This is a genomic window from Pantoea sp. ICBG 828, from assembly GCF_002928355.1.
In the GTDB taxonomy this organism is placed as follows: domain Bacteria; phylum Pseudomonadota; class Gammaproteobacteria; order Enterobacterales; family Enterobacteriaceae; genus Pantoea; species Pantoea dispersa.
The window spans coordinates 56,665-110,767 of the sequence record NZ_POWN01000006.1; the positions used below are offsets into that span (position 1 = coordinate 56,665).

A 54,103-nucleotide genomic window follows, 5' to 3' on the forward strand; every position below is an offset into this window, starting at 1 on the left:
CCGGCAAACCGGCCGGCTGGGTAATCAGCCGGATATCACTGTTGAACTGATGCAGGGCGGGATCGCTGTAGTGATTGGCTTTATAGGTGCGCACCGCTTCTTTATTCCACTCGCTGGTGAATACGCACTGGCCACCAATCTGCTCAAAGCCGCGGCGAATACCCCCGATGCCGGCAAACAGATCGATAAACTGAAAGCGGGGATTGTCATAATGCGCCGGTCGCGACGGCAGCAGCGCCTGCAGACGGGCGACCTCCGCCGCTGACAGCGCGGGCGCGGCACTTTTTCCCGCGCGAATACGGTTAAGCTGCGTAATGCTCCAGTCGCGGCCGCCGGCCTCGCTCAGGATGACCACCAGATCGCGGGCCGCGTAGATATCCAGTACCTGCAGCAGTAACGCGGTGGCGTCATCATCAGCGGAGTGCGGGGAGGGCGAAGCCGTCGCGGCGGGATCGAGTGCAAGCATGCGTTTTTCCTTAACAGTGAAGCGGCTATGCTACCACTCCTGGCGCGGCGTGGAAATTAACGATGGCTGCGCGGCGTCTCGCAATCTGCTCCGCACAAACTTTCGCTTTTGCCTCAACGCGCTAAAGTTGAAGAAGCCCGCAAAAAAGGAGACGCCATGGCAGACGTCCACTCGCATGATATTCGCAGCAAAAATATGCGCGCCATTCGCAATCAGGATACGGCGATTGAGCAGCGTATTGCGCTGCTGCTGAAAGATCGCGGCTTTAGCTTTCGCGTACAGGATAAAGCGCTGCCGGGCCGGCCGGATTTTGTGCTGCCGCAGCACAAAGCCATTATCTTTGTGCACGGCTGTTTCTGGCATCGTCACCACTGTTATTTGTTCAAAATGCCCGCCACGCGTACCGAATTCTGGAGCGGCAAAATCAACAGTAACGTGGAGCGTGACCGGCGCTATGTGCAGCAGCTGCAGGAAAGCGGCTGGAAGGTGCTGATCGTCTGGGAATGCGCGCTGCGCGGCAAACTGCGGCTGGAAGATGAAGCGCTGGTGGAGCGGCTGGAAGAGTGGCTGCTGGCCGCCACGCACAGCAGCGAGATCGATCATCAGGGATTGCATCACTATCGGGCGGATTAAGGCAGGGTGATTGCTTTTACCTGCCATAACAGTTTAGATCAGCGTTTTCTCTGGGACGCGGAACACCAGCATGAGCAGCATCAAACTGACGGTCAGACGCCTGTATCAACTGCGCGACGAGCGCATGGTCAATGCCCATGCCACGGCGCGCATTTACCTGGACGATACGCTGGTGGCCACCGAGGAGATAAGCGGCATGACAGAAAGTCCGGTGAGCAAGTATCTGCACGCCGACGATCTGCACGGGAAAACGTTACGCGTCGAATGGGACTGTGCGGGCATCGCCGATATGACGGTGACGGCGATTGAGCGGTGCCCCTGTTGTCAGGATCACGAACCGGAATAAGGAATGACATTTTGGCAGGAACCAGCTTACTGACTCTTCTGGATGATATTGCCACGCTGCTCGACGACATTTCCGTCATGGGCAAAGTGGCGGCAAAAAAGACCGCCGGCGTGCTGGGCGATGACCTGTCGCTCAATGCACAGCAGGTGACGGGCGTGAAGGCCAATCGTGAGCTTCCGGTGGTGTGGGGCGTGGCGAAAGGCTCGTTTATCAACAAACTGATCCTGGTGCCGCTGGCGCTGCTGATCTCCGCGTTTGCGCCCTGGCTGATTACGCCGCTGCTGATGATTGGCGGCGCCTATCTGTGCTTTGAAGGAGTGGAAAAAGTGCTGCACAGCCTGCACCACGACAAAGCGGAGAAGAGCCCGGAAGCGCGGCAAAAGCGCCTGGATAATCTGGCGCAGCAGGACCCGCGCCAGTTCGAAAAAGATAAGGTGAAAGGCGCAGTGCGCACCGACTTCATTCTGTCGGCTGAAATTGTGGCGATTACCCTGGGCATTGTGTCGGATGCGCCGCTGCTCAATCAGGTGTTAATCCTCGCCGGTATTGCCATTCTGGTGACCATCGGCGTGTACGGTATTGTGGCGATGATCGTTAAGATTGACGATCTCGGCTACTGGCTGCGTGAGAAGTCTTCCACGCTGGCGCAGGCCACCGGCGGCGCGCTGCTGGCGCTGGCACCGTGGCTGATGAAAATCCTGTCGGTGGTTGGCACCGTCGCGATGTTCCTGGTGGGCGGCGGCATTATCGTGCACGGTATCGCGCCGCTGCATCATGCTATTGAAGAGTACAGCAGCGGCTTCCCGGGTGTGGTTTCCATGCTGCTGAGCAACGGCGCGAATCTGGTGCTGGGCTTTATTGTTGGGTCGATTGTGCTGTTAGTGGTAAATCTGGTTGCGAAGCTGCGCGGTAAATCGGTATAAAGCGCAGGAAATTTCTAATCACGGGTCAGGAGAACGATGATGAACGACGATATGTTTGAATTTGATATCGATGCACAGCTGGAGCAGGCGGAAGCCAAAGCGGCAGAAAAAGCCAGTGAAGTGCCGGCAGATATCAGCGACGAAGCCGACTGCGAAGGCTGCAAAATCTGATTTTCCACCCGGGAAAATCGTTCAAAGCCGATAATAACTTTTATCGGCTTTGTTTATTTACGGCATTTTTCACTGCTTATTCCGAATTTGTCACAGTAATAGCAATATCCTATAGGCAAAAAACGCGCACAGCTGCTATACCTTAATCCGTTCAATCAACGGTGAGAAGGGAGGGCGCGGTATGACCTTTGCAATCAGTGACGAAGTTCAGCACAAACAGGGCGGACCCACCATGGTGGTGACCGGCTATGCCAGCGGAATGGTAGAGTGTCGTTGGTATGATGGCTACAGTGTACGCCGCGAAGCGTTCCGCAGTGATGAGCTGACGCATCTGTCGGCCGCGCGCCAGCTGGCCAGCTGAGCCCCTCGGGACGGTCAGCGCGCCGTCCCGATGTCATTGTCACTTTTCACGTTTTTCCTGATCTCTGCCTGTACGCCGTTTTCCCGCCTGACTACACTTCTTCAATTCGTTGTTATCCGGAGCCTGGCTACTGATGCCAATCTCGCCACTGTCATCACGCCGCATGACGCCTGCGCTGCGCGTGCATCTCTGTTTTCTGGCGGTCTTTCTCTTTTCACTTTTTCTCACCGTCCATGAAGCGCTGGAATTAAAAAATAACTATCAGCAGCGGCAGCGCGCCCAGCTGTCCGAGATCCAGCGCAGCCTCGATAGCCGCTTTCAGGAGAGTCTGGACGAGCTTAATTACTATCAGCGGATGCTCAGCTACGCGCTGACGCACCCGCTGAATGCCGATTATGGTCAGCACGCCCTGCAGCGTTTTCAGCAGTTGCGCCATCAGCCGGTGTGGCAGTTGCAGATCGCTAACCTGCGCAGTATGCCGATTAACGGCGTCAGCGACGAATGGCTGCAGCGTGATGCGCTGCTGCAGCGCGATGATACTTATCTGCTGCCCGAGCTGCGCGCTGCGCTGGAGTTCAGCTTTATCATGCAGTTCAGCGATGAGGCGCAGGACTTTCATTCACGCTTCTGGTACACCTCGCGCGCGGGCTATTACATCAGCTCACGTCCGCCGCGCGACGCGCAGGAGCTGGCACAAAGTTACGCCACCATGACGCAGCGACCCTATTTTCGCGACCAGCAGCCGGGCCGGGCGCCGCAGACGCGATGGCACTGGACCGAAGCCTATCAGGGGGAGTTCAACGAAGGGTTGATGCTGACGGTGAGCGCACCGGTGATCGCCCATCAGCACTGGTACGGCGTGTTGTCGATGGACTTCACCCAGCAGCGAATAAATGCATTGCTGCACCAGTCGCGTCACAGCGTGCTGCAGGGCAAGCTGGTGCTCGAAGATCGCGCACTCAACGAGATCACCCGGCTGCCGGCACCGCACGATGTGGCATTGACCCCCGCGCAGCGCGGCCAGCTGATGCAGGCGATTCACCTGCAGCCGGCCGGAACACTGTGGCTGGGCAGTCAGCTGGCCAGCTGGGTTAAGTTAAAAAATGTCGATGCCTGGCTAATCAACGTGCAGAGCTTGCGCCAGGGGCTGGCGCAGGAGCTGGGGCGGGTAGCGCTGTTTCTGTTGGGCATGTGGCTGCTGTTCGTGCTGTTACTGGCGCTGGCGCATCAGGTGATTTTCCGCCTGGTGCGGCGACTGGAAGATCTCTCGGCGCGACTGGCCTGGCGCGCTAATTATGACGGCCTGACGCGCCTGCTTAATCGCAGCGCCTTTTTCGACCAGTTTATCGCGCTGGCGCGGCGCTGCGAACAGCAGCAACAGCCGCTGGCGGTGATCCAGCTCGATATTGATCATTTCAAAAAGGTCAATGATAGCTGGGGCCATCACGCGGGTGATCAGGCGCTGATGCGCGTGGCCGGCGTCATCAAACATACGCTGCGCCCTTACGACGTGGCCGGACGCATCGGCGGCGAGGAGTTTTGTATCGTGCTGCCGCACACCACGCTGGCTGAGGCGCAGGGCGTGGCAGAGCGTATCCGCAGCCGGCTGGCGGCCAAAACCATTCTGGTCAACGCCAGCACCACCTTTAGCGTTACGTTGTCGGCAGGTGTCAGCTGCAGTACTGAGCAGGGCAGTTACCATGCAGAAAGTCTGCAGGCGGTAGCGGACCACCGCCTGTATCTGGCGAAAAGCGGCGGTCGCAATCGGGTGTGCGCGGCTGGTTAGACTTTGCCCTCGTTATCCTCTTCTACCGCCTGGTAGATGCGCTGCAGGATATCGGGGAACGCCGACTGCACGCGGCTCCAGCTGGGGATAAACGGTTTCTCGTTTGGCCGCTCGATGAAAGACTGGCCGGCGTCGAGAATCGCCTGAGTGAACATCTCGACCGCCGCTTCTTCAATGTGCTGATCAAACTTCAGTCCGTTCATGGTGGCTTCGTGGTTGTAGATCTCCATCATGTCCAGCGCGTTGCGATAATAGGTGGCCTTAAGCACGCGGAACGAGTCGCTGGTGAGCGGCACGCCCATTGTCGCCAGCTTACGCAGTAGCGACTGCACGATATCGTTACTCATGCGTTTCAGGCCACCGGTGCCATCCTCTTCCGCCAGCGGCTGATGCTTATGGTCATAGTTGTCCGCGATTTCAACCTGGCAGGTCTGCCGCGTGGTGTAATTGCGATAAATCTCTGACAGCACGCCAATCTCCAGCCCCCAGTCGCCAGGGATTTTGATGCCGTTCAGCACGTGGGTGCGCATGGCAAACTCGCCGGACAGCGGATAGCGGAAACTGGTGAGATAGTCGAGATACTCCGAATGGCCGTAGACTTTCTGCAGCGAGCGCAGCAGCGGGCCCACCAGCAGACGCCCGACGCGGCCATTAAGCTTACCGTCCGCAACGCGCGCATAGAAACCTTTGCAGAATTCATACTGAAACGCCGGGTTGGCCAGCGGGTAGAGCAGACGTGCCAGCATGCCGCGCTCATAGGTCACGATGTCGCAGTCATGCAGCGCCACGCACTGCGAGCGGTCGGAGGCCAGTGTGTAGCCGGTGCAGAACCACACGTTGCGCCCCTTGCCGGGCTGGCTGGGCGACAGGCCCTCTTTATCCAGCTCGGCGTCCAGCGCTTTCAGCCGCGGGCCATCGTTCCACAAAATGCGGTGGCGCTGCGGCAGGCGAGAAAAAAACTCGCGCGCGAAAAGAAACTGATCGCGATCGGCACGATCGAGGCCAATCACAATCTCCTCCAGATAGGGCACTTTCGCCAGTTCGTTGACGATATTATCCAGCGCCGGGCCTTCCAGCTCGGAAAACAGCGAGGGCAGAATCAGCCCCATTTTGCGCTTGCGCGCAAAGCGCACCATCTCTTTTTCCAGCGACTCCACGTTGCGGTGGGTGAGATTATGAAAGTTGGTAATTACGCCGTTCTGGTAAAAATCACTCATCGTCTCATCCTTCTGGTCAGCTGCCGTTATTCAGGTTGGGCAAGAAAGTAATCCAGACCTTCGCGCCAGCCCTCAGGGCCAACGTGAGCGGTGTGGTAAACGTTGTGATGATCGCTGCGTTGCAGCACCACCGGGGTTTTACTGAAACCTTTAATCACCACGGCATAATCGACGCGCTCCAGCATCGGCGCATCGTTAGGGCCATCGCCCAGACCAATCGTGGTGCGCTTCGTGCCTTCCTGCTGCTGCAACTGCTGCAATAACTGTTCCAGCGCCACGCCTTTACCGCTGCCCGCCGGCATCACGTGCCAGAAACGTCCGCCCTGCGTCAGGGCCAGCTGATGCCCGGCCAGCGCCGCGCGGAAGGCGTCGAGCCGCGTTTCATCATCGCGCCATACGATGACTTCAGACGCATCGCGCAGTCGGCTCTGGCTGGCTTCCGTCAGTGTCAGGCCGGTGAAACGGGCCACTTCTGCGTCGCTGAAGTCATGAAAGCCGGTGAAGCGAAAATCCGCCTGCAGGTTGCTGAGCGTGGCACAGAGCGCAAGATAATCGGCGCCGGGCTCTTCGGCAATCTGCGCTTCCCCGCTAAAGGCAACGCGGGCGCCGTTTTCCGCGATAAAGGGCGCACCGGCAATGCCCAGCCGCTTCTGCAGCGGAATAATTTCGGCCGCGGTTTTACTCGAACAAATCACCAGCGGAATCTGTTGCTGCTTAAGACGCGCCAGCCACTCGCTAGCGGCCTGCCAGTTGTAATCATGATGATCGAGCAGCGAACCATCGAGATCGGTCACGATCAGCAGGGAGGAATCTAACGGGATCATCAATACACTCCTTACGCCCAAAGGCATCCGTAAAGCGACGTGTAATCAGTATAATAGCGTAATCACGATCACACTTTTCCTTGCCGCCGGCGCGGCCACTATCCAGGATAATTCTTAAAACATAAGCCAGATACCGAAGCGGCTGCACGTTTTGTGCATGCAGAATGTCAGCCGTAGCGCGATGTTTTCGGTAACAGCAGTGCATGATTATGCAGATTTGTTCGAATTGCGTGCAGAATTGAGACTTGTCTTACTTCAGCTAAGGCGTACTCTGAAGCGGTGTTAAGATTTTCCTGGTGTAACGAATTTATTCTTTTTTCAACCCGGCCAGCGTGCCGGGTCTTTTTTTGAAATCGATTTCAGCGGTTCACCTCAGTGATGGTGAAATCACGAATATCAAGTTCAAACGCCTCGGCCAGTTCGGTGTAGGAGTCAAACGCTTCGCCATTCACCTTCACGCGGTGCGCATCTTCAGCCTGCATAAACTCCTGCACTTCGCCTGACGTTTTTTTCTGAATCGCTTCCAGCAGCGCGTCCACGTCGATGTTCACTTCGCGCTGCACGTTATCGCTGTACTCTTTTGCTGTAGCCATGACAGCCTCCCGGAGGCAAACGGATTCCTGACAAGTATAGACGGTGACAGCGGGCGAGGGACGTGGACGGGAAACGGGCAAAAAAAAGCCCGCGCTGCGCGGGCAAAAATCCTTGTTACTTTTAGGTTGACTGCCCCTTTGGGGTTGGTGCAGTGCTGACAAGTGTACGAGGGTGCCGCGTCAAAAGTCTTTCCGGGAAACGTTAAGAAAGTGAAAAGCCCGGCTTTGACACTTCTTTACCCGCTCTATTCCCCATTCTGGCGTAAAACAGCTATGCTTACAGCTGGTTGATTATTATGGTTATCAGGGAGTTAGTATGGATTTAATTCGGATCATTATTGCCATTCTGTTGCCACCGCTGGGCGTGTTTTTACAGGTCGGCTTTGGCGGCGCCTTCTGGCTCAACATTCTGCTGACGCTGTGTGGTTACATCCCCGGCATCGTGCATGCGGTGTGGGTAATCGCCCGACGCTGATCGCGATCAGGCAGCGCTGACTATCTTCCGTTACACTATGCGCAGGACTGTTTCTGGAGAGAAATCAATGAAGGTCAATGACCGGGTAACGGTAAAAACCGACGGCGGCCCACGTCGCGTCGGTACTGTGCTGGCTGTGGAAGGCTTTAATGAGGGCACCATGTATCTGGTGGCGCTGGAGGATTACCCGCTGGGGATCTGGTTCTTTAATGAGAGCGATCACGCCGAAGGCGTGTTTGTCGAGCCTTATGCGGGGGAAGGGTAGTGTGGTTTTGCGATTAGATTACCCTCACCCTAACCCTCTCCCGCACGCGGGAGAGGGAACCGTTCAGTGCTCCTGCTCGCGGGAGAGGGAACCGTTCAGCGCCGATGCTTAGTAATAAGTTGTTCCTGAAGCGTTGTGTGAAAACCTACTCAACAGCCGCGCGGACAGCCCCCTCTCCCGCAAGCGGGAGAGGGCTGGGGTGAGGGAAAAATACCGCACCCCACCTCACTCCTCTTAAAACGTCTCCCAGTTATCATTGCCCGCTGCAGCCAGCGTCGGACGTGGAGCGAGCGCTGGCGCTTTCAGCGCTGGCTGCGGCGCAGCAGCCACCAGCGAAGCCGGCGTATCATTCAGGCGGAACACCGCCACCGCCTGCGTCAGTTTACCGGCCTGATCTTCCAGCGAAGCCGCAGCTGAAGAGGCTTCCTCCACCAGCGAGGCATTCTGCTGCGTCACGTTATCCATCTCGGTCACCGCCAGGCTGACCTGCTGAATGCCACGGCTCTGCTCATCAGACGCTGCCGCAATCTCGGCCATAATGTCGGTAACGCGGCGCACCGCTTCAACAATCTCGCCCATGGTGCTGCCGGCTTCGCCGACCTGATGCGAGCCGTTACTGATTAAATCCACCGACTCGGCAATCAGCGACTCAATCTCTTTCGCTGCCTGCGCACTGCGCTGCGCCAGATTGCGCACTTCACTGGCGACCACGGCGAAGCCACGGCCCTGTTCCCCGGCGCGCGCGGCTTCTACCGCGGCGTTGAGCGCCAGGATATTGGTCTGGAAGGCGATACTGTTAATGACATTGGTAATCTCGGCGATTTTCTTCGAGCTGCCGGAGATGTTATTCATGGTTTTCACCACACCGCTCACCAGTTCACCACCGCTGCGCGCTTTGCCAGAAGCATCGGCGGCCAGCTGGCTGGCGTGATGGGCGTTTTCGGCGTTCTGCTTCACCGTGGCGGTGAGCTGCTCCATGCTGGCGGCAGTCTGCTCCAGCGCAGAAGCCTGCTGCTCGGTGCGTGATGACAGATCGGTGTTACCTGCGGAGATCTCGCTGGAGCCCTGATAAATCGCCACCGCGCCTTCACGGACGGTGCCGACGGTGCGTACCAGCGACGCCTGCATCAGCTGCAGGTTGTGCAGCAGGCTGCCAATTTCGTTGCGACCATAGGCCTGCTCGGGGGCGGTGAGATCGCCCTGCGCGATGCGCTCAATGCGACCCACCGACAGGCGCAGCGGATTGATCACCACGCGGCGCAGGAATACGAAGGTGAGCAGCACCAGCAGCAGCGCGGCGGCAAAAGCCGCAGCCATCGCGATAAAACCGACGCGCGACTGATGCGCCGCTTCGGCGTTAATCGCTTCGGCGCGCTCGGTGCGGATCTTAATCGCCTTCAGCAGCACGGCATTATAGGCATCATCCAGCTTACGCGTGACATCGGTCTCCTGCGCGACAATCCCCTCAAAGCTGCCCTGTTTCGCCGATTCGATCATCGGCTTCAGGCCTTTATCAATATAGGCGTTGAAGCTGGTGGTGAGCGGACCGTCGAGCGCCAGGTCAGCCGGCGTCTTCATTTTGCGATCCATATAAATTTTGAAGCCCTCGCGCGCCTGCTTAATGCGCGTTTCGGTGCGCGCCAGATCGGCACGATAGCCATCCATTTCACCGATGCGCGCCGCCGCGCCCGACTGCAGTACATTAAGGCGTGCGGTTCGCAGATGGTTTGAGCTGTTAGAAATGCCCATGCGCACCTGAATCTCATCGGTGGCGTCATTGAGGGAATTATTGCTCTGAATCAGAAAGTAGCTGGCGAGTCCAATGCACAGGGCAAAAAGCAGCAGAATGCCACCAAAGATCATGCTGAACAGAGGCATCAGGCGTAGGTTTTGCCAGATGCTGAGCTTATGTTGCTCATCTATCGATGCTGTTTTCATTTCCTTGCTCTCATAGTGGTAAGGGGTTCTGAAAACAAGCATCGGCAGCAGGGGATAAAGGCTTAGCGGGGAAGTGGGATCGCGCTCGCAAAACGCTCAAAAATAATCAAGGCCAGTCGCGGGGACTGGCCTTGACCACAAAGCGTATTATCGTTGGGTGAAATTATCGCACGTTGACATAAATGCCCGAGGTAACATTATCTGTCAGGCGCACCACATGATAAATAACCTGTTTATTATGCGTTTTAATTTTGCGTTTAATATTGCCTTTATGTGACGAAACAGTTTTCGCTTTGATTTGCATCTTATCCGAAATCTGAATAGTGTCATGACCTGACATCCACATCTTCAGCATATTCGATTCAGTCTGGCTCAATGTCAGTGGATGAATATCCAGCCCGGCAGAAATGCGCGGTGACGCATTGAGTTTCTTTTGCAGGTAGGTGCCCAGCAGGGAGTCCAGCGTCGATGTTTTTATCGATTTTGACGTAATAATCAGGTTCTTACGAACGTAGAGGTATTCCTCAAAATGGATATTCGAGATCGCCATAAAAATAAAGAATAGCGTATCCGGATGCTGCATGATAATAGAACGAATGCGATCGCTGGAATCGGATTCATGAATAAAGCATTCTTCGTTAATAAATACTACGCCCGGTTTTAATTGCTCACACCGTTGTTGCAATTGTTCGATGTCAGACACGGAAGTAATATTTTTCTTTTTGACTCCTTTTGCCGACATATAGTCTGACAAACCCAGGCGTGTGTAGTTACATGAATCCATAATAATCGTTGGCATTATAGCGACCCTCACCAATTTGTTATCCGTTTAAATCAACGATGAATACGCGTTTGCGGTACGAGAGAGATTTCCAAAGACACTTTTTTTATTCTGCTCGGCAGACTGGCGTAATGCATTCCTGCGCCATCTTGACTCGTCCCTGACCCGTTCTGCGAAGTTTATTGTGTTACTTCCACGTCACTCTTGTCCCCGCGATAGTGGGAATCGCCGGGAATTTGATTTATGTGTTTCTTTCGCTCTGTTTTGAGAGCCCTGTCACTATCGCGCAAGTCACAGACAAATCTGATAGGACAATTCTTAAAAACATTTGAATCGCGAAAGTGTGACGTTTCAGCGAGTGTTGACAATGCCGGAAAAAAGGGATTTAGACAAGAAAAATCGCTGTAATATTTTTTTTGTTTAAAAACAGCCCTTTGAGCATTTTATCAACCGATTCACAAGCTTAACCGGCTTAGGAATCGTCTGACTAAAATACGCGAAGCGCCGTTTAATAAGAATAATTTTCACCATAAATGCGCATTTATCAGAATATCCTCAGTTGATTTCTGAAAAATATGGTTCGAAAAATGCACAGAATGTTTTTGATTACTTAACTATCGTATAAGAAGGTTAACAGTATCGTTAATCAACGGGCAGGGGAAAGTTCTGATACAAACTGCGCGAGTAAATCAAAGACTTCACCGAAGAGATGTTCACAGAAAGGTGCAAGCAACGGCATCATCATACCCAGACTCAGGATCCCTACCGTTAAGGTGATTGGGAAGCCGATGGCGAAAACCGACAGCTGAGGTGAAACGCGGTTTAACAAACCTAGTGCCAGGTTTAGCGTGAGGAGCAGAATTATTAAGGGTAGCGCTAACATCATGCCATTAAGGAAAATTAAGCTGGCGGCTTTGGTCAGCGCCATGAAGGCGTTGGCGTTGAGTGGCTGATCGTTAATCGGCAATGTGTGAAAACTGTCCACCAGTAACGAGATCAACCACAGGTGACCGTTGAAGGTCAGGAACAGCAGCATCGCCAGCATGTCGAGAAAACGGGCCAGCAGCGGCATGTTGATCCGGCTGTTCGGGTCGAGCAGGGTGGCAAAAGAGAGACCCATCTGCAGACCAATCATCTCACCGGCCAGCCGCACGGCAGAAAAAGCCAGCTGCATGGTCAGACCAATCCCCACGCCAATCAGCAGCTGCTGCACCAGCATCCAGAAACCGGCCGGGGTAAATAGCGTCACTTCGACCGGCGGCAGCAGAGGCATCAGAATCCAGGTGGTGACTACCGCCAGTCCAATTTTGACCCGTTTTGGAATCGAACGTTCATTCAGCAGCGGCGCGCTGGCAAACAGCGCCAGCAAACGCACCATCGGCCAGAAGAATTGCGCCACCCAGTGCACCAGCTGGCTGCTGTCGAGGGTGACCATTAGCCGATGATATAAGGCAGGTTGCTGAACAGGGTACGGATGTAGTCCAGCATCAGGTTGAGCATCCACGGTCCGGCCACCACGGCGGTGGCCGCAACGGCAAGAATTTTCGGGATAAACGACAGTGTCTGTTCGTTAATCTGCGTTGCTGCCTGCAGAATACTGATCAGCAAACCGCTCACCATCGCCACCAGCAGCAGCGGAGCGGCCATCATCAGGGCGATACGCATCGCTTCCTGGCCCATTACCATTACCGATTCCGGTGTCATGTTGCGCTCCTGTCGAGAGAAAGGTGAGGGCGGAAAGCCACTCAGGAGTAAAAACTTTGCGCCAGCGATCCCACCAGCAGCTGCCAGCCATCCACCAGCACGAACAGCATCAGCTTAAACGGCAGCGAAATCGTGGCCGGCGGCACCATCATCATTCCCAGCGCCATCAGTACGCTGGCGACCACCAGGTCGATGATCAGAAACGGGATAAAGACGGTGAAACCAATCTGGAAAGCGGTTTTCAGCTCGCTGGTGACATAGGCGGGCAGCAGAATACGCATCGGCACCGCTTCCGGCCCCTGAATCGGCGCGCTGTTGGCGAGACGGGCGAACAGGGCCAGGTCGGCTTCGCGCGTCTGGCGCAGCATGAACTCACGCAGCGGCTGGGCACCTTTGTCGATCGCCACGTCCATGCTGATTTTGTCCTGGCTGAACGGCAGATAGGCATCGGTGTAAATCTTGTCGAAGGTCGGCGCCATGATAAAGAAGGTCAGGAACAGCGCGAGACCCAGCATCACCTGATTCGGCGGCGCAGACGGCGTGCCCAGTGCGTTACGCAGCAGACCAAACACAATAATGATGCGGGTGAAGCTGGTCATCATCAGCAACACCGCCGGAATAAAGGTCAGCGAGGTAATGAAGACCAGCGTTTGCACCGGCAGCGACCAGCTCTGACCGCCATTGGCCAGCGGCTGGCTGATCAAACCCGGCAGCTGCGCATGGGCAGCCGGTGCCAGCAGCATCAGCAGCGGCAGAAGAGGGAGCAATCGACGCATCATTGGGGTTTTCCGGGACGTTTAACCAGGTTCTGAAACAGCTGACGAAAATCCTGCGGCGCCGCGCTGACGGGCAGGGACGCTTCCGGTGGCAGCGGCGGCAGCGAGTGCAGATGGGTGATCTGCTGAGCGGTGACGCCCAGCACTAAACGCGCATCGGCGGTATCAACAATCACCACCCGCTCCTGACGGCCAACCTGCACGCTAGCGCTGACTTTCAGCGCCTGGCCGCTCACCGCTTTCGGCGCAAAGCCGAGGCGTTTCGCCAGCCAGCCGCAGGCCAGAATCAGCAGCACGATCACCGCCAGCACGCTGCTGACTTGCCCAACGACTGAACTGGTGGACACCACCGGCTGGGCGTGAGCGGGCTGAACGGTTTGCGCGTTTTTTAACATGATTAGCGGCTCAGACGACGCATACGTTCGGACGGAGTAATAATGTCGGTGATGCGCACGCCATATTTGTCGTTCACCACCACCACTTCACCCTGGGCGATCAGATAGCCGTTAATCAGGATGTCCAGCGGCTCGCCGGCCAGGCCATCAAGCGCCACCACCGAACCCTGCGTCAGGCGCAGCAGCTCTTTGATGGTCATCTTGGTACGGCCCAGTTCCACGGTCAGTTTGACCGGAATATCCATGATCAGATCGATGTCCTGCAGCGAGCCGCTGGCGGCGCTGGCCTCAAGCGACTTAAATACGTTATCGCCTGGCTCCGCCGCACTGCTGGTCGCCGCCTGCTCGTTCATCGCTTCAGCCCACAGATCGTCCGCAGAGATATCATCGGACGGTTTTTTGCTGTCACTCATTGGGCTGTTCCTCATTCAGCGAATTCAAAATCGGGTTAATCAGATGTTCTACACGCAGCGCATACTGGCCGTTGAGCGTGCCATACTGGCTCGTCAGTACCGGTACGCCGTCGACGTGGGCAATGATGCGGTCCGGCTTCTCAATGGGCAGGACGTCACCAGGTTTCAGTTGCAAAATACGTGACAGACGCAGCGACGTTTCAGCGAAGTGGGCAATCAGCTCCAGCTCCGAGTGCTGCACCTGTTTCACCAGATTGTCGCGCCAGTGGTTATCTTCCTGACGCGAGTTCTCCAGCGGTGGATTGACCAGCAGCTCGCGCAGCGGCTCAATCATCGAAAACGGAATACAGATATTGAACTCACCCACCAGGTTGCCAATCTCCACCTGGAACGGCGTGTTGACCACGATATCGTTCGGTGAGGTGGTGATGTTGGTGAACTTCACCTGCATTTCAGAACGCACGTATTCCACTTCCAGCGGATAAATGGCTTTCCATGCGTCGCTGTAGCCTTCCAGCGCCAGCTTGAGCATGCGGCGAATCACGCGCTGCTCGGTGTGGGTGAACTCACGGCCTTCCACTTTGGTCGGAAAACGACCGTCGCCGCCAAACAGGTTATCCACGGCGATAAACACCAGGCTCGGCGAGAACACCACCAGCGCAGTCCCCCGCAGCGGCTGCAGGTGAATCAGGTTCAGGTTGGTTGGCACCGGCAGGTTGCGGGCAAACTCATGGTACGGCTGAATCTTGATTGCCCCAACGCTGATATCCGGGCTGCGGCGCAGCAGGTTGAACAGCGCCATACGGAAATGACGGGCAAAACGCTCATTGATGATCTCCAGCGCCTGCAGACGCTCGCGCACCACGCGACGCTGGGTATTGGGATCATAGGGGCGGATATCGCCATCGGCCCCTTTGGAACTGTTCTCTACTTCCGCACTGTCACTGTCGCCATTGAGCAGCGCGTCAATCTCAGCCTGGGAGAGAATGCTATCGCCCATTAAGTCACCTCAAAATGAAGGCGGTAAACAGCACGTCACTGACTACCTGCGCAGGTTGACCTTTTACCAGCGGTGGCGCCAGCACCTGTTTGATCTGTTCAACCAGGGCCTGTTTGCCTTGCTCGGTTGCCAGCGCGCTGGCGCTCTGACGTGAAAGCAGCAGCAGCAAACGGCTGCGCACCTCAGGCAGGTAGTCATTCAGCCGACGACGGGTATCCTCATCCGGCAGACGCAGGGTAAAGCCTACGTACAGCACGCGATCGGGATCGTTGTCGGGATTGACCAGGTTAACCGTAAACGTATCCATTGCAAAAAATACCGGGGCGGGCGGCGGCTCCACTTTGGCAGCCTCCGGCTTGTCACCCTCGTGTTTATTCATCATTCGCCAGACTGCATAGCCTGCCACGCTGCAAGCGGCCAGCGTTACAATCAGTAACACCGGAATTAGTAATGAACGTTTGCGGCCTTTAGCTTTCGCGTTATCAGACATGTTTGCAGTTACTTCCTGTGAATTATGGGCAAGCCTCTCGGCTTACCTGGACAGATTATCCCGCGTCTTAAGTCAAACAATGGGAAGAAAAGACGCGGGTTTTACGCTTACCTTCAGCGTTTAGTCGCTGTCAGGCAAAGATATCGACAGCGCCGTTGCCGGTCGCGCGCGCCTGGAGGGCTGCCGGGACGGCAATAGGCGTTATCTCGTTGTCACTGTCCTGGGAGAGGGTAAAGCTGCCGTACTGGCCGTCGCGACGTCCTTCCTGCTGGCCCTGATAACTCTGGCCCTGTGCGAAGGCGTCGCTGTTGACGTTACTCTGTCCCAGGTTAATGCCGCTCTCCGCCAGCGCCGTACGCAGCTGTGGGAGCGCCGCTTCCAGCGCGGCCCTCACATGGCTGTGGCTGGAAACCATTGTTAACTGTGCCTGATCTTTATCCAGCGTCAGGCTGATCTGTATCGCGCCGAGGTCTTCCGGATGCAGACGTAATTCGGCGTTCTGCTGGCCGTTACGGCTGAACATCACAATCTGCTGGCTCAGCGCCTGCTGCCACTCGTTGCTGCCCAGCTGCGCATTCAGCATCGGCGTGGAGGGCGCGCTGCTGGTGCTGGCCGTGGTGCTGACCAGCGGACTGGTACTGCTCAGCGGGCTGCTGATGGCCGGCGCGCTGCTGTCATGGCTGCTGAGCATCTCGCGCCGCTCTTCCGGTTTGCTCAGCGTGCTCAGCACCTGCTGAAAACTCTCATCCAGCGTCATACCGCTGTTGCTGGCCGGCGTGCCGCTGGCGGCCGCGCTCTGCACCGGGCTATGGCTGACGCCGGTCAGGCTGGTCAGCGCATCGCTGCCTTTCGATGGCTGGCCATCCGGCTTCGCCTGTTCCTCTTTCAGCGCACTTTGCAGCGAACTGTTAAGTAACGCAGCGTTTAAGCTGGTGCGCGCCTCACCCCGGGTTTCCAGCGCGGTGCTGTTATCCGCTGGCGGGCTGCTGCGGTTTTCGACCACCGCTGGCAACATAGCAAACAGCGCCTGCACATTCTGTAAGTCGCTGGCAGTTAACGAACTTGCTGCGCGCTTGTCATTATCATCGGCTGATTTCAGTCCGGCTTTAGTGTTTTCCGGCTGTAAAAGTGCGTTTAACGCCTCTGGTTTGTCCAGTGCCTGCAGCAGGGCGCTTAATGACGCTTTTGTGACGTTTTTCGCGTCAATTTCTGCCGCCAGATCAGCGGATTGCGCGCCATTTCCCTGCTGCTTAACCAGCGTCAGCAGGCGGTTGCCCAGCTCAGTAATAAATCCCTGCGGCAGGGTGTCAGCAGCGGACAGATTGTCCACTGCCGATGAAGGTTGTGCTTTGCCGGTTTTAGCAAGCTGTGTCAGCAGTGTTGGCAGCGTGTTCATTCGCCTTTCCTCAATGCGGCCCGTTGGGCAAATTCATCCATCCGTTTCTGATCGAGACGGCTTTCCTGTCGTAATGCGTTCTCTTCCGCGCGGGTAATCAGCGTCTGATAGGCATTCAGCTTCTTATGCTTTTCACGCCAGTTGCTCAGCGCCTGTTCCAGCCGCTGGTTCCACTGATTAAGCTGCTGGCGATGCTGTTCGATGGCTTTTTCCAGCGTCTGAATAAACTGGTGATAATTGCTCCAGCGCGTGCTGGCGATGCCGCCGGACATATCCTGATTGAGCTTGTTACGGTACTCATCCTGGTAATCGAGCAGCATGCTGAGCTGCTGATCGGCCTGCTGCTGACCGCGACGCATGTCGCCGAGGTGGATCACCGCCTGTTCCAGATCCTGCTCCGCCAGGTCGCGCAGCGTATCAATCGCATTGGCTGTCTTCATCGCGTTACCTCAAGTCGGGCGGCGTTAGCCGAACATCGCCTGCAGGTGCAGACAGGCATCGTCATAATCGCTGCGTTCAAAAATGCCCTGCTGCAGGAAAGCTTCCATCTGCGGATAGAGCTTAATGGCCCGGTCCAGCATCGGATCGCTGCCTGCGGCATAAGCGCCGACGCTCACCAGATCGCGGTTACGCTGAAAGCTGGAGAGCAACTGCTTGAACTGGCGCACACGCGCATAGTGGGTTTCATCAATCAGCGAGGTCATGGCACGGCTGATCGACGCTTCAATATCAATGGCCGGATAGTGACCGGCCTCCGCCAGGCGACGCGACAGCACGATGTGGCCGTCGAGAATGGCGCGCGCCGAGTCGGCAATCGGGTCCTGCTGGTCGTCGCCTTCGGTCAGTACGGTATAGAACGCGGTGATTGAACCGCCGCCGTGAATGCCGTTGCCGGCGCGTTCTACCAGCGCCGGCAGCTTCGCGAACACCGAGGGCGGATAGCCTTTGGTGGCCGGCGGCTCGCCGATCGCCAGCGCGATCTCACGCTGCGCCATGGCGTAGCGGGTGAGGGAGTCCATAATCAGCAGCACGTGCTGACCGCGATCGCGGAAATCTTCGGCGATGCGCGTGGCATAAGCGGCTCCCTGCATACGCAATAGCGGCGAAACGTCGGCCGGCGCGGCGATCACCACCGAGCGCGCGCGCCCTTCGGCGCCAAGAATGTTTTCGATAAACTCTTTAACTTCGCGGCCACGTTCACCAATCAGGCCCACCACGATGACGTCGGCTTTGGTGTAACGCGCCATCATGCCGAGCAGCACCGATTTCCCCACCCCGGAGCCGGCAAACAGCCCCATACGCTGGCCGCGGCCCACGGTGAGCAGGGCGTTGATCGCCCGCACGCCGGTATCCAGCACATCGTGGATCGGCGTACGCTGCAGCGGGTTGAACGGCGCGGTGATCAGCGGCGCGCGGTAGCCGGTTTCCGGCGCGGGCAGGCCATCCAGCGGCTTGCCGCTGCCGTCCAGCACGCGGCCGAGTAGCTCCGGCCCCAGCAGCAGCTGTTTACCGCTGTGATCGCCGTGCACGCGGGCATACACGCGCGCGCCGGGCAGAATGCCATCGACCTCTTCCAGCGGCATCAGAAACAGTTTCTGGCCGTTGAAGCCGACCACTTCGCTTTCCACTTCGGTAATCGTGCCGTTGTCGTGGCGCTCAATAATGCAGGTGGCGCCCAGCGGCAGCTGCAGGCCGGTGGCTTCCAGCACCAGACCGGTGGCGCGCGTCAGGCGGCCGTAGCGGCGCACCGTCTGCACCTGACTGATGCGGTCTTCAAAACTGTCGAGCGCGCCCAGCCAGCGCGAAAGGCGTGACGTCATCAGAATGCTCCCGGTGCCGCCAGACGGCACAGCTCCTGCCAGCGCGTGGCGACGCTGGCATCCAGATCGCCGTCTTCGGCGCTGAGTTTACAGCCGCCGGGATGCAGCGAACTGTCGGCCAGCAACCGCCAGCCGTGTAAATCGAGCGTTGGGCCCAGCGTCTGCTCAACGCGCTGCAGATCGTCCGGGTGCACGCGCAGCTGCGGTTTGCCGCTGAACATTGGCTCCTGCTGAATCAGCTGCTGGATCTGGCGCAGCAGGGCGCTGCCATCCACCTGCGTCGCCTGGCCAATCACCGTGCGCGCCGCTTCCAGCGCCAGCTGCATCAGGCGCGACGCAATCACGCTATCCAGCGCTTCCAGCGTGTGATGGAACTCGGTGACCAGCTGCTGCATACGCGCCTGCAGCGGAGCCTGCTGCTGCTGGGCATCGGCCAGTCCCTGCTGGAACCCGGCGTCATAGCCGTTTTGCTGCGCTTCGGCGAAGCCTTTCTGATAACCTTCGCTGTAGCCCTGCGTCTGCGCATCTTTACGCATCTGCTGCTGCAGACGTTCCAGCTGCTGCTGCTGTTCATCTTCCTCGCTCAGCACGAGGTCGCTGTCCGGCTCCTCTGCCAGCAGCAGTTCAGGTTCGGGCGGCTGCGGTGCGCCTAAATCATCAGGCTGCCAGCGCTGCCATGCACGGGCGGAAAAGGCATCAGACATAGGTTTCCTCGCCACCACCAATTACCATCTCGCCTGCTTCCGCCAGACGGCGCACGATAAGCAGGATCGCTTTCTGTTCGTTCTCCACCGCGGACATACGGACCGGGCCACGGTTGGCGAGGTCGTCGCGCAGGATATCGGCGGCACGCGCCGACATGTTTTTGAGGAATTTCTCGCGCAGCGGCTGCTCGGCGCCTTTCAGGGCAATCAGCAGCTGCTCGGACTCCACTTCCTGCAACAGACGCTGGATGCTGCGGTCGTCCACTTCCACCAGGTTTTCGAACAGGAACATCTCGTCGATGATCTTCTGCGCCAGCTCGCCATCGAAGTCGCGTACTGCTTCGATAACCGCTTCTTCCTGCTGGGTTTTCATCAGGTTGATGATTTCCGCTGCGGTTCTCACGCCGCCCATCTTCGCGCGCTTGAGGTTGGTGCCATCCAGCAGGCCGTTGAGCACTTCGGTCAGCTCCGCCAGCGCCGCCGGCTGTACGCCGCCGAAGGTGGCGATACGCAGCATCACATCGTGGCGCAGACGCTCGTCGAACAGCGCCAGAATATCCGCCGCCTGGCCGCGCTTCAGGTGCACCAGAATGGTGGCGATAATCTGCGGGTGCTCGTCGCGGATCAGATCCGCCGCCGCCTGCGGTTCCATAAAGTTGAGGGTTTCCATGCCGCTGGTGGTTTCGCGCGTTTCGAGGATATCTTCCAGCAGGCTCGAGGCGCGCTCTTCGCCCAGCGCCTTGATCAACACCGAACGCAGGTAGTCGTTGGAGTTGAGGCTCAGCGCAGCAAACTGTTCGGCATCGGTTTCGAACTCGCGCAGCACTTCAGTCAGCTGCTTATGCGAAATCTGTTTCATGCTGGCCATCGCGGCGCTGAGGTGCTGCACCTCACGCTGGTTGAGGTGTTTGAACACCTCCGCCGCACGCTCTTCGCCAATGGTCATCATCAGAATGGCGCTCTTTTCAGTACCGGTCAGACTCATAGTTCGTTACTCATCCATTCGCGGATAACCAGCGCCACAACGCGCGGATCGTTTTCAGACATATCGCGGATGCGCTGGCTCATCACCTCGGCGCTCATGCGGTTGTTAGATTTGCGCTCCTGGTCCAGCTCGTCTTTATTGATCTGGACGCTGTAAGCAGCTTCTTCCTCACGGGCGGCAGCACGGGCAGCGGCGGCTTCGGCGGCGGCTTTCTCGGCTTCACGTTTACGCAGCAGCTGCGGACGCACCATTTTTCGGTAGAGGATGAAGGCAACCAGTGCTACCAGCAGCCAGCGACCGGCGGTCATCAGCTGATCAAAGAACGACTGCTGCTGCCAGAAGGGCAGGTCGCCGCCGGTCGGCTCGGTGGTGTTGAACTGCGAGTTCACCACGTTGACGCTGTCGCCACGCGTTTGCGAATAGCCCATCGCTTCGCGGGTCAGATCTTCAATCTGCTTGATCTGCTGATCGTTCAGCGCCACCGCTTTGCCTTTGCCGTCATCGCGGTAGTTGACCACCACGGCGACCGACAGGCGCTGCACGTCACCGACGTTGAGTTTGGTGTGACGAATGGTGCGATCCAGCTCGTAGTTCACCGTGTCGTTGCGGCTGGAGCTGCTCGGGCCGCTGCTCTGCGCGGTGCTGGTCGAGGTGCCGGCATTCTGCGCGTTGTTGTTCTGCTGGCCGTTAGCGTTGTTATTGTTCTGCTGCTGCGGGTTGGTGACCGGCGCGGTATTGGCCGGCGCAGGCTGATTCGACAGCGCACCCGGTACGCCGCCCGGATACGGGCTGCCGTTCTGATCGTTGGTGCTGGTCTGGCGTGAGCGAATCGCCGTGTTATTCGGGTTCGCGTTTGGCTGATACTTCTCGTCCGTCTGCTCGCTGCGGTCAAAGTTAATCTGCGCGGTCACCTGCGCATGCACATTACCCTGACCGAGAATCGGATTCAGAATGGCTTCAATGCGCTGCTGATAGCGTGCTTCCACTTCGGAGGCATATTTCAGCTGGGCATCATTAAGATCGCGGCCTTCGCTGTCGGAGCGCGTCAGCAGGCGACCCGCCTGATCGACCACGGTCACATTGCCTGGTGGCAGACCGGCCACGCTGCTGGAGACCATGTGCTGAATCGCCTGAATCTGGCCCTCATCCAGCGCACGGCCCGGTTGCAGGTTCAGCGTTACTGAGGCAGACGGGGATTTTTGCTCGCGCACGAACAGCGTCGGTTTTGGCATCGCCAGATGCACGCGCGCGCTCTTCACCGGTCCGAGCGTTTCGATGGTGCGCGCCAGCTCACCTTCCAGCGCACGCTGGTAGTTAATCTGCTCACTGAACTGGCTGATACCAAACTTCTCTTTATCCATCAGCTCAAAGCCTACCGAACCCCCTTTCGGCAGTCCCTGCTGGGCAAGGCGCAGACGCAGCTCATGCACTTTATCGGCGGGCACCATCAGGGCGCCGCCGTTTTCAGCGAACTGGTAAGGGATGTTCATCTGGGTGAGCTGGGTAACAATCGCGCCGCCATCCTCATCAGAGAGGTTGTTATAGAGAACGCGATAGTCGGGCGCTTTGGCCCACAGCACCAGCGCCAGAACCACGGCGATAGCGGCCGCGGCAGCAACGATTAATGGAATACGCGGATTTGCGCGCAGGCGGGCGAGAAGGTCATTAAAGCCTTTCTTTGCTGTATCCTGTGTGGCGGCTGCACTCGCATTCATGACCAATTCCTGCCTGACATAATTGACCGGGTGTATGTAGGTGACAAAACTGACTCCCTGATACGCATCCCCGCCCGTTGATGCCGTGTAGCTGGCCGACGGGGTAGGGGAAAAAATGAAATTCCAATCTAATGCCTGGCATTATTTGATGAATCGTGTCACTTCGATGGCTGGATAAGCCGGGTTTTTTGCAGTCATTTAGCGCCTTTGTCCTATTGACAGTGTGTTAACTTTTCCTCCGTGAAAAAAAGAACCCTTCATCTATGAGGTACAGGCAATGTCAATTCAGGCAATAGATGGCGTACTGCAGCAGCTGCAGCTAACGTCACTGCAGGCCAGTGGCAAACCGACCGAGTCCGCCAGTCAGCTCGATTTTGGTGCCACCATGAAAGCCGCGCTGGATAAAATCAGCGCCACCCAGACCGCTGCGCGCAGTCAGGCGCAGGATTTTGAGTTGGGTAAACCGGGCATCCAGTTGAATGATGTGATGGTCGATCTGCAGAAATCGTCGATTTCGATGCAGATGGGGATTCAGGTGCGTAACAAGCTGGTGAATGCCTACAGCGAGATCATGAGCATGCAGGTCTAGCGGCGCGCAATAAAAAACCGCCTGAGAGAGGCGGTTTCGTCAGGGTCAGGGCAGTGACAGTTTTTCGCTAATCGCCCGGTAGCCCTGTTCAGCGAAGCGTTGCTTGCTGATGGCGTCGTTTTTGGTGGGTTCAAACCAGGCACCTTCTCCACTGGTTGAGAAAAACCAGACTTCTGGCTGTTCTGCGCCGCGCTGCACCCAATAAAATCCTTCCTGCATTATCATGTCCTCCTCACAGGAATATAGTTCAGCTACGCTGCGCTTAACAGCGTAACTGACAATATTCTCACCTGCAGACGAAAACTAAGCAGATTGCGCCTCTTCCGGTGGCGTCAGTTTGCCACTGAGAAGTTTAAAACCGGCAGATTTAAAACGAGGCAGAGAAAGCGGTATTGGCTCCATCGGGCGATAAAAACCGCGTCCAGCATCCCAGTACCATACCTCAGGCTCAGTTGTGCTGCTGCCTACCCAGTAAAAACCCGTATCCATCAGTGCTCTCCAGAAATGAATGAAGGCACGCCTTCTCTAATTTCCGCAAAATAATGTCTTAATTAAACTCAATGATCAATCTCGCTTGCCGCTTCGCTTATTAGCGCCAGAGATGAGCGGCTGCGAAAATAACATCCGGTGGGTCGGTCCAGATATCATCGAAGGCTTATTTACCGATCCTGGAAAGGATCTTTTTTATCATCCTGACTGTCATCACGCGTACGCGGAATTTCACCGTGTTCGCGCGCATCATCCTGCGCCGGATGATCGTCTTCTTCATACGCATTACCTGCGTTGGGTGCCGCTTCCGGTAAACCTTTGTGCACCTCGCCCTCGTTTTTACGCTCCTTATTCGTTTCGTGTTGCTTCATCTCTCTCTCCAGCAGGGTTTCGTTATGATGAATTTCGCGTGATCAGCGGCCGTTTCAGGCGACCGTAATCGTTTTCACACTCTACACGCAGAACGGCTAAATTGTACAGTTTTGCAAAGTTGTACAAGTTTATGGGGGCTGTATAGAAGTGCACGCGTCAGCAAGGAGTAAAAATAATTTTGTTGAGCAGAAAGAGAGGCTTAGCACAGCGTCTGATATTTTATTCAGGTTAACTGCATGATTTTTCCTGCGAAAATGGTGATTTATTGTTGAAGAGAATGGCGAAATTATTGTGCAAATCTCCTCTGACCACACGAAATGCTAACTAAATTGTTGTACAAGTTTCCCATCTTTGTATAACTTCTCGCTTGTGGCAGTCAGTCACACGTAACGAATGATGCTTTGCATCGCCTCTGAAGGTGTTGTGGATTTCCACTTTCAGAGGCTGCTTTTTTACCTGTGCTGATTCAAAAATTTAACCTGAGTAACCGATTAATCACTGCAGTTTGCACTGCAGCTTACCCGATGAGGCTTGTTATGAAAAAGAATGCATCGACGTCAGCAGAGTCTCAATTGTCAGAATATTTCCAGCACGCGGGTTCAGAATATGCCAGTGAAAAAGAGGTCATCGCGCTGATTTACAAACAGCTGGCGGCGGTGAAACTGCGCGTGAGCAATAAAGATATTATTCTGGCCCTGCTGGAGCGATTAGAGTCTGAACATGACGTGGTTCAGCTGGATATTTATCGCCAGGCACTGGAACTTATTGTTCAGCGCACGCCTGACGATATCGCTTCCTGAAACCTGTGTCTGTCGTACTCCACTCCATTGCCGAAACACGGACGTTTAGTTGCCTGTTTGTTTCGCCCCTTAGCTTAGGGGCATTTATTCTCTTTGCGTCTCGTTTCCTGCCTGAATAAGCCCAGCGTGAAATGCACAATTGCCTCTATTCTCTGCTACAGTATTTAGCTGGAGTAAGCTTTCATGCAAGCAGGGTTACTCATTACGCCAGAGGGCGTATCACTTTATCGGGCACGCATGAATGTCTGATTCGCGGCTCAGGCCGCTGGGCAAACCTATGAATGATGGTTATTACTGGATTAAAGATGGCGAGCGCTATCCGGAAGTGTGGCTGTACCAGAAGCAGTTTGGCTGGTTTCGCCCGTGCAGCGCGGTGCCAATGACGCAGCGTACCTTTGAGATGATGAAGTACGTAGTGCTGAGTGAACGGCTGGAAGAACCGGCGCGTGAGACTGAGTGTTAAGCCTGTGACCGCCGTTACGGCGGTCAGCTTTGCCGGTTACTTAATCTCCGGCCAGGCTACTGCCGGGAAACCATTAAACTGTGGGCGGGCAAACAGATAGCCCTGGAATTGACTGACACCGACCGCTTCCAGCCACATCCACTCCTCTGCTTTCTCCACGCCTTCAGCAATCACCGCGATCTCCAGCGAAGCGCAGCACTTAATAATGGCATGCACAATCGCCTGTTTTGGGCCGCTTTTGTGCACGTCACTGATGATTTCCCGATCGATTTTGATCTTATCCGGCTGGAACTTAGACAGCAGCGACAACCCCGCAAACCCGGCACCAAAGTCATCCAGCGCCAGGCTGATACCGGCCGCCTTAAGTTTTCTTACTTCTGCCGTAAATTCTTCAGCACGCGAGATGATTTCATTCTCCGTCACTTCCACCACGATCTGCTCCGGTACCAGACCGTTGGCCGCGATTTCCTGTAGCAGGAAATCCACCGCATTCGGGACGGTGACCAGCGACATCGGCAGCAGATTGATGGTCAGCGTCTGCTCGCCGAGGCCGAGATTTTTCGCCAGGTTGAAGGCCAGACTCTTGGACTGAATATCGGCGTGGTAAATCGCATCGCCGCCAAACGCAGAGAAGTACTCCTGCGGTGAACCGCCGTCCGGCGTGCGAATCAGCGCTTCATAGGCCGTAATACGCCGCGAGAAGGGATCAACAATCGGCTGAAACGCAAACCGGCAATCCTGTACATAGTGTTGCAGACTCTCCAGCTGACGCTGGCTTTCCGCATCAGTAATAAATTCCCAGGTATTCGCCGGCGGGATCTCGAAATAGTTCTCTTTTTCCCGCGCCTCAACGAAGGTGCGCAGGAACTGCAGTGCACGGTCGTCATAGGTGAGCTGGTAACGCGAAGTGCCTTTATCCAGCACCGCCTGCAGTACGCTGGATTTGTCGTGCTCGCGCAGGTCAAACAGCTCCATTCCGACGTTACCAAAGCGCCGGGCTGGCGCGAAGTCATGCATCAGCTCAACCAGATTGTGATGACGGGCGTCGCGGCAGATACGGTCGTAAATGCCCTGAACGGCCTGATCGGGTCCTTCAAGCAGCTGGAAGAAATGTCGTCCATCAAACAACAGAATGCCGGTGACATCTGAAACTTCGTTTTTCTTATTGGCTTTGCCGACCATATCCTCCAGCGTTTTGATGGGAACGTGATCATAGAGGTGGCTGCGGTAAAGGATGGTAGTCAGCATGAGATTGTCCGGCGCTATCGTTATTTTGCCTTACATTAACAGCCAGACGGCAGGATCTGTCCAGCGCTGAGACGCGTAATCGTTAACTATTTTATTAAATTCCACTTAACCGAAGCGGCTGGCGGGGCACGTCAGGTGGAATTTTAACTCAACCGCTGGCCAGCGAGGTTAACGATAAATAAATTCGATTGAAAGGATAAATGAAAAGCGTATCGTTAGCCGGGTTAACCGGAGGTGATAAAGATGTTGCGTGATTATTTGAAGATTGATGAAAGCGATCGTTTAGTTGAGCAGAGCTTGTTACGCCTGCATAACCGGGGACAGGAAGATGTCACCGAATGGCATATCGTCGGTGCCAACGGTGAGCACAAGGGCAGCGTGGCGCTGTTCGATAAACTGAGTAACCGTCGCTCTTATCGCGTCAGTTACCGTATAACGCAAACCGATCTCCAGGGGAGGGTGGTCGTTGATCATCTCACCGACACGTTGTGATTTTTGCCGTAGTCTTTTGTTGGATTTGACCCGCCGCGTGGCGGGTTTTTTGCTGCTTCAGCGGCTGCCGCGCCGCCGCATTTCCACCAGCGTGCCAATCAGTTCCAGCGTACTTTTCTGACTCTGCTGCACGGGAAAATCTTCGTTCAGCGGCCGTAACGAGAAAATTTGCTCGTCGTGCATCCGAATAATTCGCACCATCGCGACGTCGTCAACCCGCGCCAGCACCACATCGCCCGGCTGGGGCACGCGTTGCGGATCAAAAATCAACCGGTCGCCGGCGCGATACGCCGGGTTCATGGCGTCATCTTCCAGCGTTACCGCCAGCGCACCGTCGCTCAGCGCTTCGTCACTGTAAAGAAAGCGAACAGCCTGCTGCTGCCACTGCAGTCGCTGCTCATTCAGCCAGTCCGCGGCCTGCACCAGCGTGACCAGCGGCACGGCAGTGAGAGCGGGGGAAGCGTGCGTACTTGCAAACGGCTGGCCGTCGCCATCAATAATCCACGCCGCGCTACACTGCAGCAACTCCGCCAGCCGCAGCAGATGCTCACCACGCGGCACCGTCTCTTCTTTCTCCCACTGCGAAACCGCAACGTGTGACACGCCAATGCCATTGGCCAGTGCCTGCTGCGTTAATTTCAGTGCCTTACGGCGCTGGCGAATGCGCTCACCACCAGATTCTTTTTTCATCATCTTGACAACTCCTCCAGGCTTGACTTAAGTATACTTAAAATCATTATTTAAAGTAAACTTAAATATGCCGCTGGCCGTGATACTGGCGAGGGAGGTCAGCGGGGTGTCCGGCTAACCCTCGCCAGGTGAGAGAGGTAGGGCATGGAGAGTAGTTTGGTCACCAGCGTAGGCGCACTGCTGCTTGGCGGTGGCGCGGCAGCGGTGTTCTGGAAACCCCTGATGGCGGGGATCGCGTCAATCGTCACCAGCAATCGCGCGGGCGGCGAGATCATCACCAGCTACAAAGAGCAGGTGCTGCTTCTCAAGGAGAGCCATGCGCTGATGCGCCAGGAAAACGATGAACTGCGTATCCGTCACGACAAAAACCTGCGGCGTATCTCATCGCTGGAGACCGATCTGCGTTTGATCAAGAACGCACTCGGTATCCTGCTGGCGACCACCGAAGCCGAGCACAGCGATAAGTTTCGCAGCCAGATTAATCAATTGATCACCACTCTGGAGGAGAACCGCGATGGTGCAGATAAACAGTGAACTGCTGGTGCGAAGCCACCGCCGTCATCTGATGCTGGGTGGCCTGCTGATGCTGTTATCGCTGCTGTGTGTGGCGATGACCATTCTGTTTCTTTACGTCAATAACGACGCCAACCGGCGCGTGGAGGAGATTCGCCAGCAGTACCGGGCGATCTCCGATCGACGCGAAGCAAAGGTCGCCGAACTGACCAGCCAGCTGGTTGAGCTGCAGAAAAAGCTGGATGCCCAGCCGCCGCGCAGCGCCAGCCATACCACAACGCCCTCCACGCCGCCGGCCGGGCAGCAAACCGCGCCACAGCCGCGGCGCTAAGGAGGACCTGATGCGAATTACCGAGCGGATCGCAGTCCGTTTGCAGCAACTGCGGTCTTTATTTAGCAATAAGGAGAAAATTATGAGCGATCAAACTGTCATCAACCCAACCAGCGCTGCGGCGCAACAGGAATTGTCACCGCTGGAGAGTTTTGCCAACGAAACGGCCAGCGCGCCGGCTGCCGCTAACAGCGCAGCTGATAGCGTTGCCCAGCCAGCAACGCCGCCGGCAGCCGCAACGCCAGCTGCGCAACCGGCAGCGCCCGCCAGCGCTGAGCAACCGTTTCATGCGGATGCTCCGGTCGATCTCGATCAGCAGCTGGCAACGCAGGATACGCTGGCGAACGGCTCGGCCAGCGCAGGCGCCTCAGCGGCCGCCACGCCTGGTGTGCGCAACGCGCAGGCCGCCGCACCGGTTGCTGTCCCCGACGCGCCGGCTGCTGCGACCGCCGCCAGCGATGCGGTGGCGCAGGATATCAGCGCCGGGGTGAAGGACTTTGTCCAGGCCTTCAGCTTTGTTGAACAGGGCGTGCTGAAGCTGGGCAGCGCCGCGAAGGATGAACTTATTGCGCTGGCGAAGAAGTATCTGTAATTCAGGCGGGCAGGGATGCCCTCATCACCCGTTCGGTCGCGAGATCTGCTTTTCCAGTTCCAGCGGGTTTCGCTGCCGGCTATTAATCTTTTTAGCGGGCGAGCCGAAGTAGATCGACCACGCTTCGGTATCGCGCGTTATCAGTGAATTGGCGCCTACTGCGGTTCCCTCTGCCAGCGTAAGGCCCGGCATAATAATGGATTGCGAACCGACGATGACATGCCGGCCCAGCACCACTTTCCCCGAGGTGACGCCGGTCAGGTGGGCAGGCACGGTGGGATTGGTCATGAATTCCCCACTATAGTCATCACTTTTCGAGTAGATTTTTACGCCCTGTGAAAGCCCCGAGAAATCCTCCATTTCCACACCGGCACCCGCCAGTACGGCGCAGTAACCGCCAATATGAATGTATGAGCCAAGCGTCAGATACCCATCGCCGGCAGCCACGAGGGTCGAGAATCCGTCGATGCGCACGTGATCGCCAAGAGTGATATTGTGCAGGCCAATAATGGTGCAGTTTTTTGCCACCATGACCTGTCTGCCGACGTGTTTAAAGCCGAAACTGTTCAGCTCATGTTCGGTGTAATAACCAGGATTGAAAGGTTCAGTCGACACAGTGCATTCTCCGGATGATCGGGGCTGGGGTGCCATTATAGGTGCGAAGGCAACAGTCTGTAGCGGAAGAAAAGCGCTAAATCTGACGTCAATTCATCGCAATCAGCCACGAATGGAGACTAAGTTAAGATAATTCTGCAGGCGGCTTCGCTATTATCTGCTAACTTTAATTGCTCAGGCGTTATTTTAACTGGCTTTATCAGCAAAAAGGAAAATAGCATGAGTGATACAGAGGCAATCAAAACCAAAACTGACTACCTGCGTGATGTCACCTCACAGCTAAAAGAGATGCGTCACTATGCGCAAACCAACACTGAGACGCTTTCCAGCCACTGGCTGGCCTTTGATGCCGGGGAGTATAAGGACAAAGAGTACGCCACGCGTTTTGATACGCTGATCAACAAGCAGGGACAGCTGCTGGATGATATCGATCAGGCGATTCAGGATCTGGAAATCGCCATCAATCACAGCGAGCAGGAAAGCTAAGCGCGGCTGCTGGTGGCCTAATCGGCCACCAGCCACATCTCGGCTTCATCGAACATCTCTTCAACAATACGCGCAATCGTCGCCTTGTCGTTTTTACTCATATCGGTTTCGATGGCGTTACGCTCCATCGGCTTAACCCGCACCTCCAGATCCGGAAAGACGCGCTGCACGCGCTTCTCCAGCTCCTGCAAAATCATTTCGCGCGCGCCCGGTAATCCGGCTACGTTGCGCTTGTCGTAAATCAGCTCCACAAACATCAGGGCATTCCAGTAATCAAAGTGGGAGCGTCATATTACTGTAAATAAAACCAGTGACAAGCGGCAGGGCGGCAATTATTTTCATACGGGTGAAACAGCGCGGCGTAAAGATGCAACGACAGGGGAACAAAGCGGGCAAAAGCAGAGGGTGCACGCAAAAAATCGAACCTCTGGAGGTGGAAATCCAGCAACACCTCCAGAGGCGGTGCAATAGCACCTTTCGTTCAAGGACAATCGACGACAGTCGTCGTGAGTATTAAGTTATACAACTTTTCCCACCTTGTACAACTTTTTCCCCGGAAATTTCTCTCCGATCGCCTTTTTATCAGTGCATCGCTTATAACTTGTTCTTAATACAGAACTCTTCCCACGTCATACCTAACGCTTCCGCGTGAGATTTCAGATAGGTTTCAATCGCTTGCGCAGCAACCGCTTTATCCGGTTCCGCCAGCTGAATGGAGAACAGCATGCCGTCGAGCTTCTTCTGACGCAGAAACGCGGCATAGATGCGCTCGGCGTGCCACGCGCGCAGTTCACGCAGGGACATATTGGCGGCGCGCGCATCACTCTCACTCAGTTCATCCAGCGCTGACTGAAAATCAGGGTGGGCGGTGAAAAACAGGCTGCGGGCCAGGGCGTAATACTCTTCAGGGGTTTTCATTCGGGGGTTCCTGCCGGTCAAATTGCGCGTTAGTGTAACCCGCACACGGCGACTTGTCAGGAACCCCGAATGTTTACTGCTGCGCGGCTTGCAGGCGCGTCACGTCCTGCTGATTTTTTTCCAGCGTTTGGTCCACCGTCAGCTTGCCCTGCAGCAGCGCCGCCAGATTCTGCCCGACGGCGTTACCCATCTGATCAAAGCCAGCAATACTGACGTACTGCACACCGGTGTAAGGTACGGTGTTCAATGTCGGTTGATCGACGGTGGCGGATTCAATCGCGCTGCGCACCTGAGCGGCGTAAGGCGCCAGGCGCTGGTAGTTTGACTGCTGGTAGGTGGAGTTGCGGCTGCCGGGTGGCACCGCTCCCCAGCCGACGGTATCCGCAACCTGCTGAATATACTGCCGCGAGGTCGCCCAGCTAATGAAGTCGACGGCGGCGGCGCGCTGCGGAGAGTTAGCCGGTACCGCCAGCGCCCACGACCACAGCCAGTGCGAGCCGTTGCGCGTAATGCCGCCCGGTGCCGGGGCAAACGCCAGCTTGTCCGCCACCAGCGAGATCTGCGGGTTAATCAGCAGCCCGGCGGCGACGGTACTGTCGATCCACATCGCGCATTTTCCCTGTGCGGTAAGACGCAGGATCTGGCCAAAGCTATTGCTGGCCGTATCCGGAGGACCGTCCTGTTTCACCATCGCCAGATAATCGGTCAATACCTCACGCCACTCTGGCGAATTCAGCGTCGGCTGCCAGCGATCGTCAAACCACTGCGCGCCATAGGCGTTGGCCATGGTAGTCAGCAGGGCCACGTTATCGCCCCAGCCGGGCTGGCCGCGCAGGCACAGGCCATAGATACCGTGCTGAGGATCGGTGAGTTTCGCCGCAAAATTTTTGATGTCGGTCCAGTCGGGATCGTCCGGCATGGTCAGCCCTTTCGCCGCAAACAGATCTTTGCGGTAATAGGTCATGCTGCTTTCCCCGTAAAACGGTAGCGCGTACAGCGTTTGCTGCCAGGACAGTGCTTTGCGCACCGGCGTCAGCAGATCGTCGCTGTCATACTCTGGCGGCAGGTTGTTGAGCGGCGCCAGCCAGCCTTTTTTACCCCACAGCGGTGCTTCATAGGTACCCACGGTAATCACATCAAATTTTGCGTCACCGCTGTTCATGGCTGCCAGCACCGCCTGGCGCAGGGCGCCATCATCCATCACGTGCCACTGAAGTTTCACGTCAGGATGCTGCTGTTCGTAACGGCTCGACAGCTGCTGCATGATAGTCATGTCACCATTGGCAATGGTGGCGATATTGAGCGTGGTGGCGGCCTGGCTGAGCAGCGGCAGCGCGGCCAGCAGCGCGATTATGTTACGCTTCATGGCGGCTCCTTATGGCTGCTGCAGGCGGAAGAACGCCATTTTTTCCACCAGCAAACCGGCATGCTGGCTCACCGTCTGGCTGGCCGCGCTGGCCTGCTGCACCAGCGATGCATTCTGCTGGGTGGCACCGTCCATCTGGATTACTGCGGTGTTCACCTGCTCAATGCCGCTGGATTGCTGGCGGCTGGCCACAGCGATCTCGCCAACGATATCCACCATGCGCGCCACGCCGTGGTTGATGTCGTTGAGCATCTCGCCAGAGCGCTGCACCAGCGCGCTGCCGGCTTCGACTTTACCCACGCTGGCATCGATCAGCGCCTTGATCTCCTGTGCGGCACCGGCCGAACGCTGCGCCAGCTGTCGCACCTCTGACGCCACCACCGCGAAGCCGCGTCCCTGTTCCCCGGCGCGCGCCGCTTCCACCGCCGCATTCAGTGCCAGCAGGTTGGTCTGGAAGGCGATTTCATCAATTACGCGGTTGATATCCGCGATGCGCTTGCTGGAGGATTCAATCTCCTCCATCGCACTCACCGCGTCGCGCAGTACACCGCTGCCGCGCTCGGCCTGATGGCGCACATCGCTTGCCAGCTCGTTGGCCTGCGCGGCGTTGTCCGCGTTGTGTTTCACCGTGGCGGTCATCTGCTCCATACTGGCCGCAGTCTGCTCCAGCGAACTGGCCTGCGCATGGGTGCGCTCCGACAGATCGTCGTTGCCATCCGCCATCTGGCGTGCCGCATCGCTCAATGCATGGGCACTTTCGCCCACCTCGCGCACGATCTCCGCCAGCCGCACATCCATGCGCAGCAGCGCCTGCATCAGTTCACCCATCTCATCGCGCGTTACCGTACCGATACGGTGATTGAGCTCGCCGCCGGCAATGGCATCCGCCAGCTCGCGCGCCTGGGCGATGGAACGGTTAATCGAGCGGATCAGCAGCCAGCCGGAGACCAGCGCCAGACTCAGACCCAACAGCAGGATGGCGATCAGGCTATTGCGTGCCAGCAGGTAGTCGCGGTTGCCCTGTTGCCAGGCCGTCTGCGCATGCTGACGCATCAGCGCATCCAGCTGGTCAATGTCCTGCTGCAGCAACTGGCTGCCGCTGCGCAGGCGGGTTTCGATGACCACCAGTGCGGCGGACGGGTTACCGCCTTTCAGCAGCTCACCGGCTTCATGCAGCGCACCCTGCCAGCCGTCGAGATGGGTCAGGAAGCGCTGGCTCAGCGGTTTGGTCTGCGCATCAAACGCCAGTTGCTGCCAGGTATGGCGATCGGCGTTGATTTGCTGACCGTACTGCGCAATGCGCGCCAGGCGTTTTTCCACTTCACTGCTGTCGGTCCAGTAGCGCAGCGCATCGAACAGGGTAGCGGATTGCTCCTGCACCATGCGGTACAGGCGTGAAGAGTATTGCAGCGGGAGCAGCTCGTTCTGGTAGGCATTCTGCGCGCGCTGATCGGCAGCGCGCAGGCCGATAATTCCCCAGACGGCAGCAATAATCAGTAACAGGCACAGCAGGCTGACAATCGCAGCCAGACGTGCGCGAAGGGTCAATCGCATAACAGCGTTCTCCGAAACCAGGGTGAGTAAGTCGTCAATATTGTTATGGGTGCAGGTGCTTTAGACTTCACATCAGGTTATCGGCGAAGAGTTGAACAGCTTGAGGGCGCCGGAGAAAGAGAAGGGGGATTCCACCGCAGATACCTTGCGTCACGCCGGGAAAACATTATAACGTAGCCGCCATTGATGCGAGTGTAGGGACCGAAGATGAAAAAGTGGATGGTACTGGCCGCGCTGGCGCTGAGCGGCTGTGCGCAAATCAACAGTTATGACGAAGCGGTAAAAACCCCGGCACCGCTGGAGCTGCAGGGTAACTGGCAGACAATGGGACCGCAGAGCAAGCTGATCAGCAGCGAGGCCATGGCCAGCCTGATCGTCAGCGCTGATGGCGCTACCCTTGACTGCCGCCAGTGGCAGCGGGTGATTGCCAAACCAGGCAAGCTGACACGCCTGGATGATGACTGGGTTAACGTTAACCGTCAGGCGCGCGTGATGCCGCTCTCGCTGGAGAACGGTGAACTGCACTACGATGGCCTGACGCTGCGTAAAGTGGATCGCCCAACCGTCGAGTGCCAGCAGGCGCTGGACGAAGTGGCAAAGCGCCCTGGCGATGCGGTGATTCAGGATATTGAGCCGCAGATTCTCAGGCCGGTCACGGCAGAGAAATAAAGGACAGAGCTAAAATGCTTTTCTTCCTCTCCCGGCTGCGGGAGAGGACATTTCATCAGGCTGGAACGGTTATCGCTTCTGCAATAAATAGCTGTTTTCAAAGCCGGGCAAACTGCCAATCACATCGAAACCATTAAAATAGCCACCCGCGCGTAATAAATCCACAGCAGGACCGACCTGCGGTGAATACTGGTGATCGCGATAATCGTCAAAGACGATAAAGCCGCCTTGCACCAGGGTGGGCGAATATAACAGGAAATCGAGCAATACATGGCGGCCTTCGTGTCCGCCGTCAATATGCAGTAATACGGTACGCGGATTAAGGGCCTGCACTCGCTCAATACTTAATTCAGAGTAGCCACGGATGAGATTAACCTGGGGAAACAGCTTTTCGTGATAAAAGCGCAGCTCACTTTCCTGATTTGCCAGCTCCATGGGATCGATGCTGATAATGCGACGTTTATGCTGGCAAATTTCATTCATGAAAGCCGTCGATTTCCCTTTCCACACGCCGATTTCAATGATGTCACCCGCCACATTATTATGCTCGAGTAACCAGCAAAGATAACCCAGGCATTTTACATGGCTATGGAAAGAGAGTTCACGGCGCGCCATGGCCAGCTCTGCCGGTAATTCTGCCTGCGCCTGTGCCAGAGCATCACCGACCTTATCCCAGGTGTCATCGATGAGCTGCTGTATTTCAGGCTCCTGAAAAAAAACTTTTAAATCCGCGATATCGAGCATGTCGTTGCCTTATAAAGAGAGAATACAGCCGGCAAGGCTGAAAAGGTCTGCGTTAAATGTGCCACAGTTGCCATCATTCAAGGCGGTAATAAGGCTCAGTTTAAGGGGGTAATTAAACGCTTAGCATGGCGGGGGCGGTAAGAATCCAGGGAGAACAGCGTCTCCCTGACAGAGAGGATTATAAATCGCTGGGATAAAGCACCTGACTGGAAAAACGACCATACGCGTTGGTGACTTTCTGTTGCTGCGTGGTTTGCTGGACCAGCGAACGCAGTTCTTCCATGCGGGTCGCCATCAACTGCTTAATCTCAAGCTCATTGTCCATCACCTGCTTCAGCATAGGCCGTAACTGGACACGCAGCGCAGCAGGCAGGGCGGAGGTATCACGGTCGCGCGCTACGAGCGTAACGCTGCTCACGTAAACTGCCTCATTGGCCACTAAATCATCCCAGTACCCCTGGCGCGCCTGTTTCAACATCTGATTACTCAGGCTGAGCAAACGCTGATACCCCTGCAGCAGGTCGTTATCTGAAGTCATGGTTACGCTTCCTGAACGGCGTGAGGACCAATTTGTTTCCACGCGTCGGCAATGTTGCTCAGCAAGCGCTCGACTTCCGCAATCGCTGCCGGATCGTTGTGCAGGTTGGCTTCCAGCAGACGGCGGGTCATGTATTCGTAAAGATTATCCAGATTGGCAGAAATCTCTCCACCGGCTTCATGATTCAGCCCGGCGCGTAAGCCATTAGTAATGATATTAATGGCTTTCGACAGCGCCTGGCCTTTACCGGGAATGTCGCCCTGATCCATCAGAATGGTGGCTTTCTTCATGGCGCTGAGCGCGCCATCAAACAATAAAACCACCAGCTGATGTGGGCTGGCGCTTAACACGGCACTTTCCAGACCGACCTGTGCGTAGGCCTGCGTTCCCGATTTAGCGTACATATTTAACTCCTGTTAACTGCTCATGTTCGCGAACTGCTGCGTCAGATAGTTCTGGGTCTGGGTCATGGATGAGACCAGCGTATTCAGGTTCGTGAACTGGGTCTTGTAGCGCGCCATAGTGGCGGTAATCTGTGCGTTTACCCGATCGTAATCGTCAGACAGTTTTTTCAGCGTTTTATTGATGCCATCAGTGGCGTTCTGTACAGAGCCATTGCTGCCTAAAATCTGATCCAGATAGTTACTGGTTTGCGTCGCAAAGCCGGTGGTTTTGCCGTCACCGGACAGGAAACTGACCACATCCGCCGATTTTTCATCCAGCGCTTTGTTCAGTTTGGTGCTGTCGACGGTCAGCTTGCCATTCACATCCTGGGTAATGCCGATCTGTGACAGCAGAGAAATACTGCCGCCGCTCTGGGCACTGGTGGACAGCTTGGAGCGCAGGCTGGTCTGAATGTTACGCAGCGTGCCATCACCTAACAGATCGCCATTGCTGGAGTCCTGCGAGGTACTGCCCTGATCCACGGCGGTGTATTTGGTCTGGTTACTGATGGTGGTCTGCAGCGAGTTGTACGCGTCAACGTAAGCCTGCACCGCGGCGATCATCGGCGCATTATCCTTGGTGACGGATAAGGTTTCCGGGCTGCCAGTGTTGGTTTTAGTCAGGTTCAGCGTGACGCCTTCCGGCGCATCAGTAATGGTGTTGCTGCTGCGGGTGATGGCGACGCCATTGATGCTCAGTTTGGCATCGGCTGCTTCCACCTGCTCCGTCATACCATTGCTGCTGCCACCTTTGGTAAAACCAATGTACTGCGCCAGGGCGCTGTCATCGGTAGAAACCGTCATCTCGTTGGTGGTGCCGGTATCACGCGAGGTCAGGGCCAGATAATAGGTATTGTCATCGGACTTGATAATACTGGCGGTAACGCTGCCCTGCTGTTTATTAATGGCATCTTTAATGTCCGTCAGGCTGGTTTGATCTTTGCTCAGCGTGATGGTCATTGGGTCTTTCTGACCCGGTTGCGTAATGGTGATGGTGCGCGAGGCTAGGCTGGAATCGCCTAAATCGCCATCTTTACTGGTCGCGCTTTTCGACAGCAGCGACTGCGCTTTAGCCAGTTGGGTGACTTCAACCGAAAAGTTACCGGCCGCCGCATCATTGGCCAGCGTGGCGGTGAACGCGGTGTTGGTGCTGCTGACTTTTGTTGAGGCAATTGCAGATGTGTCTTTGAGCGCAGCGGCAGCTGTCTGGACTTTTGCCAGTGCCGTTTGCACGACGCCCCATGCTGTCAGCTTGGCTTTATAAGAGGTTTGCTGATTTGTAATTGGCGTCAGGTTGGCTTTTTCTGCCGTTTCAAGCTGGTCATACAGATCGCTCAAACCCAGGCTATTACCAGCATTGAGGTTACTTACACTTGCCATGTTGTAATCCTTTATAGGTGGATAATCACTGAGGAGGGTATCGGCAGTGAGCGGAAAAATATTAGACAAAATATAAAAAAACAATGAGGCAAATAAAGAAGGGATAAGGGCCTGTTTTCGGGGTTTAAAAAAATAGCTAAGGTTTTCTCAGGTACCGACGATAACCAAAGCAAGCTGAATGGCCCCGGGCCAAAAGCCCGATAGAATCTCAACTCATTGACTCAAGGAATTTATCATGGCCGTTATCAATACCAACACATTGTCGCTGACCACGCAAAACAACCTGTCCAAGTCACAGGCTTCTCTGGGTACCGCTATTGAGCGTCTCTCTTCTGGTCTGCGTATTAACAGCGCCAAAGATGATGCTGCAGGTCAGGCGATTGCTAACCGCTTCACCTCCAACATCAACGGCCTGACCGTTGCTGCCCGTAACGCCAACGACGGTATCTCACTGGCACAGACTGCTGAAGGCGCGCTGTCCGAGATCAACAACAACCTGCAGCGTGTGCGTGACCTGACCGTGCAGGCGCAGAACAGCTCCAACTCGGCTTCAGACATCGACTCCATCCAGGCTGAAGTTAACCAGCGTATGGAAGAGATCAACCGCGTAACGTCGCAGACCGACTTCAACGGCATCAAAGTGCTGAACACCGGTTCCGGCTCAACCGACTACAGCTTCCAGGTGGGTTCAAAAGACGGCGAAACCATCGCTATCACCATCAGCGCCAGCGATGGTTACAACCTGGCGAAAGCCGGCACCAGCGGTACGGATCTGAACACCCGTGCAATGGCTTCCGGCGATACCGTTAACGGTACCGCGCGTTCAACTGAAGCTGTTGGCTTTGACGTACTCAAAGGTAAAGTGACCGGTGGTGCATCTGGTGCAGCTTCTGGTACCACGCCACTGGCAGACATCGATGCGGCCATCAAATCTGTTGACTCACAGCGCAGCCTGCTGGGTGCTTCACAGAACCGCTTTGAGTCCACCATCACCAACCTGAACAACACCGTGAACAACCTGTCAGCTGCGCGCAGCCGTATTCAGGATTCTGACTACGCGACAGAAGTGTCGAACATGTCGCGCGCGCAGATCCTGCAGCAGGCAGGTTCTTCGGTGCTGGCACAGGCCAACCAGGTGCCACAGACCATGCTGTCTCTGCTGCGTTAATTCTCTCGCGCACAGACCGGGCCCCGTATGGGGCCCTTTTTTATTTCTGCTGCTGAGATTTTCTTCGATCGTTCCTTACCGCTTAATTTTAATGAAATCATCATTAAAGCTTACGCAGCGGCTGCCGATAAATTTTGGCGACGGCGAGAACGCCACGGGTTTTCGACCTGAATTCATCATCAGTTAAGGAATAAACATCATGGCAGTCATTAACACTAACACCTTGTCGCTGACCACGCAGAATAACCTGTCCAAGTCACAGGCTTCTCTGGGTACCGCTATTGAGCGTCTCTCTTCTGGTCTGCGTATTAACAGCGCCAAAGATGATGCTGCAGGTCAGGCGATTGCTAACCGCTTCACCTCTAACATCAACGGCCTGACCGTTGCTGCCCGTAACGCCAACGACGGTATCTCACTGGCTCAGACCGCTGAAGGCGCGCTGTCCGAGATCAACAACAACCTGCAGCGTGTGCGTGACCTGACCGTACAGGCGCAGAACAGCTCGAACTCGGCCTCAGACATCGACTCCATCCAGGCTGAAGTTAACCAGCGTATGGAAGAGATCAACCGCGTAACGTCGCAGACCGACTTCAACGGCATCAAAGTGCTGAACACCGGTTCCGGCTCTACCGACTACAGCTTCCAGGTGGGTGCGAAAGATGGCGAAACCATCGCCATCACCCTGAGCTCAAGCGACAAATTCAACCTGGCGAAAGCCGGCACCAGCGGTACGGATCTGAACACCCGTGCGATGACCTCAGGCGATACCGTTAACGGTACCGCGCGCTCTACTGAAGCCGTTGGTTTTGACGTGCTGAAAGGCGCAGTCACCGGCGGCGCGTCTGGTGCAGCTACCGGTAGCACGCCTCTGGCAGACATCGACTCCGCTATCAAAGCCGTCGATTCACAGCGCAGCCTGCTGGGTGCTTCACAGAACCGCTTTGAGTCCACCATCACCAACCTGAACAACACCGTGAACAACCTGTCAGCTGCACGCAGCCGTATTCAGGATTCTGACTACGCGACAGAAGTATCAAACATGTCGCGCGCGCAGATCCTGCAGCAGGCAGGTTCTTCTGTGCTGGCGCAGGCCAACCAGGTGCCACAGACCATGCTGTCTCTGCTGCGTTAATCGCAAACACGCAGACTTCAACGGAGCCAGCTGGCTCCGTTTTTTTATTTCCGGATGAGGGTAGCCACAGCCGCGTTGCTAATTTTCTGATTATTAACATCTATTTTTTGTCTGCAAAGACGACAAAATCAATATTAAAAAGAGTGAAGTTTTTGCGCAGCCTGTCGATAACTTTAATACGGTGTTGAACCGCAGGCCTGAAGGGCTGAATTATCTCTCTTAATAAAGGAAACTTGCTATGGCAGTGATTAATACCAACACATTGTCGCTGACGACTCAGAACAACCTGTCAAAGTCTCAGGCTTCTCTGGGTACCGCTATTGAGCGTCTCTCTTCTGGTCTGCGTATTAACAGCGCAAAAGATGACGCTGCAGGTCAGGCGATTGCTAACCGCTTCACCTCTAACATCAACGGTCTGACCGTTGCTGCCCGTAACGCCAACGACGGTATCTCACTGGCTCAGACCGCTGAAGGCGCGCTGTCCGAGATCAACAACAACCTGCAGCGTGTGCGTGACCTGACCGTGCAGGCGCAGAACAGCTCGAACTCTGCCTCAGACATCGATTCCATCCAGGCTGAAGTTAACCAGCGTATGGAAGAGATCAACCGCGTAACGTCGCAGACCGACTTCAACGGCATCAAAGTGCTGAACACCGGTTCCGGCTCTACCGACTACAGCTTCCAGGTGGGTTCAAAAGATGGCGAAACCATCGCCATCACCATCAGCTCCAGCGATGGTTATAACCTGGCGAAAGCCGGCACCAGCGGCACCGCGCTGAACACCCGAGCGATGACCTCAGGCGATACCGTTAACGGTACCGCACGCTCTACTGAAGCAGTTGGCTTTGACGTGCTGAAAGGCGCGGTCACCGGCGGCGCGTCTGGTGCAGCTTCTGGTACCACACCACTGGCAGACATCGATGCGGCCATCAAATCTGTTGACTCACAGCGCAGCCTGCTGGGTGCCTCACAGAACCGCTTTGAGTCGACCATCACCAACCTGAACAACACCGTGAACAACCTGTCAGCTGCGCGCAGCCGTATTCAGGATTCTGACTACGCGACAGAAGTGTCGAACATGTCGCGCGCGCAGATCCTGCAGCAGGCGGGTTCTTCGGTGCTGGCGCAGGCCAACCAGGTGCCTCAGACCATGCTGTCTCTGCTGCGTTAATTCTTTCATACGCAGATCAGGCCCCCAACTGGGGGCCTTTTTTATGGGCGGGATTAACCGCTTTTTTACTGGATAATGGCGCGATTGTTTCCGGGCGCGCCGCGTATTCTGAGCTGAAAGAGACGTCACACAGACGTGAGTTATCGCCGAGGCTGAGGATACAACCGACAATGAACGCGAACGCACTGGTAAGCATAATCATCCCTGCTTATAAAGCCACCTGGTTTGAACTGGCGCTGAAAAGTGCATTAGCACAGGATTACCCTCATTGTGAAATCATCATTGGCGATGATTGTCCTGATGCAAAAATCGAGGATATTGTCAGTGCGTATCAGGTAAACAGTAAATTTCCCATCTATTACCAGCATCATCATCCCGCATTAGGCGAAATCGCTAACCTCAGTCAGGCAATACGTCGCGCCAAAGGCGAATACGTAAAATTCCTTTATGATGATGATGTACTTCTGCCGCAGGCCGTGTCGCAATTAGTCGCGGCGCTGTCGCAGGTACCGCAAGCGGTGATGGCAACAGCCAGACGTAATCGCATTGATTCCGTCGGTAAGGCGATGGCAGACGAGATTTACAGCGTATCGCCGGTATTAGAAGACACGATTTTTCATGGTCAGGATATGGCCCGCTGGCAGGCTGATTTCCTGAACAACTTTATCGGTGAACCCAGTGCCGTATTAGTGCGCAGCGCGGCGCTGCGCAAGCTGGTGGAGGAGCCGCGCGAGCTGCATGCGTTGATCGATGAAGGGCTACCGTTTATTGCCGATCTGGTGATTTACCTGCGCTTGTTACGTCATGGTCATCTGGTCTATTTACCGCAGGTGCTGGCGCAGATTCGTATCTCGCGTGAGCAAACCAGTCAGGAAGCGCGCCTCGATGGCAATATAGCCAGTCAGTCTCACCAGCGCTTTCCGGAAGAGATCAAAAAACTGGGCTGGTATGATGAGCAGCTGCCGCAGGGCTGGATTCGTCACGCCACGCTGCGCAGCCAGCAGGACTTCCAGCCGTTTGACCTGACAACGGCGCTGCAGAATGCGCGGGTAGAGAGCCATTTTGCAGAATGGTTCCGCCAACGCACGCTGCGGCCCATCGAACAACAGCTAATTACTCAGCATCTTGCCAGTCAGCCGGTCGCACGTATTGCCGTGGTGATTGATGTGCGCGACGCGACTGACACCGAGTGGCTGCTGACACAGGCCAGTCTGGATGTCGCCGTGGCCGGTCTGAGCCTGCTGCCGGTGGTGCTGGCGGCACCGTATCAATCGTTTATTCCGGCCTCTGTGCAGCGTATTGATGTGCGCGACAATCAGGTAGTCGTTGCGCTCAACACGCTGACCGAAGAGGGTCATTTCGACTGGCTGATAGTATTACGGGCCGGCAGTCAGTTGTATACCTCAGGTTTGCAGGCGCTGGGAACGGTGCTGCCGGAGGTCGGTCATTGCCAGTTGATTTATGCCGATGAGGTGTATCCGGTCAATGGCCGTCCGGTTGGCGCATCCTTCCGCCCTGACTTTAACCTTGACCTGCTGCTCAGTAACCCATCAAGAATGGCCTGCCACTGGCTGTTCCGCCGCGAATTTTTACAACAGACTGGCGGGTTTGCCACGCACTGGCCGGGCTGTTTTGAACTGGACGTGATTCTGCGCACCATCGAAAGCCAGCCTTTTAATGTGATTGGGCATCTGGCTGAGCCGTTAGTGCAGACTGCCTCATTACGACAGCCGGTGGATGAAGAGCGCGCCCTCATCCGCACCCACCTGCAGCACCGCGGCTACGCACAGGCCGATGTCAGCCTGAGTCCACACAATGTGTATCAGCTGCATTATGGTCACCCGCAGTCGGCCCCGGTTTCCATCATCGTCCTGGTGAGTAATCACCTGGCGAATCTGGTGAGTTGCGTCACCTCGCTGATGGAAAAAACCGCCTCACAGAATTATGAATTGCTCCTGGTTTCTGCTCAGGGCGGAAGTGCCGCCCAGGACGAATGGCTGCGCGGTATCGCTGAGATCGACCCGGCACGCATTCGCACACTGCAGATTGAGGGCGGTTTTCATCGCGCCAGAATGGTCAATGCCGCCGCCGCTGTGGCCAGAGGCGATTACCTGCTGCTGCTGAGTAGCGATTTGGCCATGCTTGATAACAGCTGGCTGGAAAACCTGCTTAACCATGCCCAACGTCCGGAAGTCGCTATTGTTGGCGCCCGGCAAATCTACGCAAATGGTCAGGTACGCCACGCCGGTTATGTGCTGGGGATTAACGGCCTGGTAGGTGAGCCGTTCTATGGTGAGAGCCATGAAACCGCGGGACACATGGCGCGTTTGCAAGCCGACCAGAACTACAGCGCGGTGTCAGGCGATCTGATGATGGTGCGTACCGAGGTGTTTCGCGCCGTTGAGGGTCTGGATGAGACGCTGCAGCATTTCGACGATGTCGACTTCTGTCTGCGCGTGCGCGAAGCCGGGTTGATGACGGTCTGGACACCGTACGTGCGTATGCTGCGGCAGGTTAATCCTGAACTGACGATCGACACGCAGAGTCGAAGCCAGGAGGAAGATCGTCAGCTGCAGAAATGGCAGGCCATCGTGACCCAGGATCCGGCGTATAACCCCAACCTGACGCTCAATAACATCAACTTTAGCGTGTCCTCCGATAGCGAACTGACATGGCGTCCGCTTTCGTGGCGGCCATTGCCGGTGGTTATGCCTTTCATGGCTGATTTTGCCGGTTGTGGTTACTATCGCATCATCAAGCCCTATGAGGCGATGCGCGATGCCGGCCTGGTGGATGGCAAACTCTCCTCCACGCTGATAAATGTTGCCGAGCTCAATCGCTTCGCGCCCGATAGCCTGATTTTCCAGCGCCGGATTGACGCGGAGTTCCATGAATGGCTGGAGAAAGTCAGTAAGCATACGCAGGCGTTCAAAATTTATGAGCTCGACGACTACCTGCCCAATATTCCGCTCAAAAACCATCATCGCTCACAGTTTGGCAACGATGTTAAAAAACTGATGCGGCGCAGCCTGAGTTATATGGATCGCTTTGTCGTATCCACCGAACCCTTAGCCGAAGCGTTCGCGGATATGCACCACGATATTGTGGTGCGTAAAAACCGTCTTTCGCATGACTGGTGGGGCAAGCTGCAGTCGCTGCGCAATCAGGGAAAAAAACCACGCGTTGGCTGGGCCGGGGGCTCCAGTCATACCGGCGATCTGGAAATGATTGTCGATGTAGTGCGACATTTTGCTAATGACGTGGAATGGGTGTTTTTTGGCATGTGCCCGCCAAAGCTGCGGCCTTTTATTCATGAATATCACCACGGTGTAGAAATTGAGCGTTATCCGGCCAAACTGGCTTCGCTTAATCTCGACCTCGCGTTAGCGCCTGTCGAAGATAACTTTTTCAACACCTGTAAAAGTAATCTGCGCCTGATGGAATATGGTGCCTGCGGCATTCCGGTGATTTGCAGTGATGTGGCGTGTTATCGCGGTGATTTAACCGTCACGCGCGTGAAGAACCGCCACAAAGACTGGGTGGACGCCATCAATATGCATCTGCTGGACCCCGCAGCGAGTGCCCAAATGGGCGCCAGGCTGCAGCAGGAAATTCGCCAGGACTGGATGCTGGAAGGCGAGAACCTGCAAAGCTGGTCACAAGCCTGGACGCTGAAGCGTTAATTTTTGACCTGCTGCACCGCAGCAGGTCAATGCAGTTTCAATCTATCTGGATAACACCACACTCTGCGGTCATGCACCGCCTCATCGCTGGCTGAGGCGAATACCTGTTCTGCAGGGAATGACCCGGCTATCAACCTTCAAAGGTGAGTTGGTGTGAAAAGGCACTCTGCTGAGGTGAACGATTATGAATAATAAACCTGTGTATGTAACCAGCCCACTTATGCCACCGCTGGAAGAGTTCATGCCTTACCTTGAACAGATCTGGCAGAATAAAGTCCTGACCAACGGCGGGCCCTTCCATCAGCAACTTGAACAGGAGCTGGCACGCTATTTAGGTGTTGAGCATCTCTGCTTATTTACCAACGGCACGCTGGCGTTGCTGACTGCGCTGCAGGCGCTGCGTATTACCGGTGAAGTCATCACTACACCTTATTCTTTTGTCGCCACCTCGCATTCTCTGTTGTGGAATGGGTTAACCCCGGTGTTTGTCGATATCGACCCGATAAGCTGTAATATCGATGCCTCCAAAATAGAGCAGGCCATTACACCGCGAACCACAGCCATTATGCCGGTGCACTGCTACGGCAATCCGTGCGACGTGGAGAATATTCAGCGCATCGCTGACCTGTACGGGCTGAAAGTCATTTACGATGCGGCTCACGCCTTTGGCGTACGTAAAAACGGCAACAGCATTTTGAATTATGGTGACTTATCGATTTTAAGTTTTCACGCAACGAAGGTTTTCAATACCATTGAAGGTGGCGCAATTATTTGCCCGGATGCTAAAACCAAAAAGCGCATCGATTACCTGAAGAATTTTGGCTTTGCAGATGAAACCACCATTGTGGCGACCGGCATTAACGGCAAAATGAACGAGGTGCAATCAGCCTTTGGCCTGCTGCAGTTAAAGCACATCGACCAGGCATTAGCGGAGCGGGCGCGTATTCAGGCGCACTATTATGATTTGCTCGCGGAGATCGATGGCATTGCGCTGCCGCATATTCCGGCTGATGTTGAATGGAATTATTCTTATTTGCCGGTGATGGTAACGGAAGATTTTCCGCTGAGTCGTGATGAGCTTTATGCCCATCTGCGTGAGCACAACATTATTGCCCGCCGTTATTTCTATCCGCTGATCACCAGTTTCCCGATGTATCGTGGATTACCTAGCGCTGATGAAGCGGCCTTACCGATTGCACAACAAATGTCTCAGCGCGTGTTATGTTTGCCGGTCTATCCTGGCTTAGCATTGGCCGAAGTTGACAATATTGTGCAAATCATTCACCGCCTGGCTGAGCAAAAGCTAACGAGCCGCGCGTTACCTCTGGTGGGATAATAACAAGGCGTCTGAGACGCCTTGTTTTATATTTATTGCAGGGCGGTGATGTCAGGAACGGGCTGAACGATGGCTGAATCACCGGCTAAGCAGGCGGATTGCACGCGGTTTTGCCAGTCCGATGCCTCAACCCCCAGCGCCGCTATCCGCGCGGTATCCATTACGCTGTTTGCCGGCCTTGTCGCCGCCATCGGATATTGCGCGCTGCCAATCCCTTTCACCAGCACATCCCGCTGCGCGGCCACAAAAATCGCCTGGGCGAATTCGCACCAGCTTACCGCCACATCGCCACAGTAGTGATAAACGCCGGCGGCTTCCGCGCGGGATGCCAGGGTGATAATCGCCTGTGCCAGATCGCCGGCATAGGTTGGGCAGCCGAACTGATCGTTCACCACGCTGATTTCGCTGCGGGTTTCTGCCAGCCGCAACATGGTTTTGACAAAGTTTGCACCGTACTCACTGAACACCCATGAGGTGCGAATCACTACGGCGTCCGGCAGCACGGAGAATACGCGTTTCTCACCCTCCCATTTGCTCAGGCCGTAGAAATTAATCGGGCAGGGCAGATCGCTTTCGGTATAAGGCGTTTTTTTACTGCCATCAAACACGTAATCGGTGGAGAGATGAATCAAGCGGGCGCCCTGCTGGTGAGCGGCGATGGCGAGATTTTCCGGGCCGATGGCGTTGACTTTCATGGCGCGGATACGGTCGGTTTCAGCCTTGTCGACCGCGGTATATGCGGCGGCATTGATGATCACATCGGGACGGAATTTCTTCACCACCCGTTCCACCGCCGGGCGGTCGGTAATATCTAACTCGGCAGATCCACAGGCCAGCAGGATCCACTCTGCCGGCACCCGATCCAGTAAACAACGGCCAAGCTGGCCATAAGCACCGGTTAACAAAACGCGCATTGCACTAACTCCTGCAGGGAGAGTCCTTGTTGATCTTTTACCGATAGCAGAGGCGTCGCTACCGGCCATTGCACCGCAATTTCAGCGTCATTCCACATCAGGCAGGCTTCATCCTGTGGGTTGTAGTAATCAGTACATTTGTATTCGAAGTCGGCGACCTCGGAGAGCACCACAAAACCGTGTGCCAGACCCGGCGGGATCCACAGCTGGGTTTTGTTCTCTTCAGACAGCTCCAGCCCGGTCCATTGGCCAAAGGTGGGCGAATCCGCACGGATATCGACGGCAACGTCAAACACCGCGCCGCGTACCACGCGCACCAGTTTGCCTTGCGGCTGGGTTTTCTGAAAATGCAGCCCGCGCAGCACGTTACGCGCCGAACGGGAGTAGTTGTCCTGCACAAAATCCAGGTCGATATCCAGCAGTTGCTGATAACGCCGCTTCTCAAAGGTTTCGAGGAAGAAGCCGCGGGCATCGCCAAACACTTTAGGCTGGATAATTTTGACATCAGCAATTTTCGTGGTGATGACCTCCATCTCACTCCTCCACCAGCATCTTCAGATAGTGACCATACTGCGTTTTGCCGAGATAGGCGGCGCGCTGCAGCAGCGATTCGCTGCCGATCCAGCGCTTGCGCCAGGCGATCTCTTCCAGACAGGCAATTTTGAAGCCCTGGCGCTTTTCAATGGTATGAATGAAGTGTGACGCTTCGAGTAAGCTCTCGTGGGTACCAGTGTCGAGCCAGGCAAAGCCACGTCCCAGCACTTCGACGTTGAGCAACCCATCGTCGAGATACATCTGATTGAGGGTGGTAATTTCCAGCTCGCCGCGGGGAGAAGGGCGAACTTCCCGCGCCATGGCGCAGACGTTTTTATCGTAAAAATAGAGGCCGGTGACGGCATAGTTCGATTTTGGCTGTGGCGGTTTTTCTTCAATGGACAGCGCGCGGAATTGCTTATCAAACTCCACCACGCCGAAGCGCTCGGGATCCATCACCTGATAGCCAAATACCGTAGCGCCCTGCGGCCGCGCGACCACGTCTTCGAGCTTTTTACCAAAGCTTTGCCCAAAGAAAATGTTATCGCCCAGCACTAATGCGCAGCGCTCACCGGCAATAAAAGACTCACCGATGATAAACGCCTGGGCCAGGCCATCGGGCGATGGCTGCACCGCGAACTGCAGATTAACGCCGAAATGGCTGCCGTCGCCCAGCAAACGCTGGAATCCCGCCAGATCTTCAGCGGTAGTAATCACCAGGATGTCACGAATGCCTGCCAGCATCAGCACCGAAAGTGGATAGTAAATCATCGGTTTGTCATAAACCGGTAACAGCTGCTTCGATACGCCGCAGGTTACAGGATGCAGACGGGAACCTGTCCCGCCCGCCAGCACTATACCTTTCATCATTGCCTTCCTTATTACGCGTCTCTGCTCTCCACAGAGTCATGCTGTGAGCATACGAGCGCGCAGGAATAATTGATGGCGCGAATAACCGATAAAAAAGCGGGCATTGCCGGGGATAAGCGGAAGGAGAGAAAAGCAGCGCGTGGGCATTCCTGCTGAGCTAAATCAAATTGGGCTCTTGCGCGGCAGACGATTTCCCCTTGCGCATCATAACCTCAAAAAAGTAACCATCCTGTTACAGCCTGGGTCAGAACTGCCGATAACCCTCTTCAGAATCATTCCAATTTTTACGCTCTATTTTTCCTGTTTCTGGGGTGTCTATGCGCTTCAATTATGACTTGTTACCGGGTGAGCAACTGACCTTCGATGAGATCGCGCTGCGCTATGCGCAGCAGCATCCGGAGGAGAAGGAGCTCACCGCCCGCGGGTTGCTCAGCCCGTCAACCAGCTACCGCAATCTGGTGATCCGCGCGCTGTTTGCACAGGAGGAGCTGAACAGTCCGCTGGAGGATCTGCTGTTCGTCTCCGACGATAACGAGCGCAAAAACTACCTGCGCCGCTTCGAGCATTACCTTAAAAACCAGCAGGCGTTTCTCTATTTTCGTCGTAACGATGAAGCGCGTAAAAGCGGACGCTGGAAAGTGATCGGCGAAACCCGGGTCTACGCGATGCTCGATCCCCGCTCGGCGGAAGCGCAAAACCTGCTCAACAGCCGCGGTTTTAAGCTGGTGCTGATGCGTCAGACCGAAGAGGATGAGTACTGGCAGCTGTTCGATCCGCAGGCGCATCCCTGTTTCCCGCTTTCGCGCAAGATCCAGTTTTTAGTGGTGCTCAGCACGCCGCAGCAGAAAATGCCCAGCGCGGTGATGCCGGGTACTGAAGTGGGGCGGCGCGTCAAGGCAAAAGTGTTCCAGCGCGCCAGCCAGGCGGAGTTCAGCGCGGCGGTGAAAGCGCGCTATGGTGCCTGCATTATTACCGGTACGCGTTTAACCGAGCGCCACAGCTGGCCGTGGGTGGAAGCCTGCCATATCGACACCCAGGAGAATGAAGAGGGCTTTCTGGCGGATAACAGCGTCGACAACGGCCTGTTCCTGCGCAGCGACCTGCAACGGCTGTTTATCAACAAAATGATTAGCATTGACGCAGAAACCGGTCAGGTGCTGTTTAATTCCGCGCTGGAATGCGACGAGTCCATTAGCCCTTTTTATCAGGCGCTTGAGGGCAAAACCTGTGCGCTGTGGGACGCCGTCCCGCCTGGCACAAGGCAGCGGCTGCGTAATCTGCGCTGAACCTGCGCACAATGGCGGTGCGATCCACCGCCATCCATAACAAATTTGAAATAACCTCGCTTTTGCCTGCCTATTCTGCCAATCGAAACCGCTACAGAATTGGATAATCATGCCGATAACTTTATTAACGCAGGGTAGTCAACGTGAACGATCTCTATACCGCCGATGGCGTGATGGATAAACATTCGCTCTGGCAGCGCTACGTTCCTCTGGTGCGGCATGAAGCGCTGCGCCTGCAGGTGCGTTTGCCAGCCAGCGTTGAGCTTGACGATCTGCTGCAGGCCGGTGGTATTGGCTTACTGAATGCCGTGGAGCGCTATGACGCGCTGCAGGGCACCGCCTTTACCACCTACGCCGTGCAGCGTATCCGGGGCGCAATGCTGGATGAGCTGCGCAGCCGCGACTGGGCACCACGCAGCGTACGTCGTAATGCGCGCGAGGTGGCCGGCGCTATGCATCAGGTAGAGCAAGCGTTGGGGCGCGCGGCTACCGAGCAGGAAGTGGCTGAGCGGTTGAATGTTTCGCTGGAAGAGTACCGGCAGATTCTGCTGGATACCAATAACAGCCAGCTTTTCTCGTACGACGAGTATCGGGAAGAACACGGCGACAGTGCGGAACTGGTCACGGAGGGGCATGAGGAAGCCAACCCGTTGCATCAGTTAATGGAAGGAAACCTGCGTGAACGCGTGATTGAAGCGATTGAGGCGTTGCCTGAACGCGAAAAATTGGTGCTCACACTGTACTACCAGGAAGAACTGAACCTGAAAGAGATTGGCGCGGTGCTGGAAGTGGGGGAATCCCGCGTCAGCCAGTTGCACAGTCAGGCGATCAAACGCCTGCGGGCCCGTTTGACGGGAGCGCGCTAACAGACTCAGTTCCTGGGGAACCAAAAATAAAAAAACCGGGGACTCAGCAATGGGAGCCAAAGTTAAAGCCAGACCGTTAAGTCGCTACCTTAAAGACTACAAACACAGCCAAAGCAACTGTTCACACTGTGGCAAAGTTTTAGACCGTATGGCGTTAGTGTTCCGCGGCCAGATCATCAATAAAGAGGCCATCGCACGCATGGACCAGATGATTGACGATCAGGTATGGATGAAACTCCAGCCGGAACTGACGGCGCTGTGCCGTTTCTGCAGCGATATTTTTTGTAATACCCATCCGAATTACTTCGATATCATGGCGTTCAAACAATATCTGTTTGAGCAGACCGAGATGAGTCACAGTACCATTCGTGAATATGTGGTGCGTCTGCGTCGTCTTGATGACATGCTGAAAGCGAAAAATTTCCCGGCAGAAAGGTTACGGGGCAACAGCTGGCATGAGTGTCTGCAAAACGATCTGCCCGATGCGGGCAACAATAACTACCGTATTGCACTGCGCAAATATGACCAGTTCTTAGGCTGGCAGCGCGGCTAAGGGTGATTCAACCCCGGTTACTGGTGAGCATGCCAGCAACCGGGGCGCGTCGCGATCAATTCCGGATGCGACTTTTCTCATCTTCTGCAACACTGTAGGGATAACTGCACATTGCCCGAATGGAGGCTGCATTGTCCTTACATCTTCTGCACCAGTTTCCCCGTCTTGAACTGCTTGGCGCACCGACGCCATTAGAGCATTTGCCACGCCTGTCTGATTACCTCGGACGCGATATCTTTATTAAACGTGATGACGTCACGCCGGTGGCGCTGGGCGGTAACAAGCTGCGTAAACTAGAGTTTCTCGCTGCCGATGCGCTGCGTGAAGGCGCCGATGTGCTGCTGACCGCCGGTGCGATCCAGTCCAACCACGTGCGCCAGACGGCAGCCGTGGCGGCGCGTCTGGGCCTGAAGTGCGTGGCGCTGCTGGAGAACCCGATTGGCACCGACGCCGCCAACTACCTGAGCAACGGCAACCGCCTGCTGCTGGACCTGATGGATGTCGAGGTCGTGATGGTTGATGCGCTGCACAATCCGCCGCAGCAGCTGGCAGAGCAGGCAGAACGGCTGGAAGCGCAGGGCTTCCGGCCTTACATTGTGCCGGTGGGCGGCTCGAATGCGCTTGGCGCGCTCGGCTACGTTGAATGCGCGCAGGAGATCGCCCATCAAAGCGAAGGCGTGGTGGATTTCGCTGCGGTGGTGGTGGCGTCGGGCAGTGCCGGGACGCATGCCGGGCTGGCGATCGGTCTGGAACAGCTATTACCGAATAGCGAGCTGGTGGGCGTGACGGTGTCGCGCAAGGTTGAGGCGCAGCTGCCGGTGGTGGAGCGCATTCGCAGCGCGCTGGCACAGCAGCTGGAGCTGGAAGCGCGTGCGCCGGTAACCCTGTGGGATGACTATTTTGCGCCGCGCTACGGCGAACCCAATGACGAAGGCATGGAAGCGGTGCGCCTGCTGGCGCGGCTGGAGGGCATTATGCTCGACCCGGTCTACACCGGCAAAGCGATGGCGGGTCTGATCGATGGCATCAGCCAGAACCGTTTCCGCCGGGAAGGGCCGCTGCTGTTTGTGCATACCGGCGGCGCACCGGCGTTATTTGCTTATCATCCTTCGGTATGAGACAGCAGCAAAAAAAGGTTTATAATCCAGCGGTTATTACAAAGAGCACATGCCGGAGCGGCACCCTTTATTGCGAGATAAAGCGCCGCGCCCAAAATGAGCGTTAATTAACCATAAGCACACAACACATCACAATAATGGGGTAAACATGGCTTTCTCTCCGATTCGTCGCCAGCTGGTGATGGGAATGATGGCGGTCGCACTGGTGGCGGGCGTGAACGTAAAAAGCTTTGCGGCAGAAGATTTGCTGGCGCAGGTCAAGAGCAAAGGTGAGCTGCGCGTCGGGCTGGAAGGCACCTATCCGCCGTTCAGCTTCCAGGATGAAAACGGCAAGCTGACCGGTTTTGAAGTCGAGTTTGCCCAGGAGCTGGCAAAACACCTCGGCGTGAAAGCGGATCTCAAACCGACCAAATGGGACGGTATGCTGGCCTCGCTGGATTCCAAACGTATCGACGTGGTGATCAACCAGGTGACCATCTCCGACGAGCGCAAGAAGAAGTATGACTTCTCCACGCCGTACACCATCTCCGGCGTGCAGGCGCTGACGCTGAAGAAGAACGCGGGCTCCATCACCAAACCGGAAGATCTGTCCGGCAAGAAAGTCGGCGTGGGTCTCGGTTCTAACTATGAGCAGTGGCTGCGCGACAACGTCAAAGGCGTGGATATCCGTACCTATGATGATGACCCAACCAAATATCAGGATCTGCGTTCAGGCCGCGTTGATGCCATTTTGGTCGACCGCTTAGCCGCGCTGGATCTGGTGAAAAAAACCGGCAATACCATGGCGGTGGCTGGCCCGGCGTTCTCCCGTCTGGAAGCGGGCGTGGCGCTGCGCAAAGGCAATGAATCGCTGCTGAAAGCGATTGATGGTGCGATTGCCGACATGCAGAAAGATGGCTCGCTGAGCAAGCTGTCTGAGAAGTGGTTCGGCGCGGACGTCACGAAATAATGCAGGAAAGTTTACAGCTGGTGCTGGATTCAGCACCTTTTCTGCTGAAAGGCGCGCTGTTCACGCTGCAGCTGAGTATCGGCGGGATGTTCTTCGGCCTGATACTCGGCTTCGTGCTGGCGCTGATGCGCCTGTCACGCTTCTGGCCGGTCAACTGGCTGGCGCGTTTCTATGTGTCGATCTTTCGCGGCACGCCGCTGATCGCCCAGCTGTTTATGATCTACTACGGTCTGCCGCAGTTTGGCATTGAGCTCGACCCGATTCCGTCGGCGATGATTGGTTTGTCGCTCAACACCGCGGCCTATGCCTCGGAATCGCTGCGTGGCGCGATTGCGGCTATTGAGCGCGGTCAGTGGGAAGCGGCCGCCAGTATCGGCATGACGCCGTGGCAGACGCTGCGTCGCGTTATTCTGCCGCAGGCGGCGCGCACCGCGCTGCCGCCGCTCGGTAACAGCTTTATCAGCCTGGTGAAAGATACCTCGCTGGCGGCCACCATTCAGGTGCCGGAGCTGTTCCGGCAGGCGCAGCTGATCACTTCGCGCACCCTGGAAGTGTTCACCATGTATCTGGCGGCCTCGCTGATTTACTGGGTGATGGCTACGGTGCTGTCGGCGCTGCAAAACCGGCTGGAAGCGCACGTCAATCGTCAGGATCGGGAGGCAAGATGAGTGCAATTGAAGTCCGTCAGCTGGTGAAACAGTTTCACGGCCAGACGGTGCTGCACGGTATCGACCTCGATGTCGCGCCCGGCGAAGTGGTGGCCATCATCGGTCCGAGCGGCTCGGGCAAAACCACGCTGCTGCGCAGTATTAATCTGCTGGAAGTGCCGGAAAGCGGCCTGGTCAAAGTCGGTGACATCAGCATCGACGCCAGCCTCGGCCTGCATAAGCAGAAGGATAAAGTGCGGCAGCTGCGCCAGCAGGTCGGCTTTGTGTTCCAGAACTTCAATCTGTTCCCGCACCGTTCGGTGCTGGAGAACATCATTGAAGGGCCGGTGATCGTCAAAGGCGAAGCGAAGGCGGAAGCCATTGCGCGCGCGCGCACGCTGCTGGAG

The 54,103-nt window shown here is 56.0% G+C and carries 65 protein-coding genes (2 of these 65 running past the window's edge); 29 read left to right on the top strand and 36 right to left on the bottom strand.

Annotated features, from left to right (window positions below):
• On the bottom strand, positions 1-466 hold the 5' end (the start) of the coding sequence (dcm, locus tag C1Y43_RS15645; RefSeq protein ID WP_104188846.1) for a DNA (cytosine-5-)-methyltransferase. Its footprint begins 932 nt before the window's first position; the window shows 466 of its 1,398 coding nt (coding positions 1-466); the start codon lies at positions 464-466; its stop codon lies off the left edge, out of view.
• Positions 467-622: 156 nt separating this feature from the next.
• Here dcm and C1Y43_RS15650 point away from each other — a divergent pair, with 156 nt between their 5' ends.
• The 6 genes from C1Y43_RS15650 to dgcQ all read left to right on the top strand — a co-directional run bounded on the left by C1Y43_RS15650 (position 623) and on the right by dgcQ (position 4,686).
• Positions 623-1,099, top strand: coding sequence for a very short patch repair endonuclease (locus C1Y43_RS15650; protein WP_058757385.1), 477 nt, complete (start codon positions 623-625; stop codon positions 1,097-1,099).
• 70 nt (positions 1,100-1,169) lie between these two features.
• Complete coding sequence (locus C1Y43_RS15655; RefSeq protein WP_021509848.1) at positions 1,170-1,445, top strand: hypothetical protein; 276 nt, start codon at positions 1,170-1,172, stop codon at positions 1,443-1,445.
• Between the two features lie 11 nt (positions 1,446-1,456).
• Positions 1,457-2,368 carry a DUF808 domain-containing protein gene (locus C1Y43_RS15660; protein ID WP_058757386.1) on the top strand — a complete coding sequence of 304 codons (912 nt, stop codon included), beginning with the start codon at positions 1,457-1,459 and terminating at the stop codon, positions 2,366-2,368.
• A gap of 36 nt (positions 2,369-2,404) precedes the next feature.
• Complete coding sequence (locus C1Y43_RS24255) at positions 2,405-2,539, top strand: hypothetical protein (RefSeq protein WP_254919505.1); 135 nt, start codon at positions 2,405-2,407, stop codon at positions 2,537-2,539.
• 181 nt (positions 2,540-2,720) lie between these two features.
• Complete coding sequence (locus C1Y43_RS15665; RefSeq protein ID WP_010618657.1) at positions 2,721-2,900, top strand: YodC family protein; 180 nt, start codon at positions 2,721-2,723, stop codon at positions 2,898-2,900.
• 133 nt (positions 2,901-3,033) lie between these two features.
• Positions 3,034-4,686: a cellulose biosynthesis regulator diguanylate cyclase DgcQ gene (dgcQ, locus tag C1Y43_RS15670; protein ID WP_104188848.1), complete on the top strand. Its 1,653-nt coding sequence runs from the start codon at positions 3,034-3,036 to the stop codon at positions 4,684-4,686.
• Here the strand turns inward: dgcQ and C1Y43_RS15675 are convergent.
• From C1Y43_RS15675 to C1Y43_RS15685, 3 genes are all read right to left on the bottom strand, one after another.
• Positions 4,683-5,903 carry a glycosyl transferase gene (locus C1Y43_RS15675; RefSeq protein ID WP_021509852.1) on the bottom strand — a complete coding sequence of 407 codons (1,221 nt, stop codon included), beginning with the start codon at positions 5,901-5,903 and terminating at the stop codon, positions 4,683-4,685. The two genes, dgcQ and C1Y43_RS15675, sit on opposite strands and share 4 nt — an antisense overlap.
• A gap of 26 nt (positions 5,904-5,929) precedes the next feature.
• Complete coding sequence (locus C1Y43_RS15680) at positions 5,930-6,727, bottom strand: mannosyl-3-phosphoglycerate phosphatase-related protein (protein ID WP_104188850.1); 798 nt, start codon at positions 6,725-6,727, stop codon at positions 5,930-5,932.
• A 359-nt stretch (positions 6,728-7,086) separates the two neighbouring features.
• Complete coding sequence (locus tag C1Y43_RS15685; RefSeq protein ID WP_058757390.1) at positions 7,087-7,320, bottom strand: YodD family protein; 234 nt, start codon at positions 7,318-7,320, stop codon at positions 7,087-7,089.
• A 316-nt stretch (positions 7,321-7,636) separates the two neighbouring features.
• Between C1Y43_RS15685 and C1Y43_RS15690 the strand changes: the two genes are divergently transcribed.
• Complete coding sequence (locus C1Y43_RS15690; protein ID WP_021509855.1) at positions 7,637-7,795, top strand: YqaE/Pmp3 family membrane protein; 159 nt, start codon at positions 7,637-7,639, stop codon at positions 7,793-7,795.
• A 67-nt stretch (positions 7,796-7,862) separates the two neighbouring features.
• Positions 7,863-8,060, top strand: coding sequence for a protein DsrB (gene dsrB, locus C1Y43_RS15695; protein ID WP_010618650.1), 198 nt, complete (start codon positions 7,863-7,865; stop codon positions 8,058-8,060).
• A 234-nt stretch (positions 8,061-8,294) separates the two neighbouring features.
• Here dsrB and C1Y43_RS15700 read toward each other — a convergent pair whose 3' ends face one another.
• The 15 genes from C1Y43_RS15700 to fliF all read right to left on the bottom strand — a co-directional run bounded on the left by C1Y43_RS15700 (position 8,295) and on the right by fliF (position 22,177).
• Positions 8,295-9,998, bottom strand: a complete 1,704-nt coding sequence (locus C1Y43_RS15700) for a methyl-accepting chemotaxis protein (protein ID WP_021509857.1) — start codon at positions 9,996-9,998, stop codon at positions 8,295-8,297.
• 163 nt (positions 9,999-10,161) lie between these two features.
• On the bottom strand, positions 10,162-10,797 hold the full coding sequence (gene rcsA / locus C1Y43_RS15705) for a transcriptional regulator RcsA (RefSeq protein ID WP_021509858.1): 636 nt from the start codon (positions 10,795-10,797) through the stop codon (positions 10,162-10,164).
• 628 nt (positions 10,798-11,425) lie between these two features.
• Positions 11,426-12,214, bottom strand: a complete 789-nt coding sequence (gene fliR, locus C1Y43_RS15710; protein WP_021509859.1) for a flagellar biosynthetic protein FliR — start codon at positions 12,212-12,214, stop codon at positions 11,426-11,428.
• A complete protein-coding gene (gene fliQ, locus C1Y43_RS15715; protein WP_010618647.1) occupies positions 12,214-12,483 on the bottom strand; it encodes a flagellar biosynthesis protein FliQ in 270 nt (89 codons plus the stop codon). The genes fliR and fliQ overlap by 1 nt, the downstream gene beginning before the upstream one ends.
• Before the next feature lie 41 nt (positions 12,484-12,524).
• Positions 12,525-13,259, bottom strand: a complete 735-nt coding sequence (gene fliP / locus C1Y43_RS15720) for a flagellar type III secretion system pore protein FliP (protein WP_031280176.1) — start codon at positions 13,257-13,259, stop codon at positions 12,525-12,527.
• The gene (fliO, locus tag C1Y43_RS15725) at positions 13,259-13,654 is read right to left on the bottom strand and encodes a flagellar biosynthetic protein FliO (protein WP_058757392.1); all 396 of its coding nucleotides are present in this window, start codon (positions 13,652-13,654) and stop codon (positions 13,259-13,261) included. Before fliO ends, fliP begins: the two co-directional genes overlap by 1 nt.
• Positions 13,655-13,656: 2 nt before the next feature.
• Positions 13,657-14,067, bottom strand: a complete 411-nt coding sequence (fliN, locus tag C1Y43_RS15730) for a flagellar motor switch protein FliN (protein WP_021509862.1) — start codon at positions 14,065-14,067, stop codon at positions 13,657-13,659.
• Positions 14,060-15,067, bottom strand: a complete 1,008-nt coding sequence (fliM, locus tag C1Y43_RS15735; RefSeq protein WP_021509863.1) for a flagellar motor switch protein FliM — start codon at positions 15,065-15,067, stop codon at positions 14,060-14,062. The genes fliN and fliM overlap by 8 nt, the downstream gene beginning before the upstream one ends.
• A 4-nt stretch (positions 15,068-15,071) precedes the next feature.
• Complete coding sequence (gene fliL, locus C1Y43_RS15740; RefSeq protein WP_021509864.1) at positions 15,072-15,557, bottom strand: flagellar basal body-associated protein FliL; 486 nt, start codon at positions 15,555-15,557, stop codon at positions 15,072-15,074.
• A 130-nt stretch (positions 15,558-15,687) separates the two neighbouring features.
• Complete coding sequence (locus C1Y43_RS15745; protein ID WP_058780713.1) at positions 15,688-16,953, bottom strand: flagellar hook-length control protein FliK; 1,266 nt, start codon at positions 16,951-16,953, stop codon at positions 15,688-15,690.
• Positions 16,950-17,393, bottom strand: a complete 444-nt coding sequence (gene fliJ / locus C1Y43_RS15750) for a flagellar export protein FliJ (protein ID WP_021509866.1) — start codon at positions 17,391-17,393, stop codon at positions 16,950-16,952. The genes C1Y43_RS15745 and fliJ overlap by 4 nt, the downstream gene beginning before the upstream one ends.
• Before the next feature lie 24 nt (positions 17,394-17,417).
• Positions 17,418-18,773 carry a flagellar protein export ATPase FliI gene (gene fliI / locus C1Y43_RS15755; protein WP_021509867.1) on the bottom strand — a complete coding sequence of 452 codons (1,356 nt, stop codon included), beginning with the start codon at positions 18,771-18,773 and terminating at the stop codon, positions 17,418-17,420.
• Entirely contained in the window at positions 18,773-19,477 is a 705-nt protein-coding gene (gene fliH / locus C1Y43_RS15760; protein ID WP_021509868.1) for a flagellar assembly protein FliH, read from the bottom strand. Before fliH ends, fliI begins: the two co-directional genes overlap by 1 nt.
• Positions 19,470-20,462, bottom strand: coding sequence for a flagellar motor switch protein FliG (gene fliG, locus C1Y43_RS15765; protein ID WP_021509869.1), 993 nt, complete (start codon positions 20,460-20,462; stop codon positions 19,470-19,472). Before fliG ends, fliH begins: the two co-directional genes overlap by 8 nt.
• Positions 20,459-22,177: a flagellar basal-body MS-ring/collar protein FliF gene (gene fliF / locus C1Y43_RS15770; protein WP_104093183.1), complete on the bottom strand. Its 1,719-nt coding sequence runs from the start codon at positions 22,175-22,177 to the stop codon at positions 20,459-20,461. Before fliF ends, fliG begins: the two co-directional genes overlap by 4 nt.
• Before the next feature lie 277 nt (positions 22,178-22,454).
• On the opposite strand from fliF, the gene fliE reads away from it, so the two are divergent.
• Positions 22,455-22,766: a flagellar hook-basal body complex protein FliE gene (fliE, locus tag C1Y43_RS15775; RefSeq protein ID WP_021509871.1), complete on the top strand. Its 312-nt coding sequence runs from the start codon at positions 22,455-22,457 to the stop codon at positions 22,764-22,766.
• Between the two features lie 45 nt (positions 22,767-22,811).
• Here the strand turns inward: fliE and C1Y43_RS23830 are convergent, their stop codons facing one another.
• The 3 genes from C1Y43_RS23830 to C1Y43_RS15780 form a co-directional block, all read right to left on the bottom strand.
• On the bottom strand, positions 22,812-22,985 hold the full coding sequence (locus C1Y43_RS23830) for a hypothetical protein (RefSeq protein WP_158252668.1): 174 nt from the start codon (positions 22,983-22,985) through the stop codon (positions 22,812-22,814).
• Between the two features lie 84 nt (positions 22,986-23,069).
• Entirely contained in the window at positions 23,070-23,255 is a 186-nt protein-coding gene (locus C1Y43_RS23660) for a hypothetical protein (protein WP_146068665.1), read from the bottom strand.
• Positions 23,256-23,425: 170 nt separating this feature from the next.
• A complete protein-coding gene (locus C1Y43_RS15780; RefSeq protein WP_104188852.1) occupies positions 23,426-23,626 on the bottom strand; it encodes a hypothetical protein in 201 nt (66 codons plus the stop codon).
• A 537-nt stretch (positions 23,627-24,163) separates the two neighbouring features.
• Here C1Y43_RS15780 and C1Y43_RS15785 point away from each other — a divergent pair.
• On the top strand, positions 24,164-24,427 hold the full coding sequence (locus tag C1Y43_RS15785) for a biofilm/acid-resistance regulator YmgB/AriR (RefSeq protein ID WP_166718439.1): 264 nt from the start codon (positions 24,164-24,166) through the stop codon (positions 24,425-24,427).
• A gap of 277 nt (positions 24,428-24,704) precedes the next feature.
• Positions 24,705-24,890, top strand: a complete 186-nt coding sequence (locus C1Y43_RS15790) for a hypothetical protein (RefSeq protein ID WP_104188855.1) — start codon at positions 24,705-24,707, stop codon at positions 24,888-24,890.
• Positions 24,891-24,926: 36 nt separating this feature from the next.
• Here the strand turns inward: C1Y43_RS15790 and C1Y43_RS15795 are convergent, their stop codons facing one another.
• Positions 24,927-26,138, bottom strand: a complete 1,212-nt coding sequence (locus C1Y43_RS15795; protein ID WP_058757401.1) for a diguanylate phosphodiesterase — start codon at positions 26,136-26,138, stop codon at positions 24,927-24,929.
• A 243-nt stretch (positions 26,139-26,381) separates the two neighbouring features.
• Here C1Y43_RS15795 and C1Y43_RS15800 point away from each other — a divergent pair, with 243 nt between their 5' ends.
• Positions 26,382-26,630, top strand: coding sequence for a hypothetical protein (locus tag C1Y43_RS15800; protein WP_104188857.1), 249 nt, complete (start codon positions 26,382-26,384; stop codon positions 26,628-26,630).
• 57 nt (positions 26,631-26,687) lie between these two features.
• Here the strand turns inward: C1Y43_RS15800 and C1Y43_RS15805 are convergent, their stop codons facing one another.
• On the bottom strand, positions 26,688-27,323 hold the full coding sequence (locus C1Y43_RS15805; protein WP_021509876.1) for a helix-turn-helix domain-containing protein: 636 nt from the start codon (positions 27,321-27,323) through the stop codon (positions 26,688-26,690).
• Between the two features lie 141 nt (positions 27,324-27,464).
• Here C1Y43_RS15805 and C1Y43_RS15810 point away from each other — a divergent pair, with 141 nt between their 5' ends.
• From C1Y43_RS15810 to C1Y43_RS15820, 3 genes are all read left to right on the top strand, one after another.
• The gene (locus tag C1Y43_RS15810; protein ID WP_031280179.1) at positions 27,465-27,854 is read left to right on the top strand and encodes a hypothetical protein; all 390 of its coding nucleotides are present in this window, start codon (positions 27,465-27,467) and stop codon (positions 27,852-27,854) included.
• Complete coding sequence (locus C1Y43_RS15815) at positions 27,835-28,164, top strand: hypothetical protein (RefSeq protein WP_058757404.1); 330 nt, start codon at positions 27,835-27,837, stop codon at positions 28,162-28,164. The genes C1Y43_RS15810 and C1Y43_RS15815 overlap by 20 nt, the downstream gene beginning before the upstream one ends.
• Positions 28,165-28,246: 82 nt before the next feature.
• Positions 28,247-28,756: a hypothetical protein gene (locus C1Y43_RS15820; protein WP_104188859.1), complete on the top strand. Its 510-nt coding sequence runs from the start codon at positions 28,247-28,249 to the stop codon at positions 28,754-28,756.
• A 24-nt stretch (positions 28,757-28,780) separates the two neighbouring features.
• Here the strand turns inward: C1Y43_RS15820 and C1Y43_RS15825 are convergent, their stop codons facing one another.
• Positions 28,781-29,371, bottom strand: coding sequence for an acyltransferase (locus C1Y43_RS15825; RefSeq protein ID WP_233209845.1), 591 nt, complete (start codon positions 29,369-29,371; stop codon positions 28,781-28,783).
• Positions 29,372-29,590: 219 nt separating this feature from the next.
• On the opposite strand from C1Y43_RS15825, the gene C1Y43_RS15830 reads away from it, so the two are divergent.
• On the top strand, positions 29,591-29,857 hold the full coding sequence (locus C1Y43_RS15830) for a hypothetical protein (protein WP_058757407.1): 267 nt from the start codon (positions 29,591-29,593) through the stop codon (positions 29,855-29,857).
• Between the two features lie 17 nt (positions 29,858-29,874).
• Here C1Y43_RS15830 and C1Y43_RS15835 read toward each other — a convergent pair whose 3' ends face one another.
• The 4 genes from C1Y43_RS15835 to C1Y43_RS15850 all read right to left on the bottom strand — a co-directional run bounded on the left by C1Y43_RS15835 (position 29,875) and on the right by C1Y43_RS15850 (position 33,695).
• Complete coding sequence (locus tag C1Y43_RS15835) at positions 29,875-30,114, bottom strand: DinI-like family protein (RefSeq protein WP_021509882.1); 240 nt, start codon at positions 30,112-30,114, stop codon at positions 29,875-29,877.
• 337 nt (positions 30,115-30,451) lie between these two features.
• On the bottom strand, positions 30,452-30,775 hold the full coding sequence (locus tag C1Y43_RS15840) for a DUF6388 family protein (RefSeq protein WP_104188861.1): 324 nt from the start codon (positions 30,773-30,775) through the stop codon (positions 30,452-30,454).
• A 73-nt stretch (positions 30,776-30,848) separates the two neighbouring features.
• Positions 30,849-32,141: a sugar ABC transporter substrate-binding protein gene (locus C1Y43_RS15845; RefSeq protein WP_058771161.1), complete on the bottom strand. Its 1,293-nt coding sequence runs from the start codon at positions 32,139-32,141 to the stop codon at positions 30,849-30,851.
• A 9-nt stretch (positions 32,142-32,150) separates the two neighbouring features.
• Complete coding sequence (locus C1Y43_RS15850) at positions 32,151-33,695, bottom strand: methyl-accepting chemotaxis protein (RefSeq protein ID WP_058771162.1); 1,545 nt, start codon at positions 33,693-33,695, stop codon at positions 32,151-32,153.
• Positions 33,696-33,902: 207 nt separating this feature from the next.
• Here C1Y43_RS15850 and yedD point away from each other — a divergent pair, with 207 nt between their 5' ends.
• Positions 33,903-34,364, top strand: coding sequence for a lipoprotein YedD (yedD, locus tag C1Y43_RS15855; RefSeq protein ID WP_104188863.1), 462 nt, complete (start codon positions 33,903-33,905; stop codon positions 34,362-34,364).
• Positions 34,365-34,433: 69 nt separating this feature from the next.
• Here the strand turns inward: yedD and C1Y43_RS15860 are convergent, their stop codons facing one another.
• From C1Y43_RS15860 to fliD, 4 genes are all read right to left on the bottom strand, one after another.
• Positions 34,434-35,108, bottom strand: coding sequence for a class I SAM-dependent methyltransferase (locus C1Y43_RS15860; RefSeq protein ID WP_058757411.1), 675 nt, complete (start codon positions 35,106-35,108; stop codon positions 34,434-34,436).
• A gap of 178 nt (positions 35,109-35,286) precedes the next feature.
• Positions 35,287-35,646, bottom strand: coding sequence for a flagella biosynthesis regulatory protein FliT (gene fliT / locus C1Y43_RS15865; protein WP_104188865.1), 360 nt, complete (start codon positions 35,644-35,646; stop codon positions 35,287-35,289).
• A gap of 2 nt (positions 35,647-35,648) precedes the next feature.
• Positions 35,649-36,050 carry a flagellar export chaperone FliS gene (gene fliS, locus C1Y43_RS15870; RefSeq protein ID WP_021509889.1) on the bottom strand — a complete coding sequence of 134 codons (402 nt, stop codon included), beginning with the start codon at positions 36,048-36,050 and terminating at the stop codon, positions 35,649-35,651.
• 12 nt (positions 36,051-36,062) lie between these two features.
• Positions 36,063-37,469: a flagellar filament capping protein FliD gene (fliD, locus tag C1Y43_RS15875; RefSeq protein WP_021509890.1), complete on the bottom strand. Its 1,407-nt coding sequence runs from the start codon at positions 37,467-37,469 to the stop codon at positions 36,063-36,065.
• A gap of 235 nt (positions 37,470-37,704) precedes the next feature.
• Here fliD and C1Y43_RS15880 point away from each other — a divergent pair, with 235 nt between their 5' ends.
• The 5 genes from C1Y43_RS15880 (at position 37,705) to C1Y43_RS15900 (ending at position 45,959) form a co-directional block, all read left to right on the top strand.
• Entirely contained in the window at positions 37,705-38,637 is a 933-nt protein-coding gene (locus C1Y43_RS15880) for a flagellin (protein WP_104188867.1), read from the top strand.
• Between the two features lie 199 nt (positions 38,638-38,836).
• A complete protein-coding gene (locus tag C1Y43_RS15885) occupies positions 38,837-39,769 on the top strand; it encodes a flagellin (RefSeq protein ID WP_058757413.1) in 933 nt (310 codons plus the stop codon).
• Between the two features lie 238 nt (positions 39,770-40,007).
• Complete coding sequence (locus tag C1Y43_RS15890; RefSeq protein ID WP_058757414.1) at positions 40,008-40,940, top strand: flagellin; 933 nt, start codon at positions 40,008-40,010, stop codon at positions 40,938-40,940.
• Positions 40,941-41,110: 170 nt separating this feature from the next.
• Complete coding sequence (locus C1Y43_RS15895) at positions 41,111-44,623, top strand: glycosyltransferase (RefSeq protein ID WP_104188869.1); 3,513 nt, start codon at positions 41,111-41,113, stop codon at positions 44,621-44,623.
• 184 nt (positions 44,624-44,807) lie between these two features.
• Positions 44,808-45,959 carry a DegT/DnrJ/EryC1/StrS aminotransferase family protein gene (locus C1Y43_RS15900; protein WP_104188871.1) on the top strand — a complete coding sequence of 384 codons (1,152 nt, stop codon included), beginning with the start codon at positions 44,808-44,810 and terminating at the stop codon, positions 45,957-45,959.
• A gap of 32 nt (positions 45,960-45,991) precedes the next feature.
• On the opposite strand, the gene rfbD is transcribed toward C1Y43_RS15900, so the two are convergent.
• From rfbD to rfbA, 3 genes are read right to left on the bottom strand one after another with little or no spacing between them, the layout of a single operon-like run.
• A complete protein-coding gene (rfbD, locus tag C1Y43_RS15905; protein WP_104188873.1) occupies positions 45,992-46,873 on the bottom strand; it encodes a dTDP-4-dehydrorhamnose reductase in 882 nt (293 codons plus the stop codon).
• Positions 46,858-47,406, bottom strand: coding sequence for a dTDP-4-dehydrorhamnose 3,5-epimerase (gene rfbC / locus C1Y43_RS15910; RefSeq protein ID WP_021509897.1), 549 nt, complete (start codon positions 47,404-47,406; stop codon positions 46,858-46,860). Before rfbC ends, rfbD begins: the two co-directional genes overlap by 16 nt.
• A 1-nt stretch (position 47,407) precedes the next feature.
• Positions 47,408-48,274 (bottom strand): glucose-1-phosphate thymidylyltransferase RfbA, encoded by an 867-nt coding sequence (rfbA, locus tag C1Y43_RS15915; RefSeq protein ID WP_021509898.1) that lies wholly within the window; start codon positions 48,272-48,274, stop codon positions 47,408-47,410.
• 320 nt (positions 48,275-48,594) lie between these two features.
• Between rfbA and C1Y43_RS15920 the strand changes: the two genes are divergently transcribed.
• From C1Y43_RS15920 to tcyN, 7 genes are all read left to right on the top strand, one after another.
• Positions 48,595-49,563 carry an HNH endonuclease signature motif containing protein gene (locus C1Y43_RS15920; protein WP_088517721.1) on the top strand — a complete coding sequence of 323 codons (969 nt, stop codon included), beginning with the start codon at positions 48,595-48,597 and terminating at the stop codon, positions 49,561-49,563.
• A 143-nt stretch (positions 49,564-49,706) separates the two neighbouring features.
• Entirely contained in the window at positions 49,707-50,429 is a 723-nt protein-coding gene (locus C1Y43_RS15925) for an RNA polymerase sigma factor FliA (protein ID WP_021509900.1), read from the top strand.
• A 49-nt stretch (positions 50,430-50,478) separates the two neighbouring features.
• On the top strand, positions 50,479-50,982 hold the full coding sequence (fliZ, locus tag C1Y43_RS15930) for a flagella biosynthesis regulatory protein FliZ (protein ID WP_031280184.1): 504 nt from the start codon (positions 50,479-50,481) through the stop codon (positions 50,980-50,982).
• Between the two features lie 131 nt (positions 50,983-51,113).
• On the top strand, positions 51,114-52,100 hold the full coding sequence (locus tag C1Y43_RS15935) for a D-cysteine desulfhydrase (protein ID WP_058774542.1): 987 nt from the start codon (positions 51,114-51,116) through the stop codon (positions 52,098-52,100).
• A 148-nt stretch (positions 52,101-52,248) separates the two neighbouring features.
• Positions 52,249-53,049, top strand: a complete 801-nt coding sequence (gene tcyJ / locus C1Y43_RS15940; protein WP_021509903.1) for a cystine ABC transporter substrate-binding protein — start codon at positions 52,249-52,251, stop codon at positions 53,047-53,049.
• Positions 53,049-53,717, top strand: coding sequence for a cystine ABC transporter permease (gene tcyL, locus C1Y43_RS15945; RefSeq protein WP_058757420.1), 669 nt, complete (start codon positions 53,049-53,051; stop codon positions 53,715-53,717). Before tcyJ ends, tcyL begins: the two co-directional genes overlap by 1 nt.
• Positions 53,714-54,103, top strand: the 5' portion of a protein-coding gene (tcyN, locus tag C1Y43_RS15950) for an L-cystine ABC transporter ATP-binding protein TcyN (protein WP_058780700.1). 363 nt of this gene lie beyond the right edge of the window; only the first 390 of its 753 coding nucleotides appear in the window; its start codon is at positions 53,714-53,716; the stop codon falls past the right edge of the window. The genes tcyL and tcyN overlap by 4 nt, the downstream gene beginning before the upstream one ends.

Bases quoted from the DNA above. Each gene is read 5' to 3' on its own strand.
- fliQ (WP_010618647.1), bottom strand. From the start codon at position 12,483: ATGACACCGGAATCGGTAATGGTAATGGGCCAGGAAGCGATGCGTATC.
- C1Y43_RS23660 (WP_146068665.1), bottom strand. From the start codon at position 23,255: ATGGATACGGGTTTTTACTGGGTAGGCAGCAGCACAACTGAGCCTGAG.
- tcyJ (WP_021509903.1), top strand. From the start codon at position 52,249: ATGGCTTTCTCTCCGATTCGTCGCCAGCTGGTGATGGGAATGATGGCG.
- fliR (WP_021509859.1), bottom strand. From the start codon at position 12,214: ATGGTCACCCTCGACAGCAGCCAGCTGGTGCACTGGGTGGCGCAATTC.
- C1Y43_RS15785 (WP_166718439.1), top strand. From the start codon at position 24,164: ATGAAAAAGAATGCATCGACGTCAGCAGAGTCTCAATTGTCAGAATAT.
- fliT (WP_104188865.1), bottom strand. From the start codon at position 35,646: ATGACTTCAGATAACGACCTGCTGCAGGGGTATCAGCGTTTGCTCAGC.
- fliM (WP_021509863.1), bottom strand. From the start codon at position 15,067: ATGGGCGATAGCATTCTCTCCCAGGCTGAGATTGACGCGCTGCTCAAT.
- rfbC (WP_021509897.1), bottom strand. From the start codon at position 47,406: ATGGAGGTCATCACCACGAAAATTGCTGATGTCAAAATTATCCAGCCT.
- C1Y43_RS15830 (WP_058757407.1), top strand. From the start codon at position 29,591: ATGAGTGATACAGAGGCAATCAAAACCAAAACTGACTACCTGCGTGAT.
- C1Y43_RS15805 (WP_021509876.1), bottom strand. From the start codon at position 27,323: ATGATGAAAAAAGAATCTGGTGGTGAGCGCATTCGCCAGCGCCGTAAG.
- dsrB (WP_010618650.1), top strand. From the start codon at position 7,863: ATGAAGGTCAATGACCGGGTAACGGTAAAAACCGACGGCGGCCCACGT.
- dgcQ (WP_104188848.1), top strand. From the start codon at position 3,034: ATGCCAATCTCGCCACTGTCATCACGCCGCATGACGCCTGCGCTGCGC.
- fliD (WP_021509890.1), bottom strand. From the start codon at position 37,469: ATGGCAAGTGTAAGTAACCTCAATGCTGGTAATAGCCTGGGTTTGAGC.
- yedD (WP_104188863.1), top strand. From the start codon at position 33,903: ATGAAAAAGTGGATGGTACTGGCCGCGCTGGCGCTGAGCGGCTGTGCG.
- C1Y43_RS15690 (WP_021509855.1), top strand. From the start codon at position 7,637: ATGGATTTAATTCGGATCATTATTGCCATTCTGTTGCCACCGCTGGGC.
- C1Y43_RS15885 (WP_058757413.1), top strand. From the start codon at position 38,837: ATGGCAGTCATTAACACTAACACCTTGTCGCTGACCACGCAGAATAAC.
- C1Y43_RS15835 (WP_021509882.1), bottom strand. From the start codon at position 30,114: ATGTTTGTGGAGCTGATTTACGACAAGCGCAACGTAGCCGGATTACCG.
- C1Y43_RS15845 (WP_058771161.1), bottom strand. From the start codon at position 32,141: ATGAAGCGTAACATAATCGCGCTGCTGGCCGCGCTGCCGCTGCTCAGC.
- fliE (WP_021509871.1), top strand. From the start codon at position 22,455: ATGTCAATTCAGGCAATAGATGGCGTACTGCAGCAGCTGCAGCTAACG.
- C1Y43_RS15895 (WP_104188869.1), top strand. From the start codon at position 41,111: ATGAACGCGAACGCACTGGTAAGCATAATCATCCCTGCTTATAAAGCC.
- C1Y43_RS15850 (WP_058771162.1), bottom strand. From the start codon at position 33,695: ATGCGATTGACCCTTCGCGCACGTCTGGCTGCGATTGTCAGCCTGCTG.
- fliG (WP_021509869.1), bottom strand. From the start codon at position 20,462: ATGAGTCTGACCGGTACTGAAAAGAGCGCCATTCTGATGATGACCATT.
- rcsA (WP_021509858.1), bottom strand. From the start codon at position 10,797: ATGCCAACGATTATTATGGATTCATGTAACTACACACGCCTGGGTTTG.
- fliJ (WP_021509866.1), bottom strand. From the start codon at position 17,393: ATGAAGACAGCCAATGCGATTGATACGCTGCGCGACCTGGCGGAGCAG.
- C1Y43_RS15745 (WP_058780713.1), bottom strand. From the start codon at position 16,953: ATGAACACGCTGCCAACACTGCTGACACAGCTTGCTAAAACCGGCAAA.
- fliN (WP_021509862.1), bottom strand. From the start codon at position 14,067: ATGAGTGACAGCAAAAAACCGTCCGATGATATCTCTGCGGACGATCTG.
- C1Y43_RS15840 (WP_104188861.1), bottom strand. From the start codon at position 30,775: ATGAAAACCCCTGAAGAGTATTACGCCCTGGCCCGCAGCCTGTTTTTC.
- C1Y43_RS15675 (WP_021509852.1), bottom strand. From the start codon at position 5,903: ATGAGTGATTTTTACCAGAACGGCGTAATTACCAACTTTCATAATCTC.
- C1Y43_RS15700 (WP_021509857.1), bottom strand. From the start codon at position 9,998: ATGAAAACAGCATCGATAGATGAGCAACATAAGCTCAGCATCTGGCAA.
- C1Y43_RS15650 (WP_058757385.1), top strand. From the start codon at position 623: ATGGCAGACGTCCACTCGCATGATATTCGCAGCAAAAATATGCGCGCC.
- C1Y43_RS15820 (WP_104188859.1), top strand. From the start codon at position 28,247: ATGAGCGATCAAACTGTCATCAACCCAACCAGCGCTGCGGCGCAACAG.
- C1Y43_RS15920 (WP_088517721.1), top strand. From the start codon at position 48,595: ATGCGCTTCAATTATGACTTGTTACCGGGTGAGCAACTGACCTTCGAT.
- fliP (WP_031280176.1), bottom strand. From the start codon at position 13,259: ATGCGTCGATTGCTCCCTCTTCTGCCGCTGCTGATGCTGCTGGCACCG.
- C1Y43_RS15655 (WP_021509848.1), top strand. From the start codon at position 1,170: ATGAGCAGCATCAAACTGACGGTCAGACGCCTGTATCAACTGCGCGAC.
- fliS (WP_021509889.1), bottom strand. From the start codon at position 36,050: ATGTACGCTAAATCGGGAACGCAGGCCTACGCACAGGTCGGTCTGGAA.
- C1Y43_RS24255 (WP_254919505.1), top strand. From the start codon at position 2,405: ATGATGAACGACGATATGTTTGAATTTGATATCGATGCACAGCTGGAG.
- C1Y43_RS15795 (WP_058757401.1), bottom strand. From the start codon at position 26,138: ATGCTGACTACCATCCTTTACCGCAGCCACCTCTATGATCACGTTCCC.
- rfbA (WP_021509898.1), bottom strand. From the start codon at position 48,274: ATGAAAGGTATAGTGCTGGCGGGCGGGACAGGTTCCCGTCTGCATCCT.
- C1Y43_RS15860 (WP_058757411.1), bottom strand. From the start codon at position 35,108: ATGCTCGATATCGCGGATTTAAAAGTTTTTTTTCAGGAGCCTGAAATA.
- C1Y43_RS15800 (WP_104188857.1), top strand. From the start codon at position 26,382: ATGTTGCGTGATTATTTGAAGATTGATGAAAGCGATCGTTTAGTTGAG.
- fliI (WP_021509867.1), bottom strand. From the start codon at position 18,773: ATGACGTCACGCCTTTCGCGCTGGCTGGGCGCGCTCGACAGTTTTGAA.
- tcyL (WP_058757420.1), top strand. From the start codon at position 53,049: ATGCAGGAAAGTTTACAGCTGGTGCTGGATTCAGCACCTTTTCTGCTG.
- C1Y43_RS15810 (WP_031280179.1), top strand. From the start codon at position 27,465: ATGGAGAGTAGTTTGGTCACCAGCGTAGGCGCACTGCTGCTTGGCGGT.
- C1Y43_RS15685 (WP_058757390.1), bottom strand. From the start codon at position 7,320: ATGGCTACAGCAAAAGAGTACAGCGATAACGTGCAGCGCGAAGTGAAC.
- C1Y43_RS15780 (WP_104188852.1), bottom strand. From the start codon at position 23,626: ATGAAGCAACACGAAACGAATAAGGAGCGTAAAAACGAGGGCGAGGTG.
- C1Y43_RS15665 (WP_010618657.1), top strand. From the start codon at position 2,721: ATGACCTTTGCAATCAGTGACGAAGTTCAGCACAAACAGGGCGGACCC.
- C1Y43_RS15815 (WP_058757404.1), top strand. From the start codon at position 27,835: ATGGTGCAGATAAACAGTGAACTGCTGGTGCGAAGCCACCGCCGTCAT.
- fliL (WP_021509864.1), bottom strand. From the start codon at position 15,557: ATGTCTGATAACGCGAAAGCTAAAGGCCGCAAACGTTCATTACTAATT.
- fliO (WP_058757392.1), bottom strand. From the start codon at position 13,654: ATGTTAAAAAACGCGCAAACCGTTCAGCCCGCTCACGCCCAGCCGGTG.
- fliH (WP_021509868.1), bottom strand. From the start codon at position 19,477: ATGTCTGATGCCTTTTCCGCCCGTGCATGGCAGCGCTGGCAGCCTGAT.
- fliZ (WP_031280184.1), top strand. From the start codon at position 50,479: ATGGGAGCCAAAGTTAAAGCCAGACCGTTAAGTCGCTACCTTAAAGAC.
- C1Y43_RS15790 (WP_104188855.1), top strand. From the start codon at position 24,705: ATGAATGATGGTTATTACTGGATTAAAGATGGCGAGCGCTATCCGGAA.
- rfbD (WP_104188873.1), bottom strand. From the start codon at position 46,873: ATGCGCGTTTTGTTAACCGGTGCTTATGGCCAGCTTGGCCGTTGTTTA.
- fliF (WP_104093183.1), bottom strand. From the start codon at position 22,177: ATGAATGCGAGTGCAGCCGCCACACAGGATACAGCAAAGAAAGGCTTT.
- C1Y43_RS15880 (WP_104188867.1), top strand. From the start codon at position 37,705: ATGGCCGTTATCAATACCAACACATTGTCGCTGACCACGCAAAACAAC.
- C1Y43_RS15890 (WP_058757414.1), top strand. From the start codon at position 40,008: ATGGCAGTGATTAATACCAACACATTGTCGCTGACGACTCAGAACAAC.
- C1Y43_RS15680 (WP_104188850.1), bottom strand. From the start codon at position 6,727: ATGATCCCGTTAGATTCCTCCCTGCTGATCGTGACCGATCTCGATGGT.
- C1Y43_RS15900 (WP_104188871.1), top strand. From the start codon at position 44,808: ATGAATAATAAACCTGTGTATGTAACCAGCCCACTTATGCCACCGCTG.
- C1Y43_RS23830 (WP_158252668.1), bottom strand. From the start codon at position 22,985: ATGCAGGAAGGATTTTATTGGGTGCAGCGCGGCGCAGAACAGCCAGAA.